General features: G+C 53.3%; 56 protein-coding genes and 3 tRNA genes (2 of these 59 only partly in view). 32 read left to right on the top strand and 27 right to left on the bottom strand.

Annotated elements, in window-relative coordinates; all coding sequences use genetic code 11:
- Together OGY37_RS23195 and OGY37_RS23190 are read left to right on the top strand one after the other, a co-directional pair.
- Positions 1-932, top strand: the 3' portion of a protein-coding gene (locus tag OGY37_RS23195) for an HlyD family secretion protein (RefSeq protein ID WP_286621999.1). Its footprint begins 136 nt before the window's first position; 932 of the gene's 1,068 nt are visible here — the last part of the coding sequence; the start codon falls outside the window, past its left edge; the stop codon is at positions 930-932.
- The gene (locus OGY37_RS23190) at positions 922-1,986 is read left to right on the top strand and encodes a DUF2955 domain-containing protein (protein ID WP_286621997.1); all 1,065 of its coding nucleotides are present in this window, start codon (positions 922-924) and stop codon (positions 1,984-1,986) included. The genes OGY37_RS23195 and OGY37_RS23190 overlap by 11 nt, the downstream gene beginning before the upstream one ends.
- 104 nt (positions 1,987-2,090) lie before the next feature.
- On the opposite strand, the gene yjiA is transcribed toward OGY37_RS23190, so the two are convergent.
- From yjiA to OGY37_RS23170, 4 genes are all read right to left on the bottom strand, one after another.
- Positions 2,091-3,047 (bottom strand): GTPase, encoded by a 957-nt coding sequence (gene yjiA / locus OGY37_RS23185; protein WP_003830040.1) that lies wholly within the window; start codon positions 3,045-3,047, stop codon positions 2,091-2,093.
- 12 nt (positions 3,048-3,059) lie between these two features.
- Positions 3,060-3,254 carry a YbdD/YjiX family protein gene (locus tag OGY37_RS23180; RefSeq protein ID WP_003830038.1) on the bottom strand — a complete coding sequence of 65 codons (195 nt, stop codon included), beginning with the start codon at positions 3,252-3,254 and terminating at the stop codon, positions 3,060-3,062.
- Between the two features lie 106 nt (positions 3,255-3,360).
- Entirely contained in the window at positions 3,361-5,511 is a 2,151-nt protein-coding gene (gene btsT / locus OGY37_RS23175) for a pyruvate/proton symporter BtsT (RefSeq protein ID WP_048219778.1), read from the bottom strand.
- A gap of 288 nt (positions 5,512-5,799) precedes the next feature.
- Positions 5,800-6,342: a hypothetical protein gene (locus tag OGY37_RS23170; RefSeq protein ID WP_003830032.1), complete on the bottom strand. Its 543-nt coding sequence runs from the start codon at positions 6,340-6,342 to the stop codon at positions 5,800-5,802.
- 191 nt (positions 6,343-6,533) lie between these two features.
- On the opposite strand from OGY37_RS23170, the gene tsr reads away from it, so the two are divergent.
- Positions 6,534-8,195: a methyl-accepting chemotaxis protein gene (gene tsr / locus OGY37_RS23165; protein WP_063941063.1), complete on the top strand. Its 1,662-nt coding sequence runs from the start codon at positions 6,534-6,536 to the stop codon at positions 8,193-8,195.
- A 105-nt stretch (positions 8,196-8,300) separates the two neighbouring features.
- On the opposite strand, the gene OGY37_RS23160 is transcribed toward tsr, so the two are convergent.
- The 3 genes from OGY37_RS23160 to OGY37_RS23150 form a co-directional block, all read right to left on the bottom strand.
- Entirely contained in the window at positions 8,301-8,816 is a 516-nt protein-coding gene (locus OGY37_RS23160; RefSeq protein ID WP_286621996.1) for a GNAT family N-acetyltransferase, read from the bottom strand.
- A 52-nt stretch (positions 8,817-8,868) separates the two neighbouring features.
- Entirely contained in the window at positions 8,869-10,230 is a 1,362-nt protein-coding gene (locus tag OGY37_RS23155) for an MFS transporter (RefSeq protein ID WP_286621994.1), read from the bottom strand.
- 213 nt (positions 10,231-10,443) lie between these two features.
- Positions 10,444-11,358, bottom strand: a complete 915-nt coding sequence (locus tag OGY37_RS23150; RefSeq protein WP_286621992.1) for a GntR family transcriptional regulator — start codon at positions 11,356-11,358, stop codon at positions 10,444-10,446.
- A gap of 137 nt (positions 11,359-11,495) precedes the next feature.
- Here OGY37_RS23150 and OGY37_RS23145 point away from each other — a divergent pair, with 137 nt between their 5' ends.
- Both OGY37_RS23145 and OGY37_RS23140 read left to right on the top strand, forming a co-directional pair.
- Entirely contained in the window at positions 11,496-12,518 is a 1,023-nt protein-coding gene (locus OGY37_RS23145) for a zinc-binding alcohol dehydrogenase family protein (RefSeq protein ID WP_079937173.1), read from the top strand.
- Positions 12,519-12,531: 13 nt separating this feature from the next.
- A complete protein-coding gene (locus tag OGY37_RS23140) occupies positions 12,532-13,977 on the top strand; it encodes a tagaturonate reductase (RefSeq protein ID WP_198579532.1) in 1,446 nt (481 codons plus the stop codon).
- Positions 13,978-14,082: 105 nt separating this feature from the next.
- Here OGY37_RS23140 and opgB read toward each other — a convergent pair whose 3' ends face one another.
- The 6 genes from opgB to OGY37_RS23110 form a co-directional block, all read right to left on the bottom strand.
- Complete coding sequence (gene opgB / locus OGY37_RS23135) at positions 14,083-16,374, bottom strand: phosphatidylglycerol--membrane-oligosaccharide glycerophosphotransferase (RefSeq protein ID WP_286621989.1); 2,292 nt, start codon at positions 16,372-16,374, stop codon at positions 14,083-14,085.
- Between the two features lie 230 nt (positions 16,375-16,604).
- Positions 16,605-17,096: a YjjA family protein gene (locus OGY37_RS23130; protein ID WP_003830016.1), complete on the bottom strand. Its 492-nt coding sequence runs from the start codon at positions 17,094-17,096 to the stop codon at positions 16,605-16,607.
- A gap of 70 nt (positions 17,097-17,166) precedes the next feature.
- Positions 17,167-17,904 carry a replicative helicase loader DnaC gene (gene dnaC, locus OGY37_RS23125; protein ID WP_003019133.1) on the bottom strand — a complete coding sequence of 246 codons (738 nt, stop codon included), beginning with the start codon at positions 17,902-17,904 and terminating at the stop codon, positions 17,167-17,169.
- A gap of 2 nt (positions 17,905-17,906) precedes the next feature.
- Positions 17,907-18,446, bottom strand: coding sequence for a primosomal protein DnaT (gene dnaT / locus OGY37_RS23120; RefSeq protein WP_149281667.1), 540 nt, complete (start codon positions 18,444-18,446; stop codon positions 17,907-17,909).
- Between the two features lie 124 nt (positions 18,447-18,570).
- The gene (locus OGY37_RS23115) at positions 18,571-19,044 is read right to left on the bottom strand and encodes a threonine/serine exporter (protein ID WP_003019127.1); all 474 of its coding nucleotides are present in this window, start codon (positions 19,042-19,044) and stop codon (positions 18,571-18,573) included.
- A complete protein-coding gene (locus tag OGY37_RS23110; RefSeq protein ID WP_048227138.1) occupies positions 19,035-19,811 on the bottom strand; it encodes a threonine/serine exporter family protein in 777 nt (258 codons plus the stop codon). The genes OGY37_RS23115 and OGY37_RS23110 overlap by 10 nt, the downstream gene beginning before the upstream one ends.
- A gap of 457 nt (positions 19,812-20,268) precedes the next feature.
- Here OGY37_RS23110 and OGY37_RS23105 point away from each other — a divergent pair, with 457 nt between their 5' ends.
- Together OGY37_RS23105 and bglJ are read left to right on the top strand one after the other, a co-directional pair.
- Entirely contained in the window at positions 20,269-20,994 is a 726-nt protein-coding gene (locus OGY37_RS23105) for a helix-turn-helix transcriptional regulator (protein ID WP_149384484.1), read from the top strand.
- Positions 20,955-21,632 (top strand): DNA-binding transcriptional activator BglJ, encoded by a 678-nt coding sequence (bglJ, locus tag OGY37_RS23100; RefSeq protein ID WP_123268651.1) that lies wholly within the window; start codon positions 20,955-20,957, stop codon positions 21,630-21,632. Before OGY37_RS23105 ends, bglJ begins: the two co-directional genes overlap by 40 nt.
- Positions 21,633-21,689: 57 nt before the next feature.
- Here the strand turns inward: bglJ and OGY37_RS23095 are convergent, their stop codons facing one another.
- On the bottom strand, positions 21,690-22,148 hold the full coding sequence (locus tag OGY37_RS23095) for a YbaK/EbsC family protein (protein ID WP_032940334.1): 459 nt from the start codon (positions 22,146-22,148) through the stop codon (positions 21,690-21,692).
- A gap of 235 nt (positions 22,149-22,383) precedes the next feature.
- Here OGY37_RS23095 and OGY37_RS23090 point away from each other — a divergent pair, with 235 nt between their 5' ends.
- Both OGY37_RS23090 and OGY37_RS23085 read left to right on the top strand, forming a co-directional pair.
- On the top strand, positions 22,384-22,527 hold the full coding sequence (locus OGY37_RS23090) for a hypothetical protein (protein ID WP_003829999.1): 144 nt from the start codon (positions 22,384-22,386) through the stop codon (positions 22,525-22,527).
- Positions 22,517-23,860: a PTS sugar transporter subunit IIC gene (locus OGY37_RS23085; RefSeq protein WP_286548823.1), complete on the top strand. Its 1,344-nt coding sequence runs from the start codon at positions 22,517-22,519 to the stop codon at positions 23,858-23,860. The genes OGY37_RS23090 and OGY37_RS23085 overlap by 11 nt, the downstream gene beginning before the upstream one ends.
- A 29-nt stretch (positions 23,861-23,889) precedes the next feature.
- Here OGY37_RS23085 and fhuF read toward each other — a convergent pair whose 3' ends face one another.
- Both fhuF and OGY37_RS23075 read right to left on the bottom strand, forming a co-directional pair.
- The gene (gene fhuF, locus OGY37_RS23080; protein WP_126319346.1) at positions 23,890-24,678 is read right to left on the bottom strand and encodes a siderophore-iron reductase FhuF; all 789 of its coding nucleotides are present in this window, start codon (positions 24,676-24,678) and stop codon (positions 23,890-23,892) included.
- Positions 24,679-24,786: 108 nt separating this feature from the next.
- Positions 24,787-25,863: a GGDEF domain-containing protein gene (locus tag OGY37_RS23075; protein WP_003829994.1), complete on the bottom strand. Its 1,077-nt coding sequence runs from the start codon at positions 25,861-25,863 to the stop codon at positions 24,787-24,789.
- A 255-nt stretch (positions 25,864-26,118) separates the two neighbouring features.
- Between OGY37_RS23075 and OGY37_RS23070 the strand changes: the two genes are divergently transcribed.
- Positions 26,119-26,355, top strand: a complete 237-nt coding sequence (locus tag OGY37_RS23070; RefSeq protein ID WP_003019100.1) for a DUF1435 domain-containing protein — start codon at positions 26,119-26,121, stop codon at positions 26,353-26,355.
- 39 nt (positions 26,356-26,394) lie between these two features.
- Here the strand turns inward: OGY37_RS23070 and OGY37_RS23065 are convergent.
- The 4 genes from OGY37_RS23065 to rsmC form a co-directional block, all read right to left on the bottom strand.
- Positions 26,395-26,480, bottom strand: a tRNA-Leu gene (locus tag OGY37_RS23065).
- Between the two features lie 32 nt (positions 26,481-26,512).
- Positions 26,513-26,598, bottom strand: a tRNA-Leu gene (locus OGY37_RS23060).
- Positions 26,599-26,626: 28 nt separating this feature from the next.
- Positions 26,627-26,713: transfer RNA gene (locus OGY37_RS23055), tRNA-Leu, on the bottom strand.
- A 221-nt stretch (positions 26,714-26,934) separates the two neighbouring features.
- Positions 26,935-27,966: a 16S rRNA (guanine(1207)-N(2))-methyltransferase RsmC gene (gene rsmC / locus OGY37_RS23050; RefSeq protein ID WP_003829990.1), complete on the bottom strand. Its 1,032-nt coding sequence runs from the start codon at positions 27,964-27,966 to the stop codon at positions 26,935-26,937.
- A 103-nt stretch (positions 27,967-28,069) separates the two neighbouring features.
- Between rsmC and holD the strand changes: the two genes are divergently transcribed.
- From holD to OGY37_RS23010, 8 genes are all read left to right on the top strand, one after another.
- Entirely contained in the window at positions 28,070-28,483 is a 414-nt protein-coding gene (gene holD, locus OGY37_RS23045; protein ID WP_191235786.1) for a DNA polymerase III subunit psi, read from the top strand.
- Positions 28,452-28,898: a ribosomal protein S18-alanine N-acetyltransferase gene (gene rimI, locus OGY37_RS23040; RefSeq protein WP_003829985.1), complete on the top strand. Its 447-nt coding sequence runs from the start codon at positions 28,452-28,454 to the stop codon at positions 28,896-28,898. Before holD ends, rimI begins: the two co-directional genes overlap by 32 nt.
- 14 nt (positions 28,899-28,912) lie before the next feature.
- The gene (gene yjjG / locus OGY37_RS23035) at positions 28,913-29,593 is read left to right on the top strand and encodes a pyrimidine 5'-nucleotidase (RefSeq protein WP_008786125.1); all 681 of its coding nucleotides are present in this window, start codon (positions 28,913-28,915) and stop codon (positions 29,591-29,593) included.
- A 92-nt stretch (positions 29,594-29,685) separates the two neighbouring features.
- On the top strand, positions 29,686-31,275 hold the full coding sequence (gene prfC, locus OGY37_RS23030) for a peptide chain release factor 3 (protein ID WP_003829982.1): 1,590 nt from the start codon (positions 29,686-29,688) through the stop codon (positions 31,273-31,275).
- A 308-nt stretch (positions 31,276-31,583) separates the two neighbouring features.
- Positions 31,584-32,201 carry a molecular chaperone OsmY gene (gene osmY, locus OGY37_RS23025; protein ID WP_003829980.1) on the top strand — a complete coding sequence of 206 codons (618 nt, stop codon included), beginning with the start codon at positions 31,584-31,586 and terminating at the stop codon, positions 32,199-32,201.
- A 127-nt stretch (positions 32,202-32,328) separates the two neighbouring features.
- Entirely contained in the window at positions 32,329-32,490 is a 162-nt protein-coding gene (locus tag OGY37_RS23020; RefSeq protein WP_003019081.1) for a DUF1328 domain-containing protein, read from the top strand.
- Positions 32,491-32,611: 121 nt separating this feature from the next.
- Complete coding sequence (locus OGY37_RS23015; RefSeq protein WP_286621986.1) at positions 32,612-33,685, top strand: patatin-like phospholipase family protein; 1,074 nt, start codon at positions 32,612-32,614, stop codon at positions 33,683-33,685.
- Positions 33,682-34,458: a metal-dependent hydrolase gene (locus OGY37_RS23010; RefSeq protein WP_191235785.1), complete on the top strand. Its 777-nt coding sequence runs from the start codon at positions 33,682-33,684 to the stop codon at positions 34,456-34,458. Before OGY37_RS23015 ends, OGY37_RS23010 begins: the two co-directional genes overlap by 4 nt.
- A 130-nt stretch (positions 34,459-34,588) precedes the next feature.
- Here the strand turns inward: OGY37_RS23010 and OGY37_RS23005 are convergent, their stop codons facing one another.
- Both OGY37_RS23005 and OGY37_RS23000 read right to left on the bottom strand, forming a co-directional pair.
- On the bottom strand, positions 34,589-35,452 hold the full coding sequence (locus OGY37_RS23005) for a YjjW family glycine radical enzyme activase (protein WP_126319340.1): 864 nt from the start codon (positions 35,450-35,452) through the stop codon (positions 34,589-34,591).
- Positions 35,424-36,974: a YjjI family glycine radical enzyme gene (locus OGY37_RS23000; protein ID WP_149384479.1), complete on the bottom strand. Its 1,551-nt coding sequence runs from the start codon at positions 36,972-36,974 to the stop codon at positions 35,424-35,426. Before OGY37_RS23000 ends, OGY37_RS23005 begins: the two co-directional genes overlap by 29 nt.
- Positions 36,975-37,235: 261 nt before the next feature.
- Here OGY37_RS23000 and deoC point away from each other — a divergent pair, with 261 nt between their 5' ends.
- The 4 genes from deoC to deoD all read left to right on the top strand — a co-directional run bounded on the left by deoC (position 37,236) and on the right by deoD (position 41,672).
- Positions 37,236-38,015, top strand: coding sequence for a deoxyribose-phosphate aldolase (gene deoC / locus OGY37_RS22995; RefSeq protein WP_003019042.1), 780 nt, complete (start codon positions 37,236-37,238; stop codon positions 38,013-38,015).
- 135 nt (positions 38,016-38,150) lie between these two features.
- A complete protein-coding gene (deoA, locus tag OGY37_RS22990; RefSeq protein WP_016151609.1) occupies positions 38,151-39,473 on the top strand; it encodes a thymidine phosphorylase in 1,323 nt (440 codons plus the stop codon).
- A gap of 51 nt (positions 39,474-39,524) precedes the next feature.
- Positions 39,525-40,748 carry a phosphopentomutase gene (deoB, locus tag OGY37_RS22985; protein WP_003019037.1) on the top strand — a complete coding sequence of 408 codons (1,224 nt, stop codon included), beginning with the start codon at positions 39,525-39,527 and terminating at the stop codon, positions 40,746-40,748.
- A 204-nt stretch (positions 40,749-40,952) separates the two neighbouring features.
- On the top strand, positions 40,953-41,672 hold the full coding sequence (deoD, locus tag OGY37_RS22980) for a purine-nucleoside phosphorylase (RefSeq protein ID WP_000224864.1): 720 nt from the start codon (positions 40,953-40,955) through the stop codon (positions 41,670-41,672).
- Between the two features lie 150 nt (positions 41,673-41,822).
- Here the strand turns inward: deoD and lplA are convergent, their stop codons facing one another.
- Both lplA and OGY37_RS22970 read right to left on the bottom strand, forming a co-directional pair.
- Positions 41,823-42,839 carry a lipoate--protein ligase gene (gene lplA / locus OGY37_RS22975; protein WP_286621982.1) on the bottom strand — a complete coding sequence of 339 codons (1,017 nt, stop codon included), beginning with the start codon at positions 42,837-42,839 and terminating at the stop codon, positions 41,823-41,825.
- 37 nt (positions 42,840-42,876) lie between these two features.
- Positions 42,877-43,518 carry a YtjB family periplasmic protein gene (locus tag OGY37_RS22970; RefSeq protein ID WP_003829948.1) on the bottom strand — a complete coding sequence of 214 codons (642 nt, stop codon included), beginning with the start codon at positions 43,516-43,518 and terminating at the stop codon, positions 42,877-42,879.
- Positions 43,519-43,633: 115 nt separating this feature from the next.
- Here OGY37_RS22970 and serB point away from each other — a divergent pair, with 115 nt between their 5' ends.
- The 3 genes from serB to nadR all read left to right on the top strand — a co-directional run bounded on the left by serB (position 43,634) and on the right by nadR (position 47,386).
- Entirely contained in the window at positions 43,634-44,602 is a 969-nt protein-coding gene (gene serB / locus OGY37_RS22965) for a phosphoserine phosphatase (protein WP_003829946.1), read from the top strand.
- A gap of 83 nt (positions 44,603-44,685) precedes the next feature.
- Positions 44,686-46,068, top strand: a complete 1,383-nt coding sequence (gene radA / locus OGY37_RS22960) for a DNA repair protein RadA (protein WP_003829944.1) — start codon at positions 44,686-44,688, stop codon at positions 46,066-46,068.
- A gap of 88 nt (positions 46,069-46,156) precedes the next feature.
- Positions 46,157-47,386, top strand: coding sequence for a multifunctional transcriptional regulator/nicotinamide-nucleotide adenylyltransferase/ribosylnicotinamide kinase NadR (gene nadR / locus OGY37_RS22955; RefSeq protein ID WP_003829942.1), 1,230 nt, complete (start codon positions 46,157-46,159; stop codon positions 47,384-47,386).
- A gap of 212 nt (positions 47,387-47,598) precedes the next feature.
- On the opposite strand, the gene ettA is transcribed toward nadR, so the two are convergent.
- Positions 47,599-49,266 (bottom strand): energy-dependent translational throttle protein EttA, encoded by a 1,668-nt coding sequence (gene ettA, locus OGY37_RS22950; protein ID WP_003829940.1) that lies wholly within the window; start codon positions 49,264-49,266, stop codon positions 47,599-47,601.
- Between the two features lie 211 nt (positions 49,267-49,477).
- Here ettA and sltY point away from each other — a divergent pair, with 211 nt between their 5' ends.
- Together sltY and trpR are read left to right on the top strand one after the other, a co-directional pair.
- Positions 49,478-51,415, top strand: a complete 1,938-nt coding sequence (sltY, locus tag OGY37_RS22945; protein WP_279275209.1) for a murein transglycosylase — start codon at positions 49,478-49,480, stop codon at positions 51,413-51,415.
- Between the two features lie 89 nt (positions 51,416-51,504).
- Positions 51,505-51,831, top strand: a complete 327-nt coding sequence (gene trpR / locus OGY37_RS22940) for a trp operon repressor (protein WP_032934222.1) — start codon at positions 51,505-51,507, stop codon at positions 51,829-51,831.
- A gap of 89 nt (positions 51,832-51,920) precedes the next feature.
- Here trpR and yjjX read toward each other — a convergent pair whose 3' ends face one another.
- Positions 51,921-52,445 (bottom strand): inosine/xanthosine triphosphatase, encoded by a 525-nt coding sequence (gene yjjX, locus OGY37_RS22935; RefSeq protein ID WP_003829935.1) that lies wholly within the window; start codon positions 52,443-52,445, stop codon positions 51,921-51,923.
- Positions 52,446-52,619: 174 nt separating this feature from the next.
- On the opposite strand from yjjX, the gene gpmB reads away from it, so the two are divergent.
- Positions 52,620-53,267 (top strand): 2,3-diphosphoglycerate-dependent phosphoglycerate mutase GpmB, encoded by a 648-nt coding sequence (gene gpmB, locus OGY37_RS22930; RefSeq protein WP_003019006.1) that lies wholly within the window; start codon positions 52,620-52,622, stop codon positions 53,265-53,267.
- Here the strand turns inward: gpmB and robA are convergent.
- Positions 53,264-54,133: an MDR efflux pump AcrAB transcriptional activator RobA gene (robA, locus tag OGY37_RS22925; RefSeq protein ID WP_286621978.1), complete on the bottom strand. Its 870-nt coding sequence runs from the start codon at positions 54,131-54,133 to the stop codon at positions 53,264-53,266. The two genes, gpmB and robA, sit on opposite strands and share 4 nt — an antisense overlap.
- 211 nt (positions 54,134-54,344) lie before the next feature.
- Here robA and creA point away from each other — a divergent pair, with 211 nt between their 5' ends.
- The 4 genes in view from creA to creD are tightly spaced (at most 57 nt apart) and all read left to right on the top strand, a layout consistent with a single transcriptional unit that may run on beyond the window.
- Positions 54,345-54,818 (top strand): protein CreA, encoded by a 474-nt coding sequence (gene creA / locus OGY37_RS22920; RefSeq protein WP_003018998.1) that lies wholly within the window; start codon positions 54,345-54,347, stop codon positions 54,816-54,818.
- 12 nt (positions 54,819-54,830) lie between these two features.
- On the top strand, positions 54,831-55,520 hold the full coding sequence (gene creB / locus OGY37_RS22915; protein WP_003829928.1) for a two-component system response regulator CreB: 690 nt from the start codon (positions 54,831-54,833) through the stop codon (positions 55,518-55,520).
- The gene (gene creC / locus OGY37_RS22910; RefSeq protein ID WP_126319326.1) at positions 55,520-56,944 is read left to right on the top strand and encodes a two-component system sensor histidine kinase CreC; all 1,425 of its coding nucleotides are present in this window, start codon (positions 55,520-55,522) and stop codon (positions 56,942-56,944) included. Before creB ends, creC begins: the two co-directional genes overlap by 1 nt.
- A gap of 57 nt (positions 56,945-57,001) precedes the next feature.
- Positions 57,002-57,112 carry the 5' end (the start) of a cell envelope integrity protein CreD gene (creD, locus tag OGY37_RS22905; RefSeq protein WP_286621976.1) on the top strand. 1,251 nt of this gene lie beyond the right edge of the window, so only the first 111 of its 1,362 coding nucleotides appear in the window; its start codon is at positions 57,002-57,004; its stop codon lies beyond the right edge, outside the window.

The raw sequence follows: 57,112 nt of genomic DNA, 5'->3' as shown, positions 1-57,112 counted from the left end.
CGCCCGTTTCCTCACGCGTTTCCGGCTACGTCTCGCAGGTGCATGTACACAATAATAGCCAGGTGAAGAAGGGCGATTTGCTGTACGAACTGGATCCGACGCCGTTTATCAATAAGGTCGAGGCTGCGCAAATCGCCCTTGAGCAGGCGAAGCTGAGCAATCAACAGCTGGATGCGCAGATAGCTTCCGCGCGCGCCAACCTGCGCACCGCGCAATTCAACGCCCATAACGATAAGACCACCCTTGATCGCTATCAGCGCCTGAGCGCCATGCAGAACGTATCGCAATCCGATCTCGACAAGGTGCGTACCGCCTGGCAGACCAGCGAGCAGTCGGTGGCGGCGCTGAATGCCAGTATTCAGAACCTGCTGATCCAGCGCGGCGAGCGCGATGACAAGCGTAACGTGACGCTGCAAAAATACCGTAACGCGCTGGAAGAGGCGCAACTGAACCTCGGCTGGAGCAAAGTATATGCCCAGACCGACGGTACGGTGAGTAACCTCCAGCTTAGCCCCGGACTTTACGCCACCGCCGCCACGCCGCTACTGGCGCTGGTCAGCCATCAGACCGATATCGTGGCCGACTTTCGCGAGAAAAGCCTGCGCCACACTCGGGTAAATACCGATGCCGCCGTGGTGTTCGATGCCATGCCGGGCAAGGTCTTCTCTGCCCGCGTCACCAGCAGCGATGCCGGTATTCTGGCGGGTCAGGAGCTGGTTAACGGCCAGTTGTCGCAACCGGAACAGTCTACCCGCTGGGTGCGCGATGCCCAGCGTATGCGTATTCACGTCGCGCTAAACGAACCGCTCGACACGGCGTTACCGACCGGGGCGCGCGCCACGGTACAGCTGTATAACAGCGAGGGGATGTTCGCCCGCACCTTTGCCGGAGCGCAGATCCATCTCGTTAGCTGGCTGCATTATGTCTATTAACACGCTGGCCCACGTCTTTACGCCGCACGGTAACATTGTCTACACCGCCAATGATTTTCGCCAGACCCTGCGTATCTCCGTTGCCGGGACAATCGCGCTGAGTATCTCGACCTTCTACAACGTGCAGTACGGCGTGTTTTTTGTGGTTTATCCGCTGATGCTGCTGTCGCTGGTGCCAGTATTCAACCGCCATGTGGCAACACAGTTTGTGTTCAGCGCGGCGGTAAATTGCGTTGAAATGGTGCTGATTGTCGGTTATCTCTCGCAGTGGCCGCTGATCATGACGCTGGTGGTGTTCGGCCTGTACGTGATGCGCTTTCGTTTTATGAGCAAAGGCCCACTGTTTCTGCTCGGTTCGATGGGCGTGGTGTGCCAGAGCACGATGCTCAACTTTATGAGTTATCCCACCACCAACTGGCATACGCTGATGTTCTCCAATATGGAAGCCTGCGTCATGGCGGTGGCGCTGAGCGCGCTGCTGCATTATCTGATCCCGGACGTGGAACCTCGCCTACCGCCGCCGCGCATTGAGAAAGATGCCGCCCGGGTTCGCCACGAGTCGCTGCTTTCCGGTACGGTGGCAACGATGATTTTTGTGGTCTTCCAGATCTGCGATTTGAGTGATTCGCTGTCGGCGCTGATGGCAGGCATTTTGATCCTGTTTCCGATGCACTACCGCGGTGCGGTGGTTAGCTCGATCTGGCGCGTGGTCGGCGTGGTGCTGGCCTGTCTGTACATTCTGCTGGTGCAGCTGCTTATCTATGATTTCAGCAACCACATGTTGCTGATGATGCCGCTGATTGGCCTTGGGCTGGCGTTTAGCGCCCGTCTGCACGTAATGGAAAAAGTCGGTGCAGGCGTGGGGTTTGCCAGCATCACCACCATCGGCATTATGTTTGGCCAGAACCTGCACCCGGATCAGGACCTGGTATTCAGCGATTTGTACCGTATCACCTCCGTCACCGTCGCGTTGGTGGCAACGCTCACCATGGTATTTCTGGTGCATCGGGTGTTGAACTGCTTTGCCGCGACGAGGTTTGTGATTACTGAGTGAGTGGGCAGTGAGTGCCGAATGGCGGCTGCGCCTTATCCGGCCTACGGGAAAGTGGAATTTCCAGGCCCGGTAAGCGTAGCGCCACCGGGCAATTCAGCAGGGGGTTACTTCTTCAATCCCGCAAACGCGGCTCGGATCTCGTCTTCCGGCAGATTAATACCGATAAACACCAGTTGGCTGTGCGGTTGCTCGTCACCCCACGGGCGGTCCCAGTCGGCGCTGTACAAGCGCTGCACGCCCTGGAACAGCAGGCGGTTCGGCTCGCCTTCAATCCACAGCATGCCTTTATAGCGCAGCAGCTTCTCGGCGGATTCCAGCAGCAGGTTTTCCATCACTCGCGACACGTCGCTGATGTTTACCGGGTAATCCAGCTCGACGACGATCGAGGAGATATCGTTTTGCTTGTCGGCGATAAAGTGGAAGCGCGGTTTGGCGCTGACCACGTTCTCTTCCAGCATAAAACCGTTGGTGTCGAACAATTGCGCGAGGTCGATATCGCCATGTGTCACGGTGTAAATCGGCGCACGGGCGTTGATGCGCGACAGGCGCTCACGCAGTTTTTCGCTTTCACCCGCGACGTCGGTTTTGGTCAGCAGGATCCGGTCGGCGTAGCCGACCTGCGACTGGGCGATGGTGAACTGGTTCATCTGCTCGTCGGCATGTACCGCGTCAACCAGCGCAATTACGCCGTCCAGCAGGTAGCGTTCGCAAATCACTTCATGGGAGAAAAAGGTCTGGATGATCGGGCCGGGATCGGCCATGCCGGTGCATTCGATCACCAGACGGTCGAAATTGATGGCGCCTTTGTCGAGGTTATCGAGCAGGTCTAACAGTGCGTCTTCCAGCTCACTGGAGCGGGTACAGCAAATGCAGCCGTTGGTCAGGGTTTTGATCTGCGTAGCGCGATCGCCAATCAGCTGATCGTCCACCGAGACTTCGCCGAATTCGTTTTCGATAACGGCAATCTTGTAACCGTGCTGCTCGTTGAGAATATGGCGCAGCAGGGTGGTTTTACCCGCGCCAAGAAAACCGGTGAGTAGGGTAACTGCAATCGGGGTCATTCACTTCTCCTTCTAACAGCAACTGCTTCCGCCGCTACCGTAGCGGGCTTCCTGGCGCTCGCGGAAGAATTCTTCGTAGGTCATGTACGGCTTATCGGGATGGTTGGTCTTCATGTGCTCGACGTAGTTGTCGTAGTCCGGAATGCCAATCAGCATCTTCGCCGCCTGACCGAGATATTTTTTTGCCTGACCTAAAGTACCAAACATGTAACGCCCTGTTAATGAATAAAGCCGGATGGCGGCTTGCGCCTGATCCGGCCTACGTTAACTTTACTTTGTAGGCCGGGAGCGCAGTGCGCCACCCGGCTTCAGGTTAGTGGTGTGAAGAGGTCTTCACGCCGCCTTCCGGCACCGGTACATACGGCGTCTCTTTATCAGAGCGACCGTCGATGGCGCGGGCTTTCTGCCAGGTACGGAACCCGTAGAAAATGATGCTGTACACCACCACCAGGAACAGAATACTCAGACCTGCGTTGGTGTAGTTGTTGACGACGATGTGGTTCATGTTGGCAATCTGCTGAGCGGTCAGTTCGCCGCCGTTAGCAATCTTCTCTTTGTACTGATTCGCCATGAAGAAGAAGCCTTCCATCTGCGGGTTGGTGCTGAACAGTTTCAGACCCAGCGCCCATGTGGTGCAGATAAGCAGCCATACTGCCGGAACAACGGTAACCCAGATGTATTTGGTGCGCTGCATTTTAACCAGTACCACGGTGCCGAGAACCAGTGCCACGGCAGCCAGCATCTGGTTAGAGATACCGAACAGCGGCCACAGGCTCTTAACGCCGCCCAGCGGGTCAACAACGCCTTGATACAGCAGGTAACCCCACAGGCCTACGCAGCCCGCAGTACCGATGATACCCGCAACCAGAGAATCGGTTTTCTTCAGGAACGGCACGAAGTTACCCAGTAAATCCTGCAGCATAAAGCGGCCAGAACGGGTACCGGCATCCAGTGCGGTCAGGATGAACAGCGCTTCAAAAAGAATACCGAAGTGGTACCAGAAGCCCATATCAGCCATCGGCAGCACTTTGTGGAATACGTGAGCGATACCAACGGCCAGCGTCGGTGCGCCACCTGCTCGGTTCAGAACGGACGGTTCACCGATGTCTTTCGCGGTTTGCAGGATCTGCTCAGGCGAAATGACGAAGCCCCAGGAGCTGACGGTCGCTGCCGCATGTGCGGTGACGTCTTTCAACTGCGCCATAATCAGCGGTGCGTTTTCGCCGCTCATTTCATGCAGGTTCGGCATGGTGATGCCAAGGCCCGCAGGCGGGGTGTTCATCGCGAAGTACAGACCTGGTTCGATGATAGACGCGGCAACCAGCGCCATAATTGCGACGAAGGATTCCATCAGCATCGCGCCGTAACCGATAAAGCGCGCATCGGTTTCACAGGCCAGCAGCTTCGGTGTGGTACCGGAAGCAATCAGCGCGTGGAAGCCAGATACCGCACCACACGCGATGGTGATGAACAGGAACGGGAACAGAGCGCCTTTCCACAGCGGACCGGTACCATCAACGTACTGGGTCATCGCTGGCATTTTCAGTTCCGGGTTGAGGATAACAATCCCCACCGCCAGACCGACGATAACGCCGATTTTCAGGAAGGTAGCCAGATAGTCGCGCGGGGCGAGGATCAGCCATACCGGCAGCAGCGCAGAGATAAATGCGTAGCCGATCAGGGTAAAGGTAATGGTGGTGTCTTTAAAGGTCAGCGCCGGGCCCCAATACGGGTCATGCGCAATCACGCCGCCGAAATAGATAGAAGCAACCAGCAGCACAATACCAATCACCGACACTTCGCCCACACGCCCCGGACGCAGGAATCGCATGTAGATCCCCATGAACAACGCGATAGGTACGGTTGAGCAGACGGTGAACACACCCCACGGGCTTTCTGCCAGCGCTTTCACTACGATCAACGCCAGTACTGCGAGGATGATGATCATGATTAAGAAGCAGCCGAACAGCGCAATGGTTCCCGGGATCGGGCCCATCTCTTCTTTGATCATCTCACCCAGAGATGCGCCGTTACGGCGGGAAGAGATAAACAGCACCATGAAGTCCTGTACCGCACCGGCCAGCACGACGCCTGCCAGCAGCCACAGCGTACCGGGCAGGTAGCCCATCTGCGCGGCCAGTACCGGCCCAACCAGCGGACCTGCACCTGCGATAGCGGCAAAGTGGTGACCAAACAAGACGTTACGGTTAGTTGGAACGTAGTTCAGACCGTCATTGTTGATGACCGCCGGCGTGGCACGCGTTGGGTCAAGTTTCATCACCTTTTGGGCGATGTACAGGCTGTAGTAACGATAGGCCACCAGATAAACAGAAACTGAGGCGACCACGATCCACAGGGCACTAATGTGTTCACCCCGACGTAATGCCACTACCGAGAGGCAGAATGCACCGATGATTCCGAGAATCACCCAGGGTATGTGCTTGAATATCTTTTTCGTATCCATAGTAAAACCTGGTATCTAATTAATAATTGGCCGAAGCCGCGTGGGTTTGATCTTGTGTTTGAGGAGGTAAATTGACTGCTATGTTGGGGGGATCTTGCCAGAGAATTACGCGCGTAAAGTAAGGTAAATAAGTGAGCGGTTGTATGTCAGCTTAAGCGGTCCCAAGTGTCAGTGAGCGGTAAACTGCGGGGGGAACGGGGAAATTTATGTGATTGAGATCACGGCATTATAGCGTTTGCCTGTCTACATGCCGTGTTTTCTCACTGACAAAGCACCTCACTGAGAGACTCAGATTACGATATAACAGTAAGGCGTATGTTCGATGTCTCTGAGCAACACATGTTTCTTACGTGATTTAGTCAGGTAATATTTTTCATCCAGATAGTAGTCAATGAGTTCATCGAGACGCTCTTTATCTATGCGGGGCGTTACCCCCAGCGTCCAGAAGCTACGCAGCTCTAATTCCGAACGTTTGATTTTTGCGCTTTTAACCAAATCAGCAATCATATTTCTGACGCAGCTTGTCGGATCCTGGTTCTGTTTGAGTTCAAGCGCAATGTAGCTATCTTGCGTCCAGCCTTTTTTCCGCAACAAGAAATCTGCACGCACTGACAAACGCTGTGGATTTTTCCGGAGATCGCAAGCAAGAGTTTGTTCACGCCACCATTCATGACCCGTCGAAGCCAGCAGATTGGCAAATTCTATCTGCATCCAGACTTCCCAACCGGAGATGTTGTACTGATCGATGATATTGAGCTTTTGGCGAATATCTTCACGTTCAAAAAAGTGGTGTGCGAGGGTGGATAGGTGATCAAAATCGCGATTTAACATAGAAGCATCCTTTCCTTCAAAAACCGGAATCCTACACCTAAGACGTAATGGAACGACTAATTTTTTGCGTAATTTGTCATAGGGAACGGTATTTAATGTGAAAACGATAATTCTGTGGCAATTGCTGGCACCATAAAGTTTTCTCTTTCCAGGCCGAAAACCAGAGTATCTGTCTAGCGGAAAGAGAAAACATGTTAAAACGAATGAAGATTGTTACCAGCTTACTGCTGGTATTGGCGCTATTTGGCCTTTTACAGCTCGCCTCGGGCGGCTTGTTTTTTAACTCACTTAAGAATGACAAAGAGAACTTTACCGTTCTGCAAACCATTCGCCAGCAACAGTCTGCGCTGAACGCCACCTGGGTTGAGCTGCTGCAAACGCGTAACACCCTGAACCGGGCAGGCATTCGCTACATGATGGATCAGAGCAATATCGGTAGCGGCGCGACCGTTGCCGAGCTGATGCAGGTGGCGAGTACGGCGCTGAAGCTGACGGAAAAAAACTGGGCGATTTACGAGTCGCTCCCGCGCGATCCGCGCCAAAGCGAAGCCGCTTTCCAGGAGATCAACCGCACCTATGACATCTATCACGGTGCGCTGGCGGAGCTGATCCAGTTACTGGGTGACGGGAAGATCAACGCATTCTTTGATCAACCGACGCAGAGCTATCAGGATGGCTTTGAGAAGCAGTACATGAGTTACATGCAGCAGAATGATCGCCTGTATGACATCGCGGTGGAAGATAACAACAGCTCTTACAGCCAGGCGATGTGGGTGCTGATCTGCGTGCTGATTACCGTACTGGCGGCGATTATTGCGGTGTGGTTTGGTATCAAGCTGACCCTTATCTCCCCAATGAACCGTCTGATCGACAGCATTCGTCATATCGCCAGCGGTGACCTGGTGAAACGTATTGAAGTGGAAGGGTCCAACGAGATTGGGCAACTGGCGGAAAGCCTGCGTCACATGCAGGGTGAGCTGATGAATACCGTGGGTGACGTGCGTAACGGTGCCAACGCGATTTACAGCGGTGCCAGCGAGATTGCGATGGGCAACAACGATCTCTCCTCCCGTACCGAGCAGCAGGCGGCTTCCCTGGAAGAAACTGCGGCCAGCATGGAACAACTGACGGCGACCGTTAAGCAGAACGCCGAAAACGCGCGTCAGGCCAGCCATCTGGCGCTGAGTGCTTCTGAAACCGCGCAGAAAGGCGGCAAAGTGGTGGATAACGTGGTGCAAACCATGCGTGACATCGCGTCCAGTTCGCAGAAAATCGCCGACATTATCAGCGTCATCGACGGCATTGCCTTCCAGACTAACATTCTGGCACTCAACGCCGCGGTAGAAGCAGCACGTGCAGGCGAGCAGGGCCGTGGATTTGCGGTGGTTGCGGGTGAAGTGCGTAACCTGGCCCAGCGTAGTGCGCAGGCCGCGCGCGAGATTAAGAGCCTGATTGAAGACTCGGTCAGCCGCGTGGATGTTGGTTCAACGCTTGTTGAAAGCGCCGGTGAAACCATGGATGAGATCGTTAATGCGGTAACCCGCGTGACCGATATCATGGGTGAAATCGCCTCTGCTTCTGATGAACAGAGCCGCGGTATTGACCAGGTTGGTCTGGCCGTTGCCGAGATGGATCGCGTGACGCAGCAGAACGCCTCGCTGGTGGAAGAATCCGCCGCCGCCGCTGCGGCGCTGGAAGAGCAGGCCAGCCGCCTGACTCAGGCCGTTGCCGTGTTCCGTATTCAGCATGACCAACAGCGTGCTCGCGATGTTGCGACAGCAAAACCGGTTTCAACGGTCCAGCCGCGCAAAGCCGCGGTAACGGATGCCGGGGATAACTGGGAAACGTTCTAAGCCTGTGATGCCGGATGGCGCTGTCGCTTATCCGGCCTACAGGAAAGTTACGTGGTTGCCGGAAATGTTACGTAGGCCCGATAAGGCGTAGCCGCCATCGGGCAATTAGCGCAACATCAGGTGCATGGCGCAGCGCGATTCAAATGCCAGTCCATGCGCTGCTTCCTCTTCTCTTTTCTGGCGCAACTTTGCAGGCAGCGTCTCGTCAGCCAGTATTTCAAATCCCAGTCGCGCGTACCATGGCGCATTCCACGGCACATCGCGGAAGGTGGTCAGCGTGAGCGACGTATAACCTTTCTCGCGCGCCTGTCCGGCAACATACTCAATCAATCTGCGGCCAATTCCTTTTCCCTGCCACTCCAGATGCAGCGACAGTTCAGCAATAAACAGCGATGACCCCAGCGTTTCGGCAACCAAAAAACCGACCGGAAGCGCATCGACCTGCGCCAGCCAGCTCATGCCTGCGGCGGCAAAAGCCTGATGCTGAGCAGCCGATAAAATCTGGTCTTCAGCAATCCACGCCAGTTCGGGGATGAGTAAAAAACGTTGCCCCGCAGATCGTTCGATGGCGGGAAGAGCGGCAGTGTCTGCCAGAGTAGTGGCGCGCAAGGTGATGTTCATATGAGGAGCATAACATGCCCGATAAGCACGGTGTTATCGGGCATCTGGAGGATTAATCTTTACGCGGATCGCTAATGGGTTGGCGAACCAGGAAGATGTAGGCGAGGGCGCCCACCATGGTGACGCAGCCGCAGATGATAAGCGCCAGGCGGAAAGAGTTGGTGGTATCAACAATAAACCCGGTGACGATCGGCGCAAACGACGCGCAGATAAAGCTGGCAAAGTTCTGGATACTGCCCACGGAAGCGGTCATACGTGAGGCGACGGCGACGTGGATCAGACCCCAGCACGAGGTACCTGCGAAGTGGATACAGAACAGCGCCATACCGATCAGTAACACGGCGGCCATTGACGTTGTGGCCTGCGGCACGACGAAGGTGAAGGCTGCGGAGCAGAACATCCCGGCGATAATACAAATCTTACGGCTCTTAATCGGCGCCATACCGCCTTTCACCAGCCAGTCGGTGACAAAACCGTTAATTAGCATGCCGGCTGCGCCAAACAGGAACGGGATCGCCGCCATTAATCCGGTGCTTTTTAAATCCAGGTTGTAGGAGGTTTGCAGGTAGCCCGGCAGCCAGGCCAGGTATAGCCATGCGGTATAGTTGATGCCGCTAAAGCCCAGCATCATGCCCCACATGGTACGGTTGCGGAACAGGCTGCGCCATTCGGCAAAGCTCAGCGGATCGCGGCGGGCATTGACGCTGCCAGCGTTCAGGTACGCTTGTTCCGTGGCGCTCAGCTCAATTTGCTCGCGGTTGCGATACAGCATGTACCAGCCGATGGCGAGGAAAATACCCAGCACGCCAATGGTGATGAACATCCAGCGCCAGCCCATTACCAGCATCATGGCAGCCAGAATCGGCGGGCTAATGGCAACCCCGATGGTGGAGGCGGCGTTGAATAATCCCATCGGGCGGCCGCGCTCTTTGATGTTAAACCAGTCGTTGATGACCTTTACGCCGCACGGGTTCATTGGCGCTTCGCCGATCCCCATCCCGATACGCACCAACACAAACTGGGTGAAGCTGTGCACCATGCCGGATAGTGCCTGAAACAGCGACCAGAAGAACATCCCCAGCCCCAGCATAATGCGCGGACCTTTGCGATCCAGCAGCGGACCGCAGGGCAGTTGCGCGATACCGTAAGCGAGAGAAAATACCGACAACAACACACCGATTTGCGTGGCGCTCAGCCCTAGTTCTTCACGAATCGTTAAGTTGGCGACCGACAGCGAGCTGCGGTCGAGATAATTAATTACCGCAGCCAAAAATAATAAAATCATTGCTGTGGTCTGAATACGTTTTATTCGGCTACTGCGTTGCACCATGCCTTCAGGCGGAACATTAATATCCGCAGATGACGACGTGCCAAACGAAGAACTTGGGTCGAGGGTAATATTATTTTTTTCCATGCCGGACTCCTGAACCTCAATAATTTATTTTTCACACAGCAGGACTGTGCAGTATTGAAAAAATACCAGTGATGAATCAATTTGCTCATCACCGCTCACAAAAGTTTTTAATGCAGTCGACTTAGTGTGAGCATAGGCAAGAGGTATTTTTCAGGCGTTTTTATTTTTATAAAATCGTGCTCCCGGTAATGATTTGCTGTTTTTTATCGGTACTTAATGCGCGACGGTACGATCCTGGTTGATGGAGCGAATCATCGATTGTTTGGCGGAATTCAAATGGTTACAGAGCGCCAGAGTGGCATCCAGGTCGCTGCGACATATTAGCGCGCTGAGGATGGTCATATGCTCATCAATGGCAATGATGTTACGCTGCTTGAGGTCGCTCTCATCCCACTGATAGTGGAAGTGGAAAATCACGGAGATGATTTCAAGTGATTGATTAAAAAATACATTATCGGCAGCAGAGAGTAGCAAAGCATGGAACTCACGATCTAACTGAGAGAACATGCGAAAGCTGCTGCCAATGCTGTCGCGCAGGATCCGGTGGCGCTCCAGCAACGTTTTAGCCTGCAACCAACGCGGGTCATCGTCCGGCAGATTGAGGAAATGCTGCAGAGAATGGGTTTCCAGCATCTCTCTGAGTTCAAACAGCTGTTCCGCATAGGCCTGATCGAACTGCTTCATGCTCCACTGACCGCGTTTTTCGTTTTTGATCAGGTTGTAACGTTCGAATTTTAAAAGATATTCCCGCACTACCACCGGGCTGACGGCTGCGGCTCTGGCAAGCTGCAGTTCGGAGAAGCTCTCGCCTGCGCGCAGCTGACGCTGGTTAATCATGGTGAAAAACGCCTGTTCAAAAATCCGGTTTTGCTCGGTCATGGAGGCGGTGGTACAGGCAAAACCGTCGTCATGGTCGGGTTTTCGCACGATGACATAGTGACTGCCGACCTGGGTCAGAACGCCGCACTCGCCTAAGTGGCTCAGCATATGGCGCACGGTGGTGCGGCTGATGTTGTACATCTCCGCCAGTGCGCTTTGTGAGGGGAGTGGGGAAGGGATATGACCACGCGCCATATCATCGATTATCTGGTTAATCACATTGTGGCGTAAGTTCTGCGAACGGCTCATGGCTTCTCCTTTTTATCTATTAAAACCCGATTTAAAACATTTTTATGCGCTGAGATTCACAGATTGTGTTTCTGCTTTCTCCGTCTTTTTTATTTTCGTTGATATCTGAGGCAACAAAAAAACAGGAGAGCAGAATCATGTCTACGATGAATACGTTGATTTGCCAGGAACCTAAAAAATTAGTCTGGAAAGAGCGCGAAATACCTATTCCGGGTGAGGGTGAAGCATTAATTAAAATTAAGTCGGTAGGGATTTGTGGTACCGATATTCACGCCTGGGGTGGCAATCAGCCTTTTTTCAGCTACCCGCGTGTATTAGGTCATGAAATATGTGGGGAAATTGTCGGTCTGGGTAAGAATATACAGAATCTGAAAAATGGTCAGCAGGTGGCGGTTATTCCTTACGTGGCCTGCCAGCAGTGTCCGGCATGTCTGAGCGGGCGCACTAACTGCTGCGAGAAGATTTCAGTGATTGGCGTGCACCAGGATGGCGGTTTCAGTGAATATCTTTCTGTTCCGGTGACCAACCTGCTGGATGCGCAGGGGATTGACCCACAGGCGGCGGCACTGATTGAGCCTTATGCCATCAGCGCGCATGCGGTACGCCGGGCGGCGGTGGCTCCGGGTGAGCAGGTGCTGGTGGTCGGCGCGGGTCCGATTGGTCTGGGGGCGGCAGCGATTGCCAAAGCCGATGGCGCACAGGTGGTGGTCGCCGATACCAGTCCAGCACGCCGGGAGCACGTGTCTTCCCGGTTGGGACTCCCGGTTATCGACCCATCCGCTGAAGATTTTGATGCGCAACTGCGTGACCAGTTTGGCGGTTCGCTGGCGCAAAAGGTTATTGATGCCACGGGGAATCAGCATGCGATGAACAACACGGTGAATTTGATTCGTCATGGCGGCAGCATCGTTTTCGTTGGGCTGTTCAAAGGCGATTTGCAGTTCTCTGACCCTGAGTTCCACAAGAAAGAGACCACCATGATGGGCAGTCGCAACGCCACGCCGGAAGATTTCGCCAAAGTGGGCCGTTTGATGTCGGAAGGCAAACTGACCGCCGACATGATGCTCACGCACCGTTACGCGTTTGCCACACTGGCAGAAATCTACGAACGGGATGTGATTAACAACCGTGAGCTGATTAAAGGCGTGATCACGTTCTGAGAGGGGAAATGCGATGAAGACATTGAATCGACGTGATTTTCCGGGGGCCAGCTACCCAACGCGCGTGATCCAGTTTGGTGAAGGAAACTTCCTGCGGGCGTTTGTTGACTGGCAACTGGATATCCTCAACGAGCAAACCGATCTGAACGCTGGCGTGACCATCGTTCGCCCGATCAATACCGATTTTCCGCCGTCGCTGAATACCCAGGACGGGCTGTATACCACGCTTATTCGCGGGCTAAACGAGCAGGGTGAGGCAGTGAGTGAGGCACGGCTTATCCGTTCGGTGAATAACGAAATCAACCCGTATCAGGATTTCGCGGCGTATCTGGCGCTGGCGCACAATGCGGACATCCGTTTTGTGTTTTCGAATACCACCGAAGCCGGAATTAGCTATCACGCAGCGGACCGTGTGGATGACGCGCCGCCGGTGAGTTTTCCGGCCAAGCTGACACGCCTGCTGTTGGAGCGCTTTAACCACTTTGCGGGCGCGGTGGATAAGGGCTGGGTAATTATCCCGTGCGAGCTTATCGACTATAACGGTGAGGCGCTCAAAACGCTGGTGCTGCGGTATGCGCAGGAGTGGCAACTTCCTCCGGCATTTGCCGACTGGGTGGAGACGGCAAACACGTTCTGTTCCACGCTGGTCGACCGTATTGTCACCGGCTATCCGCGTGAAGAAGCCGCTGCGCTGGAGGCTACGCTAGGCTATCACGATGCGTTTCTCGATACCGCGGAGCATTTTTACCTGTTTGTGATCCAGGGGCCGCAGTGGCTGGCAGAGGAGCTGAAGCTGGCGCAGTGTCCGCTGAATATCCGGGTGGTGAGCGATATCAAACCGTACAAAGAGCGCAAGGTCGCTATCCTCAATGGTGCGCATACGGCTCTGGTGCCGGTCGCGTGGCTGTGCGGGCTGGAGACCGTTGGTGAGGCGATGCAGGATGCTGATGTCCGCCGCTTTGTCGAACGAGCGATTAGTGAGGAGATTATTCCGGTGTTGGATCTCCCGGCGGACGAATTGCGTGAATTTGCCGACGCGGTGAGCGGGCGTTTTCAGAACCCCTACATTCGCCACCAGTTGCTTTCCATTGCGCTTAATGGGATGACCAAATTCCGCACCCGAATTTTGCCGCAGCTGCTGGCGGGTCAGCACAATGGGCGCTGGCCCGTGCGGTTAACGTTTGCCCTCGCTGCGCTGCTGGCGTTTTATCGTGCAGAACGCGACGGGGAACGCTATCCAATACAGGATGATGAGCAGTGGGTAAGCCTCTATGCCAGCCTGTGGCCGCGAGTTGGCAATGATTTAACGCTGCGTGAACTGGTGGATGCCGTGCTTGGCGATGCGGCGCACTGGGGAGAGGATTTGACGTTGTTACCTGGCCTTGCCGGGCAGGTCACGGCCAATCTGGAGATGATTCTGGTGCAGGGTATGCGCCAGACGGTGAACGGTCTGGAATAAGGTTGCCATGCAGCGCCCGGTGTGGTGTTGGGCGCTGTTTTTTTTCAGACAATACATTTGGTTCACGATAGGCCTGATAAGCAAAGCGCTATCAGGCCTTTCATGTTACGAACCCTGAGCCACTACTTTGATTTCAACCATCCCGACCCCCAGCTTACGCGGTGAGTGACCGAGAATATTACCCTCGTTGGTGGCGACCGGATCGGGTGGAACAATTACCAGCGTATCGGCATCCGCCGGGTTATCGAAATGTAAGGTGGTGGTGGTGACGTCATGGCCTAACACCAGCGTCTGTTCCTCGTTGCCAACGCGCACGGGAATAGGGCGATTGGCATTGTCGCCGAAAGCTTTCGCGGTGATGACCAGATCGAATTTCTTCGGTAGCGGAGCTTTGTACTCAATCGTTACTTCTTCGCTGAGTTGCGCATTAGACCAGCGTCCCCAGGATTCGGGGCGTGATATGCCGCTAAACTGTTTGACCTCTTCCGGCGCACCCGCCACGTTGAAAACGAAGCTATCTGCTTTGTAGCGAATGTCGTTATCGACAATTTTCAGCGTATCGACATTACCTTTATAGCGCTCCATGTCGATCACCGTGTCTTTAAATACGGTTTTACTTTTCCACTTAGCTTTATCGACGTGCTGTACGATTTGCTGTCCGCCCAGCTGCCCCTGCGATACGCACCAGTCGGTAGAGAGCGCCAGCTCTGGCGCCCACAGTTGTGCCATTTTGTAGCAGCGATCGACCCAGACGAAGTTATCGCGCGGGGCGAAATCCGCCAGCTGGAAGCGCAGTGGAGCCGAGTATTCGCTTTCCGGCAACGGCTCAACGCGTTTGTCCGAGACGCGCAGCAGCAGCGGCAGACGGAAATGGCTGCCGGAGAAAGAGATCATATTTTTGTCCTGGTCGACGGTGAACTCTTTCATCTCTTTCGGGAAATTCCACAGGCGAATGATATCGGGCTTCCACGCCAGCATTTTTTCTTTGATGTTCAGGAACACTTCCGACACGGATTCGCTCGACAAGCTGCTGCGGCCAAGGCCGATAAAGTTATCACCGCCGAGAATATCCAGTACCGTTGCGCCGTTATCCATCGTGTTACGCTTTACCGCCAGCGTGTCCTGTTGCGGTTGGTCGCCGCGCAGTACGAAGAACAGGTTGTTGCGATCCTGCTTGTTCAGATACTTCCACGCGGTGTTGTTCATCGCCAGATGATCGGAAGATACCACGATAACGGTATCTTTAAACCACGGCGATGCTTTGATTTTATTGATAAATTCGGCAATGTTTTCCTGGCTGCAGCTGACCGCGCTGAACGACTGGTTGGCTTTTCCGTCGATGTCATAACGTTTACGGTTGCAGCTACGTGAGATAAATCCATCCGGATGATGGGTATCCACGGTCAGGGTAAACAGTGAAAAACGCTGGCCCGAGCGCGAAAGCTCTTCGAATTTTTTCCACGCTTCGTCCAGCACGGTATCGTCGTAGAAGCCCCAGTCGTTACGATAGGTCGGGTCCGCCACTACGCTTTTTAACTCTTCTGCACCGTACAGATGATCAAAGCCGTGAGATTTCAGAAACACGTCTTTGCCAGCAAAGCGCAGGTTGGCACCCTGCACAAAGTAGTTTTGATAGCCGGAGTTTTTCAGGATATCGCCCAGACAGACATTGTTGGGGAAGAAGCTGGAAACTGATGCCGAGGCGTTGCCTTCAAACGGCGCAAACAGCGGAATACCGCACTGGGAGGCGACCATGCCAGCGATGGTGTAATCCGTACCCGGCAGCTGCATGGTGTTGCTGAAATCCAGACCTTCATTTTTCAACGCACCGAGTTCCGGGGTCAGATCCGGGAACGTGTCGTTATTAAAATAGGTGCGTTCGAGGCTCTCACCGTAGATATACACCAGGTTCAGCTTCGGGTTGGGAATGGTTTTCGATGGCTCTTTATAATACGTCGGGAAATCAGGATCGCCATCGCGCGACTGCGACTTCACCAGTTCGGTTATCTGGTGAAACGCTGGGCTGGCGTCAACGGAGGCCAGCGCCAGCAGCAGGGCCAGCAGACTGTAACCCACATGATGTGGATGATGGCGACGGCGGCGTAGGATCCAGCCGAGAGCGACAAAAACGGTCGTCAGCGCCAGCGCGATCCCAACGCCCGGCAGGATATATTTGCCGATACCTACACCGGTCAGGCTGTTGGTCAGCGTGTACAGAACCGCGTCATTGATCCCGTCGCCGGTGAAATAGTCACTGGCGTACAGCGTGATATTCAAGACAATAAAAATCCCCAGCACCGTTAACGTGGCGGCAAACCACCAGGTGTTGCGACCCGCTTTCCAGGCATAAATCAGCACTGAAGCGAGAAACAGAGTGATGGAGATTAATTCTGACAACGGTCGATCCTCAGTAAACCGGGCAATTGCCTGGCAGGCTAATCATTTGGTGAGAGAACAATGTAATAGCGTTGTTACATTGCTGCAATTGTAGTGACATTAAATTACGTTGTTATTCAGAATTGGTTTAGTTATGCGCGTTTTTGTGGGGAACTACTGTTTATTTGGAATGTGAATGTATTGTCGAAAATATATAGATGCCGCGCAGGTTATACGCGGCATGTCGTGCGTCAGGAAATGAAGTTCATACCCTGTTTTAACACCAGATCGCAGGCCTTGGTTTTTACCTGCTTCGCCAGCGAGCTGTTGCCAATTGTGTTCAGATCCAGCTGTTGACCATCTTTGGCGTTGAGCAGACCCTGAATACCGTCCATATAGTTGGTGTCTTGCTTCTGCTCAGGAGCACTGAGCCCTAGTTTATCCAGCACCTGGTTTTTGACGTTTTGCGTGTCGGTGACCGAGGCCAGCTTCTGTTTCGCGCAATATTCCAGGATCCCGGCGGCGTTATTCATGCTGCTGGAGGTCAACGACTGATTGCTGCCATTCAGCAGGCTGGTCAGGGAAGAGAGCGACGAGCTGCTTTGCGAGCCGGAGCTTTGTTTGCTCAGCTCACTGGCCGCGCTGGAGAGCGAATCCTGCCAGGAGGCGGCGAAAACGCTGGTAGAGATGAGCGTGCTGGCGGCAAGCGCACAGCACAGCAGACGTTTGGTAGTTTTCATCATTATATGCAACTCGTGTTATGCCTTTTCAGCGCAGTATAGCGCTGGCGGTCTTAGGAGTGGTCCTAATACGTTAATACTCTTTACCGGTGACCCGACTACGGTAGCTTTCCCAGTTAAAAATGACCCACAGGCTGTTGCCAAGGCGCATACGATCCATCACGCGCTCGCCGAGCAGCTTGTTCATTTCATCCATATTGCTGTTAGTTAACATACCGGTCGGACGTTTTGAGGACGAACGGCGATCGACAATCTGGTTAATGATCACTTTTTCATAGCGGGATTCGGTCTGCATGCCGATCTCGTCGATCACCAGCAGATCCACATTGCTCAGATCGTTGAGCAGCTGTTCTTCGCTGGTTTCACGATTACTGAACGTTTCTTTCATCGCCGACATTATATCGGCCACGGTAATGATCAACACTGACTTACCGCGCAGCAGCAGTTCGTTGCAGATGGCGGCGGCTAAATGGTTTTTGCCGGTGCCGGGTTTGCCGGAGAAGATAAAGCTGGCGATGTTGCCGTCAAACTCTTCAACATACTGGCGGGCTTTGCTCAGGGCGTTCATCTGACCTTCGCACTCTACCCGATAGTTTTCGAACGAGCAGTTCTGATGCAGCGGACGGATACCGGAACGGTTGAATGTGCGCTGCATTTTCATGGCCCGGTTTTCGCGGGCCAGCGCTGCGGCACGAATTTCACCTTGTTCTTTTTGCCATGCCAGCAGTTCCTCGCCCGTTTTAAAGGCGGGTTCGACATTAGGTGGCATCATTTTTTGCAGACGTTTCATCAGGTCGCCAACGTTTTTCATCGTTATCCTCTAAAACCCGGTGGAATGTGGCTGTCAGGTTCACTGACGCTGTTCACATCGCGCTTTGGCATTCCGCCATTGCTGGCCCGTCCAATCTGAATGCTGCGCGCCAGTTTTTGCTGCCACTGAATATGGTGAAAGACTTTGCCTTCAGCCTGCCAGTAGGCAACAAATGAGGCCAGTTCTTCAGCGGTGACCGGCTCTCGCAACGCTACGCCCCATAAAGCGGCCTGACGCTGAAAGTCGGCATCAGGCTGCCAGGCAGCGTACATTGCAAATTTCCCCATTGGCACGGCAACGGGAGCGGCTTGCGGATCTTCATAAAATTGATCATCCAATGTCACATCGCTTCCCGGGCGTGACAGTTTCTCCTCAAGCGCCAACAGCTCAGCCAGTCTCGCAGGCGTCACCGCGTAAAACGCTGGTGCATTGTTAGCGAATACGGCTACGGCGCCACCCGCAGACCTGGCCAGCACGGCGTGGTGATCGTGTAGTAAGGCGTCAATGCTCGTGACGTCCGGCGTCAAAATTTTGCAGGGCATAATGTTTCTCAATACTGAACAACAACCGAGAAGGGGACTGCTTTTATAGTAACACAGAGAAGAAGGAGAGCAGCAGGTGAGGGGGAGATTCCCCTCTCTGCATGGTATTAAAGAAAGTACACCATCAAACGCGTGGGCGTTTGCGATACAGCCATAATCCTGGCACGGACAGACCGATGGAGAGCGCACCGACAATCGATGAGGCTTTCAGGAAATTGGTCAGTAGGGTAATCATCAGCACTTCGCTGTAACCAAAATGGCCGATTTTTACGGCTGAGATCATGGCGGTGTAGGCGGAGATCCCAGGGAACATCGGGATTACTGCTGCGACGGTGAAGACTTTCGGATGCGCCAGATACCAGCGCGACCACTGGATCCCAATGCAGCCGACCAGCAGCGACGCCATAAAGGTTGACCATTCAATATTAAACCCTGCGGTCATCATCACCATTCGTGAGCCGTGACCGAGTGCGCCGAGTAATGCGCACCATGGGAGCGCCCGATGGGGGACATTGAATACCATGGCAAAGCCAAGCGCCGGGATCGCCGACAGGATCATATCCTGCATCAGCGCCAGTATGAAATCGATCACGCCCATCCGCGCAGCCCCCATAAGGTCATCGACACGATCACGCCAATACAGGTCGCCAACGTAAGCAGACTGGCAATAGCCCAGCGAGCAAGCCCGGTATTAATGTGTCCCTTAAACATATCCGCGACGGAGTTGATCAACGGAAAGCCCGGAACCAGCAGCAGCACGCTGGCGGCCATAGCGATAGTCGGAGTATTGCTAAAGGTCGGCAACGTCAGCAGCAAACCTGAAATGGTGGTCGCCACAAACGCGGTGATGCAAAAATTGATTTGTGGGTGCAAATGCCGGGACGCCAGAATCTGGCGGATATACATCGCCACCATGCTGGCGAAAAAGGTGATCACCGCGCCATCCCATCCGCCGTTATTGAGTTTACAAAAGCAGGCGCAGGACAAACCGACCATGAAGGCGACCAGCCATCTTGGATAGCGTAGCGGCTTAATCTGGCTAAAGCGTTTCTCTACCCCTTTAATATCCAGCAGTTTATGTTCCGCCAAAATGACAATGTGCTGCACTTCCGTCACGACGTGCATATTAATGCCGCGATCCTGATTTTTTCGCGTTGATGTCAGGCATTGCCCGTCTTTAATGGTGGTCAGGACGATAGCGTTAGAGGAGATGGCGCTTTCTACGCTATCCATGCCAAGTGCCAGCCCGAGGCGGGTGGATAACTCGTCAACCAGAGCGCTTTCTGCCCCATGCTGAAGTAAAAAAAGTCCGCATTGAATACATAACCGTGTAACCGTTCGCTGTGACGACTGCTCTGTTTGCATGGCTCGCTCTGACTGAAAAGGCTCTCTTTGAGTGACGAATATCTTCTTTTTATCATGAAGCATGAGCCCGCTGGCTCTGGCTAAGATCAATCTTTGTGTCGAAAAAAGACACAGGTGATACAGTTATGGCATCTTAACTCCCCCGTTTGATAAGGTTCAGGGGGAGATATGTTTGAAATGTAGCGTTATTTTCCCGGATGGCAAATACGTAAGCCATGCTAACGATCTATTGTAGTTATTATAATTGTACAGATAATGTATTTATACGTAATTGTGCAATAATAGCTTAGAATTTGGCGCTATTTGGATGGTGCCGTCAATACTTTTTGAAATAAATACCAAGGATAACAATTCACCCCGCTTATTGTTCGGAGTATTTTCCTGTGAGTTAAGATTATTAATCCACTCGGGAAGATTTAATTAAGTACGATTGCGGACTGGTGAGTGTGGAGGGGATATGTTGCCAGGACGCTGCAAAAACGCAATTATTATTAGTAAATCACCGATTATACAAACTGGTCTTAAAGGTATAATGCAGGGAAAGTTCTCCGATTACGAACTTACCTACTGTCGTTCTGTTGAAGAACTGACGTTATTACAGCTACGATGTGCTGATTTGGTGATTGCTGATTTAACCGGAGACTGCAATTATCCTCGTTCAGTCTGCGAGCAATATTATTCTTTATTATCTCAATATCGTGATATTCACTGGGTATTTCTCGTATCTCGTATCTTTTATCCTCTGGCGGTTGAACTACTGATGTGTCCTGTCAGTTCGCTGCTCTCTGACGCAGAGCCGATTGAAAGTTTAGTGAATGTCATTCACGCGGGAAATACACGCGCAGAGAGAATAAGCAAGGCGCTGCTCTCTCCGCCCGCTATGCCACAATTGTTAGATCATAGCGCACGATCTATCGTTCTCACTCTCTCTGAAAGGAAAGTATTGCGCCTCCTTGGGAAAGGCTGGGGAATCAATCAGATTGCGACGTTACTGAAGAAAAGCAATAAAACAATCAGCGCCCAAAAGAATAGCGCAATGCGTCGCTTGTCGATAAATAGCAATGCAGAAATGTATGCCTGGATAAATAGTTCTCAAGGATCGCGAGAACTTAATTTACCTTCAGTTTATGGAGAACCCACGGAATGGAAAGCAGAATCATCAAAAGAAACGTTGCGCTGGTAGAAAAGTGCACGATGAGCAGCGTGGGTATTAAGAGTTTATTTAATACCATGCCGGATGACCAATATAAACTTCATCTCTTTTCTAGCCAGCCCGCTTTTAGTCAGGCAATGTTAAAGATGTCGTTTTCGGCAGTTATTTTTTCCCTATCTGCAATCAGAACCGATCGCAGGGCAGGGTTGGCTTATTTAACGGAGCTGGCGATAAATTATCCGCGGATTCGCCGTGTGGTGATTGCCGATGATGACGCTGAAGCGCGTTTAATTGGTTCCCTGTCACCCTTGCCGTTAGATGGCGTTGTGAGTAAAGCTTCTTCGTTAACGGTGTTGCAGGACGCGTTATTTACGGCGTTAAGCAGTCCTGGCCGGGGAACCGAAGGCACGAAAAACCATTGGTATATTAATCAAAGCCGTATGCTCAGTCCGACAGAACGAGAAATACTGCGCTTTATGTCGAATGGCTATTCGATGCCACAGATTGCTGTTCAGCTTGAACGGAACATCAAAACCATTCGGGCACACAAATTTAATGTGATGTCCAAACTGGGGGTCAGCTCGGATGCCGGGTTACTGGATGCGGCCGATATCCTGCTGTATCTGCGTGCTGGAGAGCCAGCGCCTTTTATGCAGGCGGTTTCGTGACGGGCAACGTTGACGTGTTTCTTGCCGGGTTTGGCCGCCGGTTTAGCGTGTGAAACATTACTGACACACGTCAACCCAGGTGGCAGAAGTCAGTTCAGCCATCCTTTCAGGCGTGATGCGAACCGCGCTGTGGATGGCGCCTGCGGCAGGCAGCACTTCAGCGTAGTGTTTCAGAGAAACATCACAGTACACTGATATCGGTGTTTCTAATCCGAAGGGGCAAACGCCGCCAACGGGGTGCCCCGTCGCGTTCACGACCTCATCACTACTTAACATTCGGGCTTTGGCACCGAACGTACTCTTTAGTTTTTTATTATCCAGTCGGGCATCGCCTTTTGCTACGACCAGGATGATATCGTTTTTCACCTTTAGCGAAAGTGTTTTCGCTATCTGGCCAGGTTCAACGTTATGGGCTTTTGCTGCCAGATCGACGGTTGCTGTGCTCTGATCTAATTCGATAATCTCAATATCTGGCGCATGTTGCGCCAGGAATTGGCGTACTGATTGCAAACTCATTCTTCTCTCCAAATAGCCTACAGGCAGCTCTGCACAGCATAAAACTGCAGGATGTAATTTGTCATAGGGGCAACCGCACTGTAAATATTTTATTGTAACAACATAGCAACATGAGCAGTTTTTCGATCGTCTTCACAATCAAAGAAACCGGTTACAGTAACCGGTTGCAGAATGTTGAAATGACGATTAATACTGAAGTTGTCATTTCCTCTGTATCACATAATAAGAGCCATCTATGAAACTTAACTCGAAAAGCGGTAGCGCTGGTGTTCCTCCCGGCACGGTTGCGAAAAGTGGTAATGGGCTTTACGTGGTGGCGGTGTTGATGCCAGCACCGTTGCAGGGTTTTGCACAACGGGAGAACGGCTATGTCTACTAACCATGTTGTGTTTAACGTGATTTTCCGTTTTGTTGAAAATTACGTTAGTCCTGTCGCCGGGCGTATCTCTTCGCAACGACATGTAATGGCCATTCGCGATGGTTTTATTTCGGCGATGCCTTTTATGATTGTAGGCTCTTTTCTGCTGGTTTTTGCCTATCCGCCGTTTTCTCCGGATACCACCTTGGGATTTGCCCGCGCGTGGCTGGATCTGGCAAAACAGTTTGAAGGCCAAATTCTCACCCCGTTTGATATGACGATGGGGATTATGTCGGTCTACATATGTGCGGCTATTGCTTATAACCTGGGTAAGCACTATGTGAAGTCGCATCAGTTAGATCCGTTTATGTGTGCGATGCTATCAATCATGGCTTTTTTGCTGATTGCCGCGCCAAAAACCAAAGGCACAATGCCGGTTGATAGCCTGGGAGGAACGGGGATTTTCACCGCCATCCTGGTGGCCATTTACTGTGTTGAAATGATGCGCTTCCTGAAGGCGCACAACATCGGCATCCGTTTACCCGATCAGGTGCCGCCGATGATCAAAAACTCTTTCGATCTGCTGATCCCGGTGCTGGTGGTAGTACTGACGCTTTACCCGCTGAGTCTGGTGATACAGTCGCAGTTTGACATGCTGATCCCGCAGGCCATTATGGCCATCTTTAAACCACTGGTGTCGGCTGCAGATTCTCTGCCGGCGATACTTCTGGCGGTATTGATTGGCCACCTATTGTGGTTTGCGGGTATTCACGGCGCGGCAATTGTGTCGGGAATGCTGCAAATGTTCTGGCTAACTAATCTTGGAATGAACCAGTCGGCGCTGGCGCAGGGCGCGCCGTTACCGCATATCTTTATGGAAGCGTTCTGGACGTTCTTTATTGTGGTCGGTGGGTCAGGCGCAACGATGGGGTTGGTGATTTGCTATCTGCGTAGTCGTTCGGCTCATCTACGCTCGATTGGGCGTCTGAGCGTAGTCCCCAGCATTTTTAATATTAACGAACCGGTGATTTTTGGTACGCCGATTGTCATGAACCCGGTGTTTTTTATCCCTTTCCTGCTGGCCCCAATGGTGAATGCGGTACTTGCCTGGGCGGCGATGAAACTGGATTTAATTGGGCGGGTCATTTCAGTGGTTCCCTGGACCGCACCGGCACCGGTTGGCGCGGCATGGGCATTAGGCTGGGATTATCGTGCGGCTATTCTGGTGGTGCTGTTGGCGCTGGTGTCGGCCGTTATCTACTTCCCGTTCTTTAAAGTCTACGAAAAGCAGCTATTGGCGCAGGAAAAAGAAGAAGCGCAGCGTATGGAAGAGGAAAACCAGCAGGTTGCATAAATATCTGGCGAGGGGCTACGGCTCCTCGCTTACTTCAGCGTGCAGTCTCCGCATTGCTGAACGTCAGGCAGGCGATAGCGTTGGCAGCAGGTTCTGCGTACTAACAGCCCCTCGCGCGGAACAACGGTTCGCCACAGAGGGTTATCCTGACCGCAGGAGAGTTGTTTCTCAAAAAAGCAGGTCTGGCGCAGCGTGGTCAGCAGTTCCTCACCTAGCAACGGCTTCATTTCCGTTAAATACCAGTGAATTAAATATCCGGTGTTGCTCCAGATAAGCTTCGCGTTGATCTCGCCCGTCGCTTCCAGCGCCTGCACAACCGGCGTCAGCGCTGAGAGAATCAGCGTTTCCATGCGTTGTTGAGGGGACAGAGCTGTTGCCTGGTGATCCTGATGGACGTCGATCCAGAAGCAGGCCGCACGGCCCGTTTCGTGAAACTCTACGCGCATATGTTCAGGAGAGACGTCGATAGCCTCTTTTTGCGTCAGTAGGGCCACCATTAACGGAGGCATCATCAGGCCGATATACCATTGCGCCCAAAGAGAAATCAGGGGCTTTTTTTCGCGGGGTAGCGTGGGCTGGTTGCGATAGATATGGTCTGAATAAACGGCCAGCAACGAGCTAAGCGTCGCCGGTTGTGTCCATTCATGCAGCGTCATTGCACCTGGCACAGGCGTTTCGTCAAGACGAATGAAGTCCAGCAGGTGCTCGCGAGTTTTGGCTATCGTTGCGCGTACGGCAGCAGCCAGCGAGGGCATCTCTGAGGGGAGATGGCTACGCCAGATGACATCTTCAACGATCGGTGCGGAACGATAAGCCATGTTGATATAAGGATGTTAATCTTAATGATAATGATTGCTAATCCTATAATTGACATTGAGCGATGGCAAGATCTTTGTCGCCATCCCGAGCGGCAGCGCACAGAAAGCTCAGGTAGAGGGGCAGTTTACCCGCAGCTCATCGCTGACCAGGGTATTGTTACGCCCAAGATTCTTGGCCTCGTAAAGGGCTTTATCCGCTTTGGCGATAGCAGCATCAATATCCTGTTCTACCAGAGGTGCAATGCCGATACTGACGGTTACGTTGGTTGCCACGCTCTCATTAAACATGTGAGGGATTTTAAGGTCGTACACTTTCTGGCGGATACGTTCGGCGGCAGCCTGGGCCTGCTGTGGATCGACCGCGGTCAGCAAAATCATAAATTCTTCACCGCCAAAACGCGCCACCACATCCCGGGAGCGTACGGAGTCTCGGATGGCGGCAGAAACACGGATCAACGCCTGGTCGCCCATCATATGTCCGTAATGATCGTTATAGGATTTGAAATGGTCGATATCCAACAGCAGAACGAAGTGCCTCGAATTACTCAGAGCCAACAGCGTATCGAGCCGGTGTTGCAGCCCCCGGCGATTATACAAACCGGTTAGCGGGTCGAGCATGCTGAGCCCGTTCAGGGTTTCCCTCTCCTCCAGCAGTTTGTACATCAGTTGCTGAGCGAATCCATCGTAGCGCTTTTGTATCACATGCTGGATGGCGATACCGGCCATAGGCAGCGCCATAAAATAGAAAATCCGCAAACCATGTTCGCTGCCGTTAAGCCATAAACAAACGGCGACGGAGGGGAGTGAGTGGAGCGTAAACGCGATGATATTATTGGCAAAAGCGATAGAGCCAATAAACAGTACGCTGAGCAGCGCTATTAACAGGAAATAATAATCATTCTGACCTAGAGCGTTATATTTCAAGAATATATGTAACGCCCATAACAAGCCAAAAACGATTGAAATAAAAGGGAGATTAATTCTTTTATCCGCGTATTTCCCATGCCATACCAGCAGCAGTGTACTCATCACCAGCATCAGCAACGCCGGTACTGATAAGGCTTTGACCGCAAACAGAGGGAAAAAAAGCGTAAACAGCGCGGAGACTGCGTTGAGCAGTAGAAACAGTCGTAAAGAGAGTTGGTATTTTTTTGTGCGCAGAGTTCGCCAGGATTGTACTGTCATAGGTAAATATTGTTAGTTATCTGCAATGTACGAAGGTGTGTTGGTAAATAAAACAAATAACGAACGGGGTATCATTCGCAGAGGTTTTTATTGTTTTTAGTTGAAGAGCTAACCGGTGAGCAATTTATCACCTTGGATTATTCATGTCATCAATCGTTAAGTAAAACTCATATAATTGATAGTGCTTCACGGCTGACAAATGAGAAATTTTATCATATGATATTGGTTATCATTATCAATGTCATAGGTGAAATCATGTTGCAACGTACGCTGGGCAGTGGATGGGGTGTTCTGCTGCCGGGAATGCTGATTGCCGGGATGGCATATAGCGACCTGTCGGTCTACGTCTGGAAGGTGATGATTGTATTAGGATTACTGCTGACTTCGCTCATGCTGTACCACAAACGTTTACGGCACTTTGTTTTGTTACCTTCATGCGCGGCACTGATTGGTGGCATTGTTTTGGTAATGATGAACTGGAATCAGGGATGAACAAAACAGAGAAGGAAATCGAGAGGGAAATAAGATAATTGGTGCGAGGGGGGGGACTCGAACCCCCACATCCTAAGGACACTAACACCTGAAGCTAGCGCGTCTACCAATTCCGCCACCTTCGCACAGTCATCTTATTTTTTTGATATCGCCTCGTTGGTGCGAGGGGGGGGACTCGAACCCCCACATCCTAAGGACACTAACACCTGAAGCTAGCGCGTCTACCAATTCCGCCACCTTCGCCCAGTGCGAGCAATATCAACGTGGATTATGGTGCGAGGGGGGGGACTTGAACCCCCACGTCCGAAAGGACACTAACACCTGAAGCTAGCGCGTCTACCAATTCCGCCACCTTCGCATACCATCGACACTCAAAAAGTATCGTTACCACGGGGGCGGATTTTAGAGATTTTATGCAGGGCGTCAACTGTTAATTATCGAACTTAACGTGATTGCCGAAAAAAAAGGCGTTTCTTCGGCTTTGGTGTTTTATGCAGGCCGGATAAGCGATAGCGCCATCCGGCGTTGCTCGGTGTCACGCCGGATGGCGGCGTAAACGCCTTATCTGGCCTGGAGCAGTTAGGCTTTTTTCGCCTGACGCGTCATGATGGTGCGATAGACCTTGAAGCGCCCGGTCTGCGCGATAACTTCGTGGAAGCCAAACACTTCATCCAGTACCTTCGGATAAGGCAGGAAGGCGTTCGCCACAATACGCAGTTCACCACCGCTGTTCAGATGACGCACTGCGCCACGAATCAGCGTTTGTGCTGCATCAAGGCTGGTCTGCATACCGTCGTGGAACGGCGGGTTGGAGATGATCATATCAAATCGACCCGTCACGTCAGAAAAGACGTTACTGGCGATGACGTCACCTTCAATGCCGTTGGCTGCAAGCGTTGCGCGGCTGGCTTCAACGGCGGCGGCGCTAACATCGCACAGGGTTAAGCGCACTTTCGGCGAGTGGCTGGCTAAGGCGACGGAGAGAACGCCTGCGCCACAGCCGACATCCAGCACTTTGCCTTTGGTGTGCGGCGTCAGCGTGGAGAGCAGCAGTTGGCTGCCAACATCCAGGCCGTCACGGCTGAAGACGCCCGGCAGCGTTTTGATGGTCAGATTTTCTGTCTGGTATTCATCCCAGTATTTTTCTGCATCAAAGACCGGCTGTTTTTCCAGACGACCGTGGTACAGGCCACAGCGACGTGCGCTGTCGACTTTGTTTAACGGTGCGTATTCGGCCAGCATCTGCTCTGCGCTACGTACACCGCTGCGATTCTCACCGACAACAAAAATATCGGTGCCCACCGGTAACAGCGACAGAATGTTCATCAACTGGAACTGGGCTTCCGGCTTATTCTTCGGCCAGTAGTAGATCAGCGTATCGCTATCGGCAACGTCATCGGCCTGCGCGACGAGGCTGAAGCGGACGTTGTCGCCCATCTGGCGGTTAAGCACCTGCCAGTGGTGAAGTTGCTGGGTGTGCGCACGGCTGGCGGCGCTTTCAAAATGGGCAGGCAGGTCATCCTGCAAATCACCGGCAAACAGAATACGGCTTTGTTCGAAATCATCACTGTGGCGCAGCAAGACTTCACTTGCCGGGGTAAAAGCAGACATGGAATGCTCCTTAAATTGTACAGCGGGGGATTATAGTTGTTTGATGGCACGGATTCGACAAATTTGCTATATTTGCGCCCCTGATAGACAGGAGTGTTTCGCTATGACATCCCGACGAGACTGGCAGTTACAGCAACTGGGCATTACGCAGTGGTCGTTGCGTCGTCCTGGCGCACTGCAGGGCGAGATCGCGATTTCCATTCCTGCGCATGTCCGTTTGGTGATGGTTGCTGCACAGTTACCCGCGCTAACCGAACCGTTGATCAGCGATATTTTACGCGCATTAACCGTTAGCCCGGATCAGGTTTTACAACTGACGCCTGACCGTGTCGCCATGCTGCCGCAAGGCAGTCGCTGTAATAGCTGGCGGCTGGGAACCGAAGAGCCGCTGCTGCTGGAGGGCGCTCAGGTCGAGAGTCCTGCGTTTAATGAATTACGGAAAAACCCAGCGGCACGCGCCGCGCTATGGCAACAAATCTGCGCATATGAACACGATTTCTTCCCTCGAGCCGACTGATTTACCCGCAGCATTTCAGATTGAAAAACGCGCCCACGCTTTTCCGTGGAGTGAAAAAACATTTGCCAGCAACCAGGGCGATCGCTACCTCAATTTTCAGTTGAGGGTTGACGACGTGATGGCCGCCTTTGCAATTACGCAGGTCGTACTGGATGAAGCGACGTTGTTCAATATCGCCGTCGATCCTGACTTTCAGCGCCGGGGCCTGGGGCGTGAGTTGCTGGAGCATCTGATCGATGAGCTGGAAAAGCGTGGCATTTTGACCCTGTGGCTTGAAGTGCGCGCCTCGAATGCGGCCGCTATCGCGCTGTACGAAAGCTTAGGCTTTAACGAGGCGACGATCCGTCGCAACTACTATCCAACGGCCGATGGTCACGAAGACGCCATCATCATGGCGTTGCCAATCAGCATGTAAGATAAGGTGTAATGATGAAGAAGTGGGACTGGATTTTCTTTGATGCCGACGAAACGCTGTTTACGTTTGACTCGTTTACCGGCTTACAGCGGATGTTTCTCGACTATAGCATTACCTTTACCGCTGAAGATTTTCAGGACTACCAGGCAGTGAATAAACCGCTGTGGGTGGATTACCAAAACGGCGCGATTACCTCATTACAACTGCAGCATGCCCGTTTTCAGAGCTGGGCCGAACGCCTGAAGGTTGAACCGGGCCAGCTTAATGACGCATTCATCAATGCGATGGCGGAGATCTGCTCACCGTTGCCGGGGGCGGTTTCTCTGCTCAATGCGATTCGTGATAAAACGAAAATCGGCATCATTACTAACGGCTTTACCGCGTTGCAGCAAATCCGTCTTGAGCGGACGGGGCTGCGCGACTATTTCGACCTGCTGGTGATTTCTGAGCAGGTTGGGGTGGCAAAACCCGACCCCCGTATTTTTGACCATGCGCTGGAGCAGGCGGGTAATCCTGACCGTTCTCGCGTGCTGATGGTGGGTGACACCGCAGAGTCCGATATTCTTGGCGGCATTAACGCCGGGCTATCCACCTGCTGGCTAAATACGCACCACCGCGAGCAGCCAGCGGGCATTCAGCCGACCTGGACCGTAGCGTCATTAAGCGAACTGGAGCAGCTCCTGTGTAAACACTGATTGCCTCCCCCCCGTTGATGGGTAAAATAGCCGCAATTTTTTGTATTCAACTTGCCCGGCCCGTTGCCGTGCTTACCTAAGAAGATTTGACTATGACGTTGTCTCCTTATTTGCAAGAGGTGGCCAAACGCCGCACTTTTGCCATTATTTCTCACCCGGATGCCGGTAAAACGACAATTACTGAAAAGGTACTGTTATTCGGACAGGCCATTCAGACCGCCGGTACGGTAAAAGGCCGTGGCTCCAGCCAGCATGCAAAATCTGACTGGATGGAAATGGAAAAGCAGCGTGGTATCTCCATTACCACCTCTGTGATGCAGTTTCCGTATCATGACTGCCTGGTGAACCTGCTGGACACCCCGGGGCACGAAGACTTCTCCGAAGATACCTATCGTACTCTGACGGCGGTGGACTGCTGCCTGATGGTTATCGATGCCGCAAAAGGCGTCGAGGATCGTACCCGTAAGCTGATGGAAGTTACCCGTCTGCGCGATACGCCGATCCTGACCTTTATGAACAAACTCGACCGTGACATCCGCGATCCGATGGAGCTGCTGGATGAAGTCGAGAACGAACTGAAAATCGGCTGTGCGCCAATCACCTGGCCGATTGGCTGTGGTAAGTTGTTCAAAGGTGTCTATCACCTTTATAAAGATGAAACTTACCTGTATCAGACCGGTAAAGGCCACACCATTCAGGAAGTGCGTGTTGTTAAAGGTCTGAACAACCCGGAACTTGATGCTGCCGTGGGTGAAGACCTGGCGCAGCAGCTGCGTGACGAGCTGGAGCTGGTGCAGGGCGCGTCCAACGAGTTCGACCATGAGCTGTTCCTCGCGGGCGAAATCACCCCGGTCTTCTTCGGTACCGCGCTGGGTAACTTCGGCGTTGACCATATGCTGGACGGCCTGGTGGAGTGGGCGCCTGCGCCGATGCCGCGTAAAACCGACACCCGCGTCGTCGAAGCCTCAGAAGAGAAGTTCACCGGTTTCGTGTTTAAAATTCAGGCCAACATGGACCCGAAACACCGTGACCGCGTGGCGTTCATGCGTGTGGTATCCGGCAAGTATGAGAAAGGCATGAAAATGCGCCAGGTGCGCATTGGTAAAGACGTGGTGATCTCCGACGCACTCACCTTTATGGCCGGTGACCGTTCTCATGTGGAAGAAGCGTATCCGGGCGATATTCTCGGTCTGCATAACCACGGCACTATCCAGATCGGCGATACCTTTACCCAGGGCGAAATGATGAAGTTCACCGGTATTCCGAACTTCGCACCGGAGCTGTTTCGTCGTATTCGCCTGAAGGATCCATTGAAGCAGAAACAGCTGCTGAAAGGGCTGGTTCAGTTGTCAGAAGAGGGCGCAGTGCAGGTATTCCGTCCGATCGCCAATAACGATCTCATCGTGGGCGCGGTGGGTGTGCTGCAGTTTGACGTGGTGGTTTCACGTCTGAAGAGCGAGTACAACGTTGAAGCGATTTATGAATCTGTCAACGTAGCGACTGCGCGCTGGGTAGAATGTTCTGACGTGAAGAAATTCGAAGAATTTAAGCGTAAGAACGAAATTCAGCTAGCTCTGGATGGCGGCGATAACCTCACCTATATCGCACCAACCATGGTTAACCTGAATCTCACCCAGGAACGTTACCCGGACGTTCAGTTCCGTAAAACACGCGAACACTAATCGACCTTCCAGGGCACGGTATCCGCCGTGTCCTGCAACTTTTCCTGTCTTTTAAATCCCTTGCGGAATGTTCTTAAAACCTCGCGTTTTTCTTTTGTTTGCCTGTTTTTTAATCAATTCTGACTGCGATCACGAAATCGTGAACTATATTTAACAATGTGATGACATAAATATCGGCGTTTAATGCTTTTTAGGCTGCCTGTTGCAGCGTCTATTGCTGATATTTATTCCACTTACAAGATTAGTTGCTGGTTCAGGCCGTGTAACGGCAGAGCATAGCTTTTAGCAAAACATACAGGAATACATCGATGACAATGACAGGACTTAAGATTTCTAAAACGCTGCTGGCCGTGATGCTGACCTCCGCTGTTGCAACGGGTTCTGCTTATGCAGAAAACGCTACGATGGATAAAGCGCAATCCGGCGTCGAAAGTGCGGGGCAGAAAGTCGATAGCTCTATGAACAAAGTCGGTAATTTCATGGATGACAGCACCATCACCGCGAAAGTAAAAGCCGCGCTGGTGGACCACGAAAGCATTAAGAGCACCGATATTTCCGTCAAAACAGATCAAAAGGTGGTGACACTAAGCGGGTTTGTTGAAAGCCAGGCACAGGCCGAAGAAGCGGTGAAAGTGGCGAAAGGCGTTGAGGGCGTGACCTCCGTTAGCGACAAACTGCATGTGCGTGATAGTAAAGAAACCTCCGTTAAAGGCTATGCGGGCGATACGGCAATCACCAGTGAGGTGAAAGCCAAGCTGCTGGCCGATGATATCGTCCCTTCCCGCAAGGTGAAAGTTGAGACCACCGATGGCGTTGTGCAACTTTCAGGCACCGTCGATTCACAGGCTCAAAGCGATCGTGCTGAGAGCATCGCCAAAGCGATTGATGGCGTGAAAAGCGTCAAAAACGATCTCAAAACTCAGTAATTAGACTTAATTCGTCCTCCTGACGTTTGTCGGGAGGCGTGTTGTGCACCACACTGAAAATATCGCCGATGGGCAGCCTGAGCGCTCATATCAAGCGGTGAAATTAACTATGGTAAAGGAGAAGCATATGTTTCGATGGGGCATCATATTTCTGGTTATCGCGTTAATTGCCGCCGCACTCGGTTTTGGTGGACTGGCGGGTACTGCAGCCGGCGCAGCGAAAATTGTGTTTGTGGTGGGGATCATTTTGTTCCTGGTCAGCCTGTTTACCGGGCGTAAACGACCCTAGTACGTAAACCGTAAAGAAAAATTGCTACTAAGCCAGTCCATTGGACTGGCTTTTACGGTTTTAGCGTCAGGCAATTTGCGTTACTTTGTTGCTCTATTACAAAAACAACAGGAAGGCAGAGGTGGGGCAGAGAATACCCGTCACACTCGGTAATATTGCGCCGTTATCGTTACGTCCATTTCAACCAGGCAGTGTGGCGCTGGTGTGCGAGGGCGGGGGACAAAGAGGCATCTTCACCGCCGGCGTACTGGATGAGTTCATGCGCGCGCAGTTCAATCCCTTTGATCTCTACTATGGGACGTCGGCTGGCGCGCAAAACCTTTCAGCCTATCTCTGTAACCAGCCCGGTTACGGCCGCAAAGTTATTATGCGTTACACCACCCGACGCGAATTTTTTGACCCGGTGCGTTTTGTGCGTGGGGGAAATCTGATCGATCTCGACTGGCTGGTGGATTCGACTGCGTCCCAGATGCCGCTGGCAATGGATAACGCCGAGCGCCTGTTTGCCGCTGGGAAAGCATTTTATATGTGCGCCTGTCGGGGCGATGACTACACGCCCGGCTATTTTTCACCGAACCGGCAAAACTGGCTCGATCTTATTCGTGCCTCCAGCGCGATTCCCGGGTTCTACCGTACTGGGGTTGTGTTGGATGGCGTGAACTATCTGGATGGTGGAGTCAGTGACGCCATACCGGTGCAAGAGGCGGCGAAGCAGGGGGCAAAAACGCTGGTGGTTATCCGTACCGTGCCCTCGCAAATGTACTACACCCCGCAGTGGTTTAAGCGTATGGAACGCTGGCTGGGCGAAAGCAGTCTGCAACCGTTATTGAATCTGGTCCAGCACCATGAAGCCAGCTATCGCGCTACTCAAAGTTTTATTGAGAAGCCGCCGGGCAAGCTGCGTATCTTTGAGATCTATCCGCCAAAACCACTTCATAGCATGGCGTTGGGCAGCCGTATTCCGGCACTGCGGGAAGATTACAAAACCGGACGCCTGTGCGGTCGTTACTTTCTGGCGACAGTCGGCAAACTGTTGGCGAAAAATGCGCCGCTGCCTCGTCAGACGCCGAAGATTGTGGTGCCGGGGCCGGTGGTAGTTCCTCCTGCGCCGGTGGCCAACGATGCCCATGTGCCAGTGGTGACCAATGCGCCTCAGGCGAACGACACGACGTTTGATAATGAGGATTTGGCGTGAGTTATCGTTTTATCGATACGCATTGTCACTTTGATTTCCCGCCGTTTACTGGCGATGAATCTGCCAGCATTCAGCGCGCGGTGGAGGTTGGTGTACAGAGCATTATCGTTCCGGCCACACAGGCGACGAATTTTCCCCGCGTACTGGCGCTAGCGGAAAATTATCCTCCATTGTTTGCCGCGCTTGGTCTGCATCCCATTGTTATTGAACAACATAGCGATGACTGCCTGGACCAGTTGCAACAGGAGCTGGATAAGCGCCCACGAAAGCTGGTGGCGCTAGGCGAGATTGGATTGGATCTGTATCGGGACGATCCGCAATTCGATAAGCAAGAGTGGGTGCTGGAAGCGCAACTAAAGCTGGCGAAGCGGTACGAATTGCCGGTGATCCTGCATTCGCGGCGCACCCATGACAAGCTGGCGATGCACCTGAAACGTCATGCTTTGCCGCGAACTGGCGTGGTGCATGGTTTTTCCGGGAGCGTGCAGCAGGCAGAGCGCTTTGTGCAACTGGGATACAAAATTGGCGTGGGAGGCACCATTACCTATCCGCGCGCCAGTAAAACCCGCGAGGTAATGGCGCAATTACCGCTGGAATCGCTGTTGCTGGAAACCGACGCGCCGGATATGCCGCTCAATGGCTTTCAGGGACAGCCTAACCGGCCGGAGCAGGTAGTCAGAGTCTTCGACGTCTTATGCGAACTGCGCCCGGAACCTGCGGACGTGATCGCTGACGCGCTGTATCGTAATACCACGGCGTTGTTTAATGTGTGATTGGATGGCGTATCCGGCCGACAAATGTGTGCGCTCCGTAGGCCTGATAAGCGAAGCGCATCAGGCATAACTTCGTCGGATGGCAGCTGTGTTTTTTCCGGCCTACAGATGATGTCGTCGCATCCGGCAATCACAGGTACAGCGCCGGGAAAATCAAATTATCCACCCCGCGTTCGCGCAATCTTTGCGCCAGCTGTTCCACATCCTCCGGCGTGGCGCTCGGCCAGTCCTTCGCTTCGCCATACACCCCGTGCGCATGAAAGGCATTCAGCCGCACCGGTACGTCACCGGTGCGTTTGATAAACGCTGTCAGCGCATCGATATGCTGTAGATAATCCACCTGACCAGGAATCACCAACAGGCGCAGTTCCGCCAGTTTTCCCTGCCCGGACAAAAAGGTAATGCTTTTTTTAATCAGCGTGTTATCGCGTCCAGTAAGTTGTCGATGACACGTGCTGTCCCAGGCTTTTAAATCCAGCATTACGCCGTCGCACACCGGCAACAATTTTTGCCAGCCGGTTTCGCTCAGCATGCCATTGCTGTCTACCATGCAGGTCAGGTGTTGCAACTGCGGATCGGTTTTTATCGCGGTAAATAGCGCCACAATAAACGGCAGCTGGGTTGTCGCTTCACCGCCGCTGACCGTAATTCCCTCAATAAACAGCACTGCCTTGCGAATATGTTGCAGCACTTCATCAACGCTCATACTCTGCGCCATCGGCGTGGCCTGCTGAGGGCACATGTGCAGGCAGGTGTCGCACTGCTGACACACATCGGACTGCCACCACACTTTCCCCGCGCTCAGGCTCAGCGCCTCATGCGGGCAATGCAGCACACACTCCCCGCAGTCGTTGCAGCGTCCCATCGTCCACGGATTGTGGCAATTTTTACAGCGCAGATTACATCCTTGCAGAAACAGAGCCAGGCGACTGCCCGGCCCGTCGACGCAGGAGAAAGGAATCAGCCTACTTACTAAAGCGCATCTGCTGTTCATGGCTAATCACGCGAGGTTGTCGTTCCAGAATGCGCGTATTGCGCGCGGCTTCTTCGCCAAGCCAGGTGGTGTTGGTTCGTGACCCTTCGGCGCGATACTTTTCCAGATCCGACAGGCGCACCATGTAACCCGTAACGCGAACCAGATCGTTGCCGCTCACGTTGGCGGTAAACTCGCGCATTCCAGCTTTAAACGCCCCGAGGCACAACTGCACCAGCGCCTGAGGATTACGCTTGATGGTTTCATCCAGCGTGAGAATGTCGCTGATCCCGGCGTGATAAAACGCGTGATGTGGTGCGACGGTTTGCAGGTGGGTGATCGGGTCCGGCTCATCGCCGTAAGGCAGGCGTGCACCTGGCGTGGTGCCGATGTCAGAACTGATCCCCGACTGTGCATGCAGCATCGCGCGCTGCTTCCAGCCATATTTCACCGGGGTGTTTTCGACAAATTCCGCCAGTTGGGTGCTGATGCGATAGCCGAGCTGATTGGCGAACTCATCTTTCCCATAGCGCGCATTCTGTCCCGCCTTATCGCACAGCAGGTTCACCGCCTCCGCCAGGCCGTACATCCCGAACATAGGCACAAAACGTTCGGGATCAATCAACCCTTCCTGCACGAGGAAGCTATTCTCAAAGAAATGTGATTTCTCATAGAGGAATTCACATCGTGAATCAATGATGGCGATTTGCTGCTGGCAGTAGTGCGGTAGGGTGCGCGTAAAGAAGTCATCGACAGAGGTGCTGCGCTCTGCGATGGCTTTCAGATTAAGCCTGACCAACGTGCTTCCACCCCCGGCGAGCGGCAAAGAGTTGTAGCAGCTGACGACACCGTACTGACCTTTTGTGAAAATTTTATCATTCTCAGGGCCATTGGAAATATGCGGCTTACTGCACTCGCAGATATTTTTCGCCACGTTGAGCAGCAGATCGTCAGGTGTGATTTGCGGGTCATAAATGAATGTCAGATTAGGCGAGACCTGCTTTAGCTCTGCGTCTGCGCGTAAAATTGCACGGGTGACTGGCGTATCTGCAGGGCCGATATTGGCATGCATAAACGCGTCTGGCAGAGTTCTGTCGAGATAACGCCAGAAACGTTTTATTCGAATATCGATCTCTTCTTGTGTTAGAATTCTAACATACGGTTGCAACAGGGCATCGAGCTGACCGAGATAGACCGGCATCGACGTCACTGACGGAACATGGTGGTAAAGAATAGTGAGTAAGGATAACGCGTCATCAAGATCCCTGGCGCCTTCCAGCTCCAGCCACGATGAACCATTGGCCAGAAAACGCGCGTAATCGGGTAAAACATAGCGCGGTTTGAACGGGGCATGACCTTCGTACATATCGCAGATTACCCCATCATCCAGCGCCTGACGTGCCTGTGCAGGCAGTTGCGGGTAAGGCAGCGCGTTTTCAGCTTCCAGCGCAAGAAAGTGGCGTTTCTGCTCAGGGCTGAGCACCGGGCTGGTCACGATTTGTTGGCAACGCTGTTGCAGCGCGAGTTCGCTTGAAGTGGGCATCGTTGATTCCTTTTTGTCCCGAAGGTGTAACGCCATTGTAGAAAGCAACGCCGCCACAACCTTTGATCCGGATGCGCCTGATGCCACCGCATCCCTTTAGAAAAGGTGATTTATTTGAAGTAGATCTCATTAGAGTAATGCAAATCTGTATGTGGTTTTCATTAACTGTGATGTATATCGAAGTGTAATAGCGAGCGGATGTTAGAATACTAACAAACTCGCAAGGTGAAATTTTATACGGCGATGCCGTTGGAGAATGTTATGACCGATTTAACAGCAAGCAGCCTGCGTGCACTGAAACTGATGGACCTGACCACTCTGAATGACGACGACACCAATGAAAAAGTGATCGCGCTGTGTCATCAGGCGAAGACCCCGGTTGGCAACACTGCCGCAATCTGTATCTATCCGCGTTTCATCCCTATTGCGCGTAAGACCCTGAAAGAGCAGGGCACGCCGGACATCCGCATTGCAACAGTAACCAACTTCCCGCATGGCAACGACGACATCGAGATTGCGCTGGCTGAAACCCGCGCGGCGATTGCTTACGGTGCAGATGAAGTTGACGTGGTGTTCCCGTACCGTGCGCTGATCGCCGGTAACGAACAGATTGGTTTCGATCTGGTTAAAGCCTGCAAAGACGCGTGTGCGGCAGCAAACGTGCTGCTGAAAGTCATCATCGAAACCGGTGAGCTGAAAGAAGAAGCACTGATTCGCAAAGCGTCTGAAATCTCCATCAAAGCCGGTGCTGATTTCATCAAAACTTCTACCGGTAAAGTGCCGGTCAATGCGACGCCGGAAAGCGCACGCATCATGATGGAAGTGATCCGCGACATGGGTGTTTCTAAAACTGTAGGTTTCAAACCGGCTGGTGGCGTACGCACTGCAGAAGATGCACAGCAGTTCCTGGCGATTGCCGATGAACTGTTTGGCGCTGACTGGGCTGATTCTCGTCACTACCGTTTTGGCGCATCCAGCCTGCTGGCGAGTCTGCTGAAAGCGCTGGGTCACGGCGACGGCAAGAGCGCAAGCAGCTACTAAGCCTTATATTGCCGGAGCTGTAGCGACGTAGGCCGGATAAGGCGTAGCCGCCATCCGGCATTAAGACGACTGCCGGGTGGTGCGTTGCTTACCCGGCCTACAACGGCCTTCTACTCTTTTCCCCTGGGGGTTACCGTGTTTCTCGCACAAGAAATTATTCGTAAAAAACGTGATGGTCATGCGCTGAGCGATGAGGAAATTCGTTTCTTTATCAATGGTATTCGCGACAACACCATCTCTGAAGGGCAAATCGCCGCCCTGGCGATGACCATTTTCTTCCACGATATGACAATGCCTGAGCGAGTTTCGCTGACCATGGCAATGCGTGATTCAGGAACCGTGCTGGACTGGAAAAGCCTGCAGCTGAACGGCCCGATTGTGGATAAACACTCTACCGGCGGTGTAGGTGACGTAACGTCACTGATGTTAGGCCCGATGGTCGCAGCGTGCGGCGGCTATATTCCGATGATCTCCGGGCGTGGCCTGGGGCATACCGGCGGTACACTCGATAAACTGGAAGCGATTCCTGGATTTGACATCTTCCCGGACGACGCGCGCTTCCGTGAAATTATTAAAGACGTGGGTGTGGCGATTATTGGGCAAACCAGCTCGCTCGCACCGGCGGATAAACGTTTTTATGCCACCCGCGATATTACCGCGACGGTGGATTCCATCCCGCTGATTACCGGTTCCATTCTGGCGAAAAAACTGGCGGAAGGGCTGGATGCGCTAGTGATGGATGTGAAAGTGGGCAGCGGCGCCTTTATGCCGACCTACGAGCTTTCTGAAGCTCTCGCTGAAGCGATTGTTGGTGTGGCAAACGGTGCGGGTGTACGTACCACCGCGCTGTTAACCGATATGAACCAGGTGCTGGCCTCCAGCGCAGGTAACGCGGTCGAAGTCCGCGAAGCGGTGCAGTTCCTGACCGGTGAATACCGTAATCCACGTCTGTTAGACGTCACCATGGCGCTGTGCGTGGAAATGCTGATCTCCGGCAATTTGGCGAAAGATGACGCCGAAGCCCGTGCGAAATTGCAGGCGGTGCTGGACAACGGTAAAGCGGCAGAGATTTTTGGTCGCATGGTTGCGGCGCAAAAAGGCCCGACCGATTTCGTCGAAAATTATGCGAAGTACCTGCCGACGGCAATGCTCAGCAAAGCGGTATATGCTGATACCGAAGGCTTTGTCAGCGCGATGGATACCCGTGCGTTGGGGATGGCGGTCGTTTCCATGGGCGGCGGTCGTCGTCAGGCTTCGGACACCATTGATTACAGCGTTGGCTTTAGCGATATGGCGCGTCTGGGCGACAGCGTAGACGGACAACGCCCGCTGGCGGTGATCCACGCGAAAGACGAAGCCAGCTGGCAGGAAGCGGCGAAAGCGGTCAAAGCGGCAATTAGCCTTGACGATAAAGCGCCAGAAATTACACCGACAGTCTATCGTCGTATTACCGAATAACTGTATACTGATCTGATCGCTTTTTTGCGGCGCAGATGTATGGAGAACAAGATGAAACGTGCATTTATTATGGTGCTGGACTCCTTTGGTATTGGTGCGACTGAAGATGCGGATCGCTTTGGCGACGTAGGTTCAGACACTATGGGACACATTGCAGAAGCCTGTGCGAAAGGTGAAGCTGACAATGGTCGCAAAGGTCCACTGAATCTGCCTAACCTGACCCGTCTGGGCCTGGTGAAAGCTCACGAAGGTTCTACCGGTAAAATTGCTGCTGGTATGGACGGTAACGCGGAAGTGATTGGTGCCTACGCATGGGCGCATGAACTTTCTTCCGGGAAAGACACGCCGTCTGGCCACTGGGAAATCGCGGGTGTCCCGGTTCTGTTTGATTGGGGTTATTTCTCCGATCATGAAAACAGCTTCCCGCAGGAACTGCTGGATAAACTGGTAAAACGTGCCAACCTGCCAGGCTACCTCGGCAACTGCCACTCTTCCGGTACCGTGATCCTGGATCAACTGGGTGAAGAGCATATGAAAACCGGCAAGCCGATTTTCTATACCTCCGCTGACTCAGTGTTCCAGATTGCCTGCCACGAAGAGACGTTTGGCCTGGATAAGCTCTATGAGCTGTGCGAAATCGCTCGTGAAGAGCTGACTGAAGGTGGTTACAACATCGGTCGTGTTATCGCCCGTCCGTTTATCGGTGATAAAGCCGGTAACTTCCAGCGTACCGGTAACCGTCACGACCTGGCCGTTGAGCCGCCAGCACCGACCGTGCTGCAGAAACTGGTCGACGAGAAAGACGGTCACGTGGTTTCCGTCGGTAAAATCGCGGATATCTACGCTAACTGCGGCATCACCAAAAAAGTGAAAGCCACCGGTCTGGATGCGTTGTTCGACGCCACCATCAAAGAGATGAAAGAAGCAGGTGATAAGACCATCGTCTTCACCAACTTCGTTGATTTCGACTCTTCCTGGGGACATCGTCGCGATATCGCCGGTTATGCAGCGGGCCTGGAACTGTTCGACCGCCGTCTGCCTGAGCTGATGGAGCTGGTGGGTGAAGATGACATTCTGATCCTGACCGCTGACCACGGCTGCGACCCAAGCTGGACCGGCACTGATCACACCCGTGAACACATCCCGGTACTGGTTTACGGCCCGAAAGTGAAACCTGGTTCGTTAGGTCACCGTGAAACCTTCGCTGATATCGGTCAGACGCTGGCGAGCTACTTTGGTACGTCACCGATGGACTACGGTAAAAACATGCTGTAATACCCGTTGTCTTTCGCGCTGTAGATGCGTTGACTTCATTCGCTCCCCCCGGTCACATAGTGAATCTATGCTCCCGGGGATTCACGAATTCGTCGCCTTCCTACAACGCGAAATCCTTAAGGTATTTCACTGTTTTGCATACGTTTTGTAGGCCTGATAAGGCGTAGCCGCCATCAGGCAATAACAACGAAATAAGGACAAAAAATGGCAACTCCACATATTAATGCAGAAATGGGTGATTTCGCTGACGTCGTATTGATGCCGGGCGACCCGCTGCGTGCAAAGCATATTGCTGAAACTTTCCTCGAAGATGTTCGTGAAGTGAACAACGTTCGCGGCATGTTAGGTTTTACCGGTACTTACAAAGGCCGTAAGATCTCCGTTATGGGTCACGGTATGGGTATCCCGTCCTGCTCCATCTACACCAAAGAGCTGATCACCGATTTCGGCGTGAAGAAAATCATTCGCGTAGGCTCCTGCGGCGCTGTGCGTATGGACGTTAAACTGCGTGACGTGGTTATCGGTATGGGCGCTTGCACCGACTCCAAAGTTAACCGTATCCGTTTTAAAGATCATGACTTCGCTGCTATCGCTGACTTCGACATGGTGCGTAACGCGGTTGATGCGGCAAAAGCACTGGGTGTAGACGCGCGCGTGGGCAACCTGTTCTCCGCTGACCTGTTCTACTCTCCGGACGGTGAAATGTTCGACGTGATGGAAAAATACGGCGTGCTGGGCGTGGAAATGGAAGCGGCGGGCATCTACGGTGTTGCTGCGGAATTTGGTGCAAAAGCGCTGACCATCTGCACCGTTTCCGACCATATCCGTACTCACGAGCAGACCACTGCCGCTGAACGTCAGACGACCTTTAACGACATGATCAAAATCGCGCTGGAATCCGTTCTGCTGGGCGATAAAGAGTAAGGGTTGTTGTGGCCCGGTGGCGTTGCGCTGGCCGGGCCTACGGGAATGCCGCTATTAATGCCTGATGGCGCTTCGCTTATCAGGCCTACAGGAGCGGTCTTGTAGGCCGGATAAGGCGCAGCCGCCATCCGGCAATTCGCCACTAATCGCTTAACGCATGGCCTTCGCCACCCACGCCGCCAGTTCACGCAGCTCGCTTTCCTGATCCGGATATTCCGTAACCAGCGCTTCGCAAGTCTGCTGTAAAACATCGGCGCGATACTGGCAGCCCTGTAGCCGCTCTGCCAGCGCTTCTAACGGCGCGGGATTGAGACTGTCGGTAAACACCTGTGTGCGCGTGATATGACCTTTTTCGACGTCGAAATGCAGCTCAACACCGCCCCAGGTGAAACGCTCGTCCAGCAGATGCGAGAAAGCAGGTGCCTGACCAAAATTCCATTCCCAACTGCTCTGGCGGGCAAAGGTTTCGGCAAAATTTGGCAGGTCCGGCGTTTTATCCGGTGAGATCACTTCCGCTTCAACGCGTTCGCCATAATGAGCAAAAAAGGCTTCCGTGATGGCCTGACAGACCTGTTCATGGGTGATGCCCGGTAACAGCTCCGTCAAATTCGCCACCCGTGAGCGGACAGAGGTAATCCCCTTTGCTGCGAGTTTCTTTTTGTCGGGATTGAGATAGTTTGCCAGGCGGCTGAGATCGGCATTTAGCAGCAGCGTGCCGTGGTGGAATCCGCGATCTTTCGTTTCCCGGTAAGCAGAGCCTGAAACTTTGCGATCGCCGTCTGGCGTTTTCACAACCAGATCGTTACGCCCGGAGGCGTCCGCCGTCACACCCAGAGAATTCAATGCGTTGAGGACAATCGCGGTGGAAATGGTTTTGTCGTACTCCGGTTTACCGGCCATAAAGGTAAAGCAGGTATTGCCTAAGTCATGGAACACCGCGCCGCCGCCGCTGCTACGGCGGGCGAGCCGCACGTTGTCTTCCTCCATACGGCGGGTATTACACTCTTTCCACGGGTTTTGCGCCCGGCCAATCACCACCGTATCGGCGTTACGCCACAAGAACAGGACGCGCTGCGTGGCGGGCATCTGGCGAAAAATGCACTCTTCGACCGCGAGATTAAACCACGGATCGTAAGAGTCTGAGATAAGCAGGCGTAGTGTAGTCATGGTTGATTTCCCTTCTGTTTTACAGTTTTTACTGCTTTTACTCTTTTTTCTCGTTGTCTTCTTCCTGCACCGGTTTGTTGGCGGTCAGCAGGAAAGGGGATTGCTGCCAGCGGGTACGCTTGCCTTGCAATAATGTACGGGTGAGCACGACGCCAATCGCCAGCGCCAGCAGCAGCATCAGGCGTAAGATATTGGTGGTGTTATCTACCTGCTTCGCCTCGGTGGCGAGGGTGTGGGTATCCAGCGTCAGGCGCAAATAGCCCAGCGGACCATTTTTCCCCTGAATGGGTTCGACAATCTGCTGGTTAAAATAACCCCCGGCTTTTTTGCCGTCGAGCGCCAGTCGGTCACGAACGTTGACGCTCTCGCCGGTACGCGTAATCAGGTCTCCCTGTTCATCGTACACGCCAGCGTCCAGAATACGGCTACTTTCCGTCAGCTGTGTGAGTACCGCTTTGATGCGTTTTTCATCCGGCGTTTCGGTACGCATTAGCGGAGCAACATTTAGCGCCACCTGGCGGGCCAGCGTACGGGCCAGCTCTTCGAGCTGCGGATTACGCTGCTGCTGGTGACTTTGACTAAACCAGGATGCGCCCTGCATCAGGGCGACGAGCAGCGCAAGACAGAACAATACAATCACTGCACGATGAAGTCGGAATTTCAGTTTTGCGCGAGCCATATTCCACCTGCTGAAAATTTGAGACTTAATGTTGCCAGAAGCGCTGGTTACAGGGTAGCCTCATGCGTTATTTTCCCCTGATGATTCCGACCCGAACGATTTTACAGGAGCTTTAATGCCTAACATAACCTGGTGCGATCTACCTGAAGATGTTTCTCTGTGGCCAGGTCTGCCTCTCTCTTTAAGTGGCGATGAAGTCATGCCGCTGGACTACCACGCGGGCCGCAGTGGCTGGCTGCTGTACGGTCGTGGTCTGGATAAACAACGTTTAACGCAATACCAGAGCAAACTGGGTGCAGCGATGGTGATTGTTGCTGCCTGGTGCGTTGAGGATTATCAGGTGATTCGCCTGGCGGGTTCGTTAACGCCGCGCGCGGCAAAACTGGCTCATGATGCCAAACTGGATGTTGCCCCGTTAGGCAAAATTCCGCATCTGCGCACGCCGGGTTTGCTGGTGATGGACATGGACTCAACGGCAATCCAGATCGAATGCATTGATGAAATTGCTAAACTGGCTGGAACCGGTGAGATGGTTGCGGAAGTCACGGAACGCGCAATGCGTGGCGAACTGGACTTTACCGCCAGCCTGCGTAGCCGCGTGGCGACGCTGAAGGGCGCTGATGCCAATATTCTGCATCAGGTGCGCGAAACGCTACCGCTGATGCCCGGCCTGACTCAACTGGTGTTAAAACTGGAAACGCTCGGCTGGAAAGTGGCTATTGCCTCTGGCGGTTTTACCTTCTTTGCCGATTACCTGCGTAATAAACTGCGTCTGACGGCGGCTGTAGCAAACGAGCTGGAGATCATGGACGGTAAATTTACCGGCAACGTGATCGGCGATATCGTCGATGCCCAGTACAAAGCCAATACCCTGACCCGCCTGGCGCAAGAATATGAGATCCCGATGGCGCAGACGGTGGCGATCGGCGACGGTGCCAACGACCTGCCGATGATCAAAACGGCCGGGCTGGGTATTGCGTATCATGCTAAACCGAAAGTGAACGAAAAGACGGAGATTACTATCCGCCACGCTGACCTGATGGGCGTGTTCTGCATTCTCTCCGGCAGCATGAACCAGAAATGATTAAATTGCCCGGTGGCAAGGTGTCCGTAGGCCGGATAAGCGTCCGCGCCATCCGGCAAAAGCGTTAACGAAAGAGGTAAAACGTGGCCAAAGCTCCAAAACGCGCCTTTGTTTGTAATGAATGCGGGGCTGATTACCCGCGCTGGCAGGGGCAATGCAGCGCCTGTCAGGCCTGGAACACCATTACCGAGGTGCGCCTTGCCGCATCGCCAACGGTGGCGCGTAACGAGCGGCTCAGTGGCTATGCCGGGAATGCGGGCGTGGCAAAAGTGCAGAAGCTGTCTGACATCAGCCTTGAGGAACTGCCGCGTTTTTCCACCGGATTTAAAGAGTTTGACCGCGTGCTGGGCGGCGGGGTGGTACCCGGCAGCGCTATCCTGATTGGCGGTAACCCCGGCGCGGGGAAATCGACGCTGCTGCTACAAACGCTGTGTAAGCTCGCTGAGCAGATGAAAACCCTGTACGTTACTGGCGAAGAGTCGCTACAACAGGTGGCGATGCGCGCGCACCGGCTTGGCTTGCCGACGGCGAATCTGAACATGCTGTCGGAAACCAGTATTGAACAAATTTGCCTGATTGCCGAAGAAGAACAGCCGAAACTGATGGTGATCGACTCCATTCAGGTAATGCACATGGCGGATATTCAGTCTTCGCCGGGCAGCGTGGCGCAGGTGCGCGAAACGGCGGCTTACCTGACGCGCTTTGCCAAAACGCGCGGCGTGGCGATTGTCATGGTCGGCCACGTCACCAAAGATGGCTCGCTGGCCGGGCCGAAGGTGCTGGAGCACTGTATTGACTGTTCGGTACTGCTCGACGGTGACGCCGATTCCCGTTTCCGTACTCTGCGTAGCCATAAAAACCGCTTTGGTGCGGTGAATGAGCTGGGCGTCTTTGCCATGACCGAACAGGGTCTGCGTGAAGTCAGCAACCCTTCCGCTATCTTCTTAAGCCGTGGCGATGAGGTCACCTCCGGCAGTTCGGTGATGGTGGTCTGGGAAGGCACGCGCCCGCTGCTGGTAGAGATTCAGGCGCTGGTCGATCATTCGATGATGGCGAACCCGCGTCGCGTGGCGGTCGGTCTGGAACAGAACCGTCTGGCGATTCTGCTGGCGGTGCTGCATCGTCACGGTGGCTTGCAGATGGCGGATCAGGACGTGTTCGTTAACGTAGTCGGCGGCGTAAAAGTCACCGAAACCAGCGCCGACCTGGCGTTGCTGCTGGCAATGGTTTCCAGTCTGCGCGACAGGCCGCTGCCGCAGGATTTAGTGGTCTTTGGCGAAGTGGGGCTGGCGGGCGAAATCCGTCCGGTACCCAGCGGCCAGGAGCGTATTTCGGAAGCGGCGAAGCACGGCTTTCGCCGGGCGATTGTCCCTGCCGCTAACGTACCGAAAAAAGTACCGGAAGGGATGCAGGTCTTTGGCGTTAAGAAGCTTGCGGATGCGTTAAGCGTGTTTGACGACCTATAATCAAATACCCGTACGTACTGATTTTGTAGGCCTGATAAGCGAAGCGCCATCAGGCAGTGTTACGCGATTTTTCCAGCAGGAGGCTCTTGTGTCATTTGAATATCTGAAAACCGCCATAAAGCAAAAGGGCTGTACCCTGCAACAGGTGGCGGATGCCAGTGGCATGACCAAGGGATACCTAAGCCAACTGCTGAATGCCAAAATCAAAAGCCCCAGCGCGCAGAAGCTGGAGGCGTTGCACCGTTTTCTCGGGCTGGAGTTTCCGCGCCAGCAGAAAAATATCGGTGTGGTATTCGGCAAGTTTTATCCGCTGCACACCGGCCATATCTATCTTATCCAGCGCGCCTGTAGCCAGGTCGATGAACTGCATATCATCATGGGCTATGATGACACGCGCGATCGCAGCCTGTTTGAAGACAGTGCCATGTCGCAACAGCCTACGGTGCCCGATCGTTTACGCTGGCTGCTGCAAACCTTTAAGTATCAGAAAAATATCCGTATTCATGCCTTTAACGAAGAAGGCATGGAGCCGTATCCGCACGGCTGGGACGTGTGGAGCAACGGGATCAAAACGTTTATGCAGGAGAAAGGGATCCAGCCAAACTGGATCTACACCTCTGAAGAATCAGATGCCCCGCAGTATCTGGAGCACTTGGGGATCGAAACCGTGCTGGTGGATCCCAAGCGAACGTTTATGAGCATTAGCGGCGGGCAAATCCGTGAGAACCCGTTTCGCTACTGGGAGTATATTCCGACCGAAGTGAAGCCGTTTTTCGTGCGCACCGTGGCGATTCTCGGCGGGGAGTCGAGCGGCAAATCGACGCTGGTGAATAAGCTCGCCAATATCTTTAACACCACCAGTGCGTGGGAATACGGGCGTGATTATGTTTTCTCCCATTTGGGCGGCGATGAGATGGCGCTACAGTATTCTGACTACGATAAAATCGCCCTGGGACAAGCGCAATACATTGATTTTGCTGTTAAGTACGCCAATAAAGTGGCGTTCATCGACACCGATTTCGTGACCACTCAGGCCTTCTGTAAAAAGTATGAAGGGCGTGAACACCCGTTTGTGCAAGCGCTTATTGACGAGTATCGCTTCGATCTGGTGATCCTGCTGGAGAATAATACCCCGTGGGTGGCGGATGGCTTACGCAGCCTTGGAAGCTCAGTTGACAGAAAAGCGTTTCAGACGCTGCTGGTCGAGATGCTGCAGGAAAACAATATCAATTTTGTGCACGTTCAGGAGCCTGACTACGACGGCCGCTTCCTGCGCTGCGTGGAGCTGGTGAAAGAGTTGATGGGCGAGCAGAGGTAGGTTTTAGAGGTAGGTTTTAATGCCGGATGCGCTGCGCTTATCCGGCCTACAAGTCGCACTAACCTCATAGACAGGATGGCGCTGTGCATATTCGGCCTACAAGTCGCACTAACCTCGTAGACAGGATGGCGCGGTGCATATCCGGCCTACAAGTCGCACTAACCTCGTAGGCCGGATAAGGCGTAACGCCGCCATCCGGCGCTTAACGCTAATTACTTAGAAATACGCTTGTACTTAATACGTTTCGGCTCCAGCGCATCGGCGCCCAGCGTACGTTTCTTGTACTCTTCGTATTCGGTAAAGTTACCTTCGAAGAACTCAACCTTACCTTCATCCTGGTAATCCAGAATGTGGGTGGCGATACGGTCGAGGAACCAACGGTCGTGCGAGATAACCATCGCGCAGCCCGGGAATTCCAGCAGGGCGTTTTCCAGCGCGCGCAGGGTTTCGATATCCAGGTCGTTGGTTGGTTCATCGAGCAGCAGCATGTTACCGCCAACCTGCAGCAGCTTCGCCAGGTGCAGACGACCACGCTCACCGCCGGACAGCTCGCCTACGCGTTTGCCCTGATCCACACCTTTGAAGTTGAAGCGGCCCACGTAGGCACGGCTTGGCATCTCGGTGTTGCCAATGCGCATGATATCCAGCCCGCCGGACACTTCTTCCCATACGGTTTTGCTGTTGTCCATGGCGTCACGGAACTGGTCAACGGAGGCCAGTTTGACGGTTTCACCCAGCGTGATGGTGCCGCTGTCAGGCTGTTCCTGACCGGACATCATACGGAACAGGGTAGATTTACCCGCGCCGTTCGGACCGATGATGCCGACAATTGCACCTTTCGGTACGGAGAAACTCAGATCGTCGATCAGAACGCGATCGCCGTAGGATTTACGCAGATTGGTGACTTCAACAACTTTATCGCCCAGACGTGCTCCAGGTGGAATAAACAGTTCGTTGGTTTCGTTACGTTTCTGGTATTCGGTGTTGTTTAGCTCTTCAAAGCGTGCCAGACGGGCTTTACCCTTAGACTGACGGCCTTTAGCGCCCTGACGTACCCACTCCAGCTCTTTCTCAATAGATTTACGGCGAGCCGCTTCCTGAGAGGCTTCCTGGGCCAGACGCTGATCTTTCTGCTCCAGCCAGGAAGAGTAGTTACCTTCCCACGGAATACCTTCACCACGGTCCAGCTCCAGGATCCAGCCCGCAACGTTGTCGAGGAAGTAACGGTCGTGGGTAATCGCCACTACGGTGCCTTCGAAGTCGTGCAGGAAGCGTTCCAGCCACGCGACGGATTCCGCATCCAGGTGGTTGGTCGGTTCGTCGAGCAGCAGCATGTCTGGTTTTTCCAGCAGCAGGCGGCACAGCGCAACGCGGCGGCGTTCACCACCGGAGAGATTCTCAATTTTAGCGTCCCAGTCCGGCAGACGCAGGGCGTCAGCGGCACGCTCAAGCTGCACGTTCAGGTTATGGCCGTCGTGCGCCTGGATAATTTCTTCAAACTTGCCCTGTTGTGCGGCCAGTTTATCGAAGTCGGCGTCCGGCTCGGCGTACTTGGCGTACACTTCATCCAGACCTTTCAGCGCACTAACCACTTCGGCAACCGCTTCTTCAACGGATTCACGAACGGTATGCTCTGGGTTTAGTTTTGGTTCCTGCGGCAGGTAACCGATTTTAATGCCTGGCTGTGGGCGAGCTTCACCTTCGATATCGGTATCAATACCGGCCATGATACGCAGCAGGGTAGATTTACCCGCACCGTTCAGACCGAGAACACCGATTTTGGCGCCAGGGAAGAAGCTCAGTGAGATGTTTTTAAGAATATGACGTTTCGGCGGAACGACCTTGCCGACACGATGCATGGTATAAACGAATTGGGCCACGTTGGACTCGCCTCTATGTTTATCGTGATGATGAATAGTTATCAAAGGCGAAGTGTAGCCTTTTTCATTGCCCAATCCCAGCCAGCAGATCCCACTCGCAACAAAAGTAAAAAAGTGTCCGTGACGTGGCGCATTCTGCAATGTCTGGTTAGCATGAATTAATTAAGCGGCATGATGCTGCACAGACGTAACATGAGAAGAGGAAGAGCTTGTGGACAAAGCCAATCAATTTACCTGGCGCCTGCTGGCAGCCAGCGTATGTCTGCTGACGGTCAGTCAGGTGGCGCGAGCCGACTCTCTGGATGAGCAGCGCAATCGTTATGCGCAAATCAAGCAAGCCTGGGACAACCGACAGATGGATGTCGTAGAGCAGATGATGCCCGGCCTGAAGAACTATCCTCTGTACCCGTATCTGGAATATCGTCAGATCACTGACGATCTGATGAATCAGCCCACCATTACCGTTACCAATTTTGTGCGTGCCAATCCGACACTGCCCCCTGCGCGTACGCTGCAATCGCGTTTCGTGAATGAACTGGCGCGCCGCGAAGACTGGCGTGGACTGCTGGCGTTCAGCCCGGAAAAACCGGGTACCACGGAAGCGCAATGTAACTATTACTTCGCGAAATGGAGTACCGGGCAAACCGAAGAAGCCTGGCAGGGCGCGAAAGAGCTGTGGTTGACCGGGAAAAGTCAGCCGAACGCCTGTGACAAATTATTTGGCGTATGGCGCGCCTCAGGCACTCAGGATCCGCTGGCGTATCTGGAGCGTATTCGTCTGGCGATGAAAGCCGGGAATACCGGTCTGGTGACGGCGCTAGCCGGACAGATGCCCGCGCAATACCAAACCATTGCCTCTGCGATCATCTCGCTGGCCAACGATCCGAATTCGGTGATGACTTTTGCACGAACCACCGGCGCCACTGATTTCACCCGACAGATGGCGGCGGTCGCCTTTGCCAGCGTGGCGCGTCAGGATGTGGAAAACGCCCGCCTGATGATCCCGTCCCTGGTGCAGGCGCAACAGCTTAATGATGAGCAAACCCAGGAGCTGCGCGATATTGTTGCCTGGCGTCTGATGGGCAATGATGTCACCGACGAGCAGGCCAAATGGCGTGATGATGCGATTATGCGCTCCAATTCCACCTCGCTTGTGGAGCGCCGGGTGCGCATGGCGCTGGGAACCGGCGATCGTCGTGGCCTGAATACCTGGCTGGCGCGTCTGCCAATGGAAGCAAAAGAAAAAGACGAGTGGCGCTACTGGCAGGCGGATCTGCTGCTGGAGCGCGGACGCGATGCGGAAGCCAAAGAGATCCTGCACCAGCTCATGCAGCAGCGTGGTTTCTATCCGATGGTGGCGGCACAGCGTCTGGGCGAAGAGTACGAGCTGAAAGTGGATAAAGCGCCAGCGAACGTTGATTCTGCGCTGACTCAGGGGCCAGAAATGGCACGCGTACGCGAGCTAATGTACTGGAACATGGATAATACCGCGCGCAGTGAATGGGCAAATTTGGTCACCAGCCGTACCAAGTCCGAGCAGGCTCAGTTGGCGCGTTACGCGTTCAACAATCACTGGTGGGATCTTAGCGTTCAGGCGACGATCGCCGGTAAGCTGTGGGATCATCTGGAAGAGCGTTTCCCGTTGGCCTATAAAGATCTGTTTACCCGTTACACCAGCGGCAAGGATATTCAGCCAAGCTATGCGATGGCGATAGCGCGTCAGGAAAGCGCCTGGAACCCGAAAGTGAAATCACCGGTCGGCGCCAGCGGGCTGATGCAGATTATGCCGGGCACGGCGACGCATACGGTGAAAATGTTCTCGATTCCAGGTTACAGCAGTCCGGGCCAGCTACTGGATCCTGATACCAACATCAACATTGGTACCAGCTATTTGCAGTACGTGTATCAGCAATTTGGCAATAACCGCATCTTTGCATCAGCAGCCTATAACGCCGGTCCGGGGCGCGTTCGCACCTGGCTTGGCAATAGCGCTGGCCGCATTGATGCTGTCGCGTTTGTCGAGAGCATTCCATTCTCAGAGACGCGTGGTTATGTGAAGAACGTGCTGGCTTATGATGCGTACTATCGCTATTTCCTCGGCGATAAACCGGAGCTGATGAGCGACGCAGAATGGCAACGTCGTTACTGATCGTGTCGATTGTGTTATGCTATCGTACTCGTTAAAGAGTACAAAAGGGGGAAGCAAGCACGCTTCCCCCGCAACGATGGCGATATCTTATGACTCAGCAATCACCCTATTCAGCAGAGATGGCAGAACAACGTCACCAGGAGTGGTTACGTTTTGTCGATCTGCTTAAACACGCCTACGAACAAGATTTACACCTGCCACTGCTCAATTTGATGTTAACGCCGGATGAGCGTGAAGCGTTGGGTACGCGTGTGCGTATCATTGAAGAGCTGCTGCGCGGCGAGATGAGCCAGCGTGAGCTTAAAAACGAGCTCGGGGCGGGGATTGCCACTATCACGCGGGGGTCGAACAGCCTCAAATCCGCACCGGTGGATCTGCGTCAGTGGCTGGAGCAGGTACTGCTGAAAAGTGTCTGATTTTCTCGTAGGCCGGATAAGGCGAAGCCGCCATCCGGCAATGGTGCGCGCTGCTTGCCTGATGGCGCTACGCTTATCAGGCCTACAAATTACAATGACTCATCGTATATCGCGTTATGAAACGGGCTGAGCGCCAGAATCACCGCCTGGTGATAGACGCTTGAGCGCGTCAGCTTGCCCGCGGTAAAAACGCCGATTGCGCCTTCTTTACGGCCAATTTCATCAATACCCGTATAGTCCGACATCACCGGGCCGAGTGCTTCACCTTTGCGGACTCTGTCGAGAATGACAGTCGGCAATGGCAGCGTGGCTGAACGGGCTTCACCGCGCTGAATGCCGTTATCAATCACCACCCAACTGAAGGTGGCGTCATCGTCAATTCCTGCTTCAATGGCGACCCAGAAATCGGCCTGCGGGTGCAGGCGGCGAGCGTTAACAACGCGATTTCGTGCGCCAGTGCGCGTTTCCTGGTTTCCGAAAGGTTGTTCCGGCACGCCACTCTCGACGGCGACGGGTTCAATATGGCAGGATCCTTCCCCGAAAATCTCTTCAAATGCCCGCAGAATTGCCTGAATTTTGGCAGGATTGGTGGTCGCAGAGATAACCTTGTGCATAATTAAGCTCAGTTTGAAAATTCATCGCAGAGTCTACTCTAAATAATTTGAGTAACAGAAAGGCGGTAAGCAAGGGAATCCTCAGGAACATAGATAACTATGTGACTGGGGTGAGCGAGCGAAACCAACGCATCTGTTACTCAAAGTATGACGAGTATATAACGGAAAAAAAGCATGTTACAGGTATACCTTGTTCGCCATGGCGAAACGCAGTGGAACGCCGAGCGACGTATTCAAGGCCAGTCAGACAGCCCACTAACCGCTAAAGGTGAACAACAAGCCATGCAGGTGGGTGAACGCGCCCGCTCGTTTGGTATTACGCATGTCATCAGTAGCGATCTTGGTCGTACACGACGCACCGCAGAAATCATCGCCCAGGCCTGTGGCTGTGATATCACCTATGACTCCCGTCTGCGCGAGCTAAATATGGGAGTGCTGGAAAAACGTCACATCGATACGCTGACGCCAGAGGAAGAGGGCTGGCGTCGCCAGTTGGTGAATGGCACGGTGGATGGTCGTATCCCGGAAGGGGAATCGATGCAGGAATTGAGCGATCGCGTCAACGCGGCGCTGGCATCCTGTCTGGAATTGCCGCCGGGAAGTCGTCCGCTGCTGGTCAGTCACGGTATCGCGCTGGGTTGCCTGGTGAGTACAATTCTGGGATTACCGGCATGGGCTGAACGTCGCTTGCGTCTGCGCAACTGTTCTATTTCTCGAGTTGATTACCAGGAAAGCTTATGGCTGGCGCCGGGATGGGTCGTTGAAACGGCAGGGGACATCTCACATCTGGACGCCCCTGCGTTGGATGAACTGCAGCGCTAGCGGCGAATCGGAATCAGGAATTCGCAGCGCAGGTTGATCGGGCGATCTCCCGCTTTGGCATCTTCTGCCGGGTAGTATCGCTCGATATCCTGTCCTTTACGGCGCGTCAGGTTCAGCATTGGCATGCATGTGCCGTAAACCGTCAGGATAAACTCTTGCACACCGGTTCCCAGCCCTTCGTAGGTAAACATCACGTACTCGCCACCCTGTAACAGGATAGGCTGCGCCGACAGCACATAGCCATTGGCCTGTTCCGGCGTCAGTGCTGTGGTGTAAAACACTTCCTGTTCGTCATCTTTTTCAATGCTCGGACGCGTTTCGTTAAGCCCGTACAGCACTGGCGGGATCGCCGGAGCCTGAGCAAGGAAGTCGCGCCAGAACTGAATACGCATTTCATGACGGAAATCTGAAATCTGTTCCAGCGAGCAGGAATAGCTTTGCGTGGTGCCGAGCAGTTGCGTATCTTCCAGGGTGACAAACTCGTGCGCAGGCATCGTAAATTCACCCAGTCGCATTGGTGGGCGAATACCGAATGCGCTCCATTCCGGTGAACGGCGATACAGCGCTGGTGTCTGCGAAAATTGTTTCTTGAATGCGCGAGTAAAAGTTTGTTGAGAGTCGAAGCGATATTGCAGCGCAATATCCAAAATTGGACGCGCAGTCAGGCGCAGCGCCACTGCGGATTTCGATAAACGACGGGCGCGGATATAGGCGCCAATAGCATGGCCCGTCACGTCCTTAAACATTCTCTGCAGGTGCCACTTGGAATAGCCTGCTTTTGCCGCCACATTGTCAAGCGACAAAGGCTGATCCAGATGACCTTCCAGCCAGATTAATAGGTCGCGAATAATGCCAGCCTGATCCATAAAATATCCTCATCCTTTCAACAACGAGTACCTGACGTCAGGTATGAGGATAATAGCATTTTTTGCTGTTTTAGCATTCAGTGTTTTTTTTGCTCATAAGTGCTTTTTTCGGACATACGAAAGCGTGATTATTGTAATCCTGTGATCTGTATACATTTTATCTTAAAATGTTTAATAATCACGCAGAACAACTTTTAAGAATGGTAACAATATGAAATATAAGAGCTTAGTCATTTCCTCAATTCTGCTGATGTTGGCGCAGGTCGCCCATGCGGAGCAGATTGGATCTGTCGATACAGTGTTCAAAATGTTTGGGCCGGATCATAAAATTGTGGTCGAAGCGTTTGACGATCCGGATGTTACCAATGTGACCTGTTACGTGAGTCGTGCGAAGACCGGCGGCATCAAAGGTGGACTGGGGCTGGCGGAAGATACTTCCGATGCCGCCATCTCTTGCCAGCAGGTTGGGCCGGTAGAACTGAGCGACAGAATCAAGAACGGTAAAGCTCAGGGCGAAGTGGTATTTAAGAAACGTACCTCGCTGGTGTTTAAATCTTTACAGGTCGTGCGTTTTTACGATGCGAAACGTAATGCGCTGGCCTATCTGGCCTATTCAGATAAAGTTGTCGATGGATCGCCCAAAAATGCCATCAGTGCGGTACCCATCATGCCGTGGCGGCAATAACAAGGAAGCACAATGCAACAGCCGTTGATCTGGTTGGTTGAGGATGAGCAGGGAATCGCTGATACGCTTATCTACATGCTGCAACAGGAAGGGTTTAGCGTAGAGGCGTTTGAGCGCGGATTTCCCGTGCTGGAGAAATCTCGCCAGCAATGCCCTGATGCCATCATTCTGGATGTCGGGCTACCGGATATCAGCGGTTTTGAACTGTGCCGACGTTTACTGGAACGCCACCCGGCGCTGCCGATCCTTTTTCTGACCGCGCGCAGCGATGAAGTGGATCGCCTGTTGGGGCTGGAAATTGGCGCAGATGACTATGTTGCCAAGCCTTTCTCGCCGCGCGAGGTGTGCGCTCGTGTGCGTACGCTGCTGCGGCGGGTGCAAAAATTCTCCACGCCTTCATCGATGACACGCTGTGGGGATTTTGAACTTAATGAGCTGGCCGCGCAGATTACCTGGTTCAGCATGCCGTTGAACCTGACGCGTTATGAATTCCTGCTGCTGAAAACATTGCTGATGTCGCCGGGACGTATTTACTCTCGCCAGCAACTGATGGATTTAGTCTGGGCAGACGCGCAGGATACCTTTGACAGAACGGTTGATACTCACATCAAAACGCTGCGCGCCAAGCTGCGGGCTATCAATCCGGAGCTTTCCCCCATCAATACACATCGCGGTATGGGATACAGCCTGAGGAATTGCTGATGCGCATTGGCATGCGTTTGCTGCTCGGCTATTTTCTGATTGTCGCGGTCGCCGCCTGGTTTGTTCTGTCTATCTTTGTGCAGGAAATTAAGCCAGGCGTCCGTCGGGCGACCGAAGGTACTTTAATTGATACCGCCACGCTGCTGGCTGCACTGGCGCGTGATGACGTGCTCTCTGACTCACCGGCTAACGGCAAGCTGGCGCAGGCATTTGCGCAGCTGCATAACCGCCCATTTAACGCCAACATCAGTGGCATTAACAAAGTGCGTAACGAATACCATGTCTACATGACCGACGCGCAGGGCAAGGTGTTGTTTGATTCCGCCAACCAGGCCGTCGGTCAGGACTATTCCCGCTGGAACGACGTGTGGTTAACGCTGCGTGGTGAGTATGGCGCCCGCAGTACGCCGCAAAACCCGAACGATCCGGAAAGCTCGGTGATGTACGTTGCCGCGCCGATCGTAGACGGTGGGCGTATTATCGGCGTGCTCAGTGTCGGCAAACCAAATGCGGCGATGGCACCGGTGATTAAACGCAGTGAACGGCGAATGCTGTGGGCCAGCGCCGTATTGCTGGGCATTGCCCTGGTGATTGGCTTCGGGATGGTATGGTGGATAAACCGATCTATTGCCCGGCTGGCGCGTTATGCCGACTCCGTTACCGAGAATCGCCCCGTCCCACTGCCTGATTTAGGCAGCAGCGAGTTACGCAAACTGGCGCAGGCGCTGGAAAGTATGCGTCTGAAGCTCGAAGGCAAGAACTACATTGAGCAGTATGTCTACGCGTTAACGCATGAGCTGAAAAGTCCGCTGGCGGCCATTCGTGGCGCGGCAGAGATATTGCGAGAAGGCCCGCCGCCAAACGTGGTAGCGCGTTTTACCGATAATATTCTGACGCAAAATGCGCGTATGCAGGCGCTGGTCGAAACTTTGCTGCGCCAGGCGCGACTGGAGAATCGACAGGACGTTACGTTGACGGCGGTGGAGGTAGATACGCTATTTGCTCAGCTCAAAGAGGCGCGTAGCGTGCAGCTGGCGGCAAAAAACATCACGCTGACCATTTTGCCTTCATCGCTTAGCGTCGCTGCCGATCCTGCGTTACTGGAGCAGGCGTTGGGGAATTTACTCGACAATGCTATCGACTTCACGCCACAGGACGGGACGATTACGCTGAGCGCGCATCAGCAGGAGGAGCGGGTCACATTGCAGGTTACCGACAGCGGTAGCGGCATCCCTGATTTTGCATTGCCGCGTATTTTTGAGCGCTTCTACTCGCTGCCCCGCGAGAATGGACACAAGAGCAGCGGTTTGGGGCTGGCGTTTGTCAGTGAAGTTGCACGACTGCATGAAGGTACGGTGACATTATCTAACCGACCAGAGGGCGGCGCACAGGCCTCGTTTACGCTTCACCGTTACTTCACATAACTTCAAATTCTCCGCACATAGCTGTTCTACCTTGCTGATATTGCAAAGGAGAACGCTATGTTTAAATCACCCCTGTTTTGGAAAATCGTCACCTTAGGCGGCGCCATAATACTGCTGTTAATACCACTGACGATGGTCAGGCAGATAATCGTTGAGCGATCGGATTAT

The organism is Citrobacter sp. Cpo030, from assembly GCF_030333005.1.
Lineage (GTDB): Bacteria > Pseudomonadota > Gammaproteobacteria > Enterobacterales > Enterobacteriaceae > Citrobacter > Citrobacter portucalensis.
This window is presented reverse-complemented; position numbering and strand designations above follow the sequence as displayed.

Bases quoted from the DNA above. Each gene is read 5' to 3' on its own strand.
- OGY37_RS23190 (WP_286621997.1), top strand. From the start codon at position 922: ATGTCTATTAACACGCTGGCCCACGTCTTTACGCCGCACGGTAACATT.
- yjiA (WP_003830040.1), bottom strand. From the start codon at position 3,047: ATGACCCCGATTGCAGTTACCCTACTCACCGGTTTTCTTGGCGCGGGT.
- OGY37_RS23180 (WP_003830038.1), bottom strand. From the start codon at position 3,254: ATGTTTGGTACTTTAGGTCAGGCAAAAAAATATCTCGGTCAGGCGGCG.
- btsT (WP_048219778.1), bottom strand. From the start codon at position 5,511: ATGGATACGAAAAAGATATTCAAGCACATACCCTGGGTGATTCTCGGA.
- OGY37_RS23170 (WP_003830032.1), bottom strand. From the start codon at position 6,342: ATGTTAAATCGCGATTTTGATCACCTATCCACCCTCGCACACCACTTT.
- tsr (WP_063941063.1), top strand. From the start codon at position 6,534: ATGTTAAAACGAATGAAGATTGTTACCAGCTTACTGCTGGTATTGGCG.
- OGY37_RS23160 (WP_286621996.1), bottom strand. From the start codon at position 8,816: ATGAACATCACCTTGCGCGCCACTACTCTGGCAGACACTGCCGCTCTT.
- OGY37_RS23155 (WP_286621994.1), bottom strand. From the start codon at position 10,230: ATGGAAAAAAATAATATTACCCTCGACCCAAGTTCTTCGTTTGGCACG.
- OGY37_RS23150 (WP_286621992.1), bottom strand. From the start codon at position 11,358: ATGAGCCGTTCGCAGAACTTACGCCACAATGTGATTAACCAGATAATC.
- OGY37_RS23145 (WP_079937173.1), top strand. From the start codon at position 11,496: ATGTCTACGATGAATACGTTGATTTGCCAGGAACCTAAAAAATTAGTC.
- OGY37_RS23140 (WP_198579532.1), top strand. From the start codon at position 12,532: ATGAAGACATTGAATCGACGTGATTTTCCGGGGGCCAGCTACCCAACG.
- OGY37_RS23130 (WP_003830016.1), bottom strand. From the start codon at position 17,096: ATGATGAAAACTACCAAACGTCTGCTGTGCTGTGCGCTTGCCGCCAGC.
- dnaC (WP_003019133.1), bottom strand. From the start codon at position 17,904: ATGAAAAACGTTGGCGACCTGATGAAACGTCTGCAAAAAATGATGCCA.
- dnaT (WP_149281667.1), bottom strand. From the start codon at position 18,446: ATGCCCTGCAAAATTTTGACGCCGGACGTCACGAGCATTGACGCCTTA.
- OGY37_RS23115 (WP_003019127.1), bottom strand. From the start codon at position 19,044: ATGGGCGTGATCGATTTCATACTGGCGCTGATGCAGGATATGATCCTG.
- OGY37_RS23110 (WP_048227138.1), bottom strand. From the start codon at position 19,811: ATGCAAACAGAGCAGTCGTCACAGCGAACGGTTACACGGTTATGTATT.
- OGY37_RS23105 (WP_149384484.1), top strand. From the start codon at position 20,269: ATGTTGCCAGGACGCTGCAAAAACGCAATTATTATTAGTAAATCACCG.
- bglJ (WP_123268651.1), top strand. From the start codon at position 20,955: ATGGAAAGCAGAATCATCAAAAGAAACGTTGCGCTGGTAGAAAAGTGC.
- OGY37_RS23095 (WP_032940334.1), bottom strand. From the start codon at position 22,148: ATGAGTTTGCAATCAGTACGCCAATTCCTGGCGCAACATGCGCCAGAT.
- OGY37_RS23090 (WP_003829999.1), top strand. From the start codon at position 22,384: ATGAAACTTAACTCGAAAAGCGGTAGCGCTGGTGTTCCTCCCGGCACG.
- OGY37_RS23085 (WP_286548823.1), top strand. From the start codon at position 22,517: ATGTCTACTAACCATGTTGTGTTTAACGTGATTTTCCGTTTTGTTGAA.
- fhuF (WP_126319346.1), bottom strand. From the start codon at position 24,678: ATGGCTTATCGTTCCGCACCGATCGTTGAAGATGTCATCTGGCGTAGC.
- OGY37_RS23075 (WP_003829994.1), bottom strand. From the start codon at position 25,863: ATGACAGTACAATCCTGGCGAACTCTGCGCACAAAAAAATACCAACTC.
- OGY37_RS23070 (WP_003019100.1), top strand. From the start codon at position 26,119: ATGTTGCAACGTACGCTGGGCAGTGGATGGGGTGTTCTGCTGCCGGGA.
- rsmC (WP_003829990.1), bottom strand. From the start codon at position 27,966: ATGTCTGCTTTTACCCCGGCAAGTGAAGTCTTGCTGCGCCACAGTGAT.
- holD (WP_191235786.1), top strand. From the start codon at position 28,070: ATGACATCCCGACGAGACTGGCAGTTACAGCAACTGGGCATTACGCAG.
- rimI (WP_003829985.1), top strand. From the start codon at position 28,452: ATGAACACGATTTCTTCCCTCGAGCCGACTGATTTACCCGCAGCATTT.
- yjjG (WP_008786125.1), top strand. From the start codon at position 28,913: ATGAAGAAGTGGGACTGGATTTTCTTTGATGCCGACGAAACGCTGTTT.
- prfC (WP_003829982.1), top strand. From the start codon at position 29,686: ATGACGTTGTCTCCTTATTTGCAAGAGGTGGCCAAACGCCGCACTTTT.
- osmY (WP_003829980.1), top strand. From the start codon at position 31,584: ATGACAATGACAGGACTTAAGATTTCTAAAACGCTGCTGGCCGTGATG.
- OGY37_RS23020 (WP_003019081.1), top strand. From the start codon at position 32,329: ATGTTTCGATGGGGCATCATATTTCTGGTTATCGCGTTAATTGCCGCC.
- OGY37_RS23005 (WP_126319340.1), bottom strand. From the start codon at position 35,452: ATGAACAGCAGATGCGCTTTAGTAAGTAGGCTGATTCCTTTCTCCTGC.
- OGY37_RS23000 (WP_149384479.1), bottom strand. From the start codon at position 36,974: ATGCCCACTTCAAGCGAACTCGCGCTGCAACAGCGTTGCCAACAAATC.
- deoC (WP_003019042.1), top strand. From the start codon at position 37,236: ATGACCGATTTAACAGCAAGCAGCCTGCGTGCACTGAAACTGATGGAC.
- deoB (WP_003019037.1), top strand. From the start codon at position 39,525: ATGAAACGTGCATTTATTATGGTGCTGGACTCCTTTGGTATTGGTGCG.
- deoD (WP_000224864.1), top strand. From the start codon at position 40,953: ATGGCAACTCCACATATTAATGCAGAAATGGGTGATTTCGCTGACGTC.
- lplA (WP_286621982.1), bottom strand. From the start codon at position 42,839: ATGACTACACTACGCCTGCTTATCTCAGACTCTTACGATCCGTGGTTT.
- OGY37_RS22970 (WP_003829948.1), bottom strand. From the start codon at position 43,518: ATGGCTCGCGCAAAACTGAAATTCCGACTTCATCGTGCAGTGATTGTA.
- serB (WP_003829946.1), top strand. From the start codon at position 43,634: ATGCCTAACATAACCTGGTGCGATCTACCTGAAGATGTTTCTCTGTGG.
- trpR (WP_032934222.1), top strand. From the start codon at position 51,505: ATGACTCAGCAATCACCCTATTCAGCAGAGATGGCAGAACAACGTCAC.
- yjjX (WP_003829935.1), bottom strand. From the start codon at position 52,445: ATGCACAAGGTTATCTCTGCGACCACCAATCCTGCCAAAATTCAGGCA.
- gpmB (WP_003019006.1), top strand. From the start codon at position 52,620: ATGTTACAGGTATACCTTGTTCGCCATGGCGAAACGCAGTGGAACGCC.
- robA (WP_286621978.1), bottom strand. From the start codon at position 54,133: ATGGATCAGGCTGGCATTATTCGCGACCTATTAATCTGGCTGGAAGGT.
- creA (WP_003018998.1), top strand. From the start codon at position 54,345: ATGAAATATAAGAGCTTAGTCATTTCCTCAATTCTGCTGATGTTGGCG.
- creB (WP_003829928.1), top strand. From the start codon at position 54,831: ATGCAACAGCCGTTGATCTGGTTGGTTGAGGATGAGCAGGGAATCGCT.
- creC (WP_126319326.1), top strand. From the start codon at position 55,520: ATGCGCATTGGCATGCGTTTGCTGCTCGGCTATTTTCTGATTGTCGCG.